The sequence below is a fragment of the Curtobacterium sp. WHRI 8282 genome (genome assembly GCF_040223925.2).
Lineage (GTDB): Bacteria > Actinomycetota > Actinomycetes > Actinomycetales > Microbacteriaceae > Curtobacterium > Curtobacterium flaccumfaciens.
In genome coordinates, this window is sequence record NZ_JBEHCD020000002.1 from 512855 (window position 1) to 569108 (window position 56254).

The following is a 56254-nucleotide window of genomic DNA, read 5'->3' on the forward strand; positions in this document are numbered from 1 at the left end:
GATCGTCGCCGGGATCCGCGGCCGTGACGACGACGTGCTCGGATTGTTCTCGACGATCGCCGCGGTGGCCCTGGTGGTCACCGGGGTCCTGCCCGCCGGCACCCAGGTCTCGCTGATCGGCGGCACCACGTGGCAGGTCGAACGCGCCGCCTCGGGGACCGAACGGGACTTCGCGATGCTGGCGGGCGGTCCCACCCTGGACCTCCGCGGACTCGAGCCGTCGGCCGTCGGGGGCGACGTGAGCCTCTGGCTGGGCGCCGGCGGAGCCGAGGTGCTGCTGCCGACCGACCTGCCGGTGCGGGTCGAGGTGAGCGGTGTCGGCTACGGGATCGACACCGGCGGGGGCGACGACGACGGCACCGGTGGGGTGCTCCGGACCACCACGCTCGAGAACCGTGCGGCACGCACGGCCGACGCGGACGAGACGACGACGGTGCACCTGTGGATCCTCGGCGGTGGCGTCGAGGTGCCGCGGGCGATCACGGTCGGCGAGTGAGGAACGGGACGATGACGACGGACAGCACGACCAACGACAACCCGACGGACGACGGCTCGACGAACGACGAGGCGACTGCACCGGTGGCCTCCCCGGGCGCCCCGGACGGGCCCGCCTACCGGCCCCGACGCGGTGGTGCACGCTTCGGCACGATCCTCTGGGGCGTGCTGCTCCTGGTGTTCGCCGGAGCGATGGCCGTGAGTGCGCTGCCGATGTTCTCAGTGGACACCACGACCCTGCTGTTGGCTGCCTGCATCGCCGCCGGCGTGCTGCTGGTCGTGGCGGGGATCGTGGCGGCCCTGTCCCGCACACGGCGCTAGTCGGACCGCTCCTTGCACCGGGCTGTCCAGGTGTGCACGGGGGTCACCAGGACGGCTTAGCATCATCCACGTGACCGCGACAGACGCCGAGCGGGCCGCCCAGCGCGACGCCACCGAGCAGCCCCTCGACCGCAGCACCCGCCTGCGCCGGTGGATGCTGCACGGGGCCGACCAGGGCGCCTCGCACCAGGGCCCGCACCAGGTCGAGGTCGAGAAGACCCACCCGTGGTGGCGGGTCATGTGCCTGACCGGCGTCGACTACTTCTCCACCCTCGGGTACCAGCCCGCCATCGCCGCGCTCGCCGCGGGGCTGCTGTCGCCGATCGCGACGATCGTCCTCGTGCTCGTCACGCTGTTCGGGGCGCTGCCGGTCTACCGCCGGATCGCCCACGACAGCTTCCGGGGCGCCGGGTCGATCATGATGCTCGAGAAGCTCCTGCCGTGGTGGGCGGGCAAGCTCCTCGTGCTGGTGCTGCTCGGGTTCGCCGTGACGGACTTCATGATCACGATGACCCTGTCGGCGGCCGACGCCACGGCGCACATCGCCGAGAACCCGTACACGCCGCACTGGTTCACCGAGATCCCGGTGCCGCTCACCCTGGCGCTGCTGCTCCTGCTCGGCATCGTGTTCCTGCGCGGGTTCAAGGAGGCCATCGGCATCGCGGTCGGGCTCGTCGCGGTGTTCCTCGCCCTGAACGCCGTCGTCATCATCGTCGCCCTCTGGCACGTGTTCGAGAACCCGATGGTGGCGAGCGACTGGTGGTCCGGGCTGACGGCACAGCACAGCAACCCGCTCGTGATGGTCGGCATCGCCCTGATCGTGTTCCCGAAGCTCGCGCTCGGGCTCTCCGGCTTCGAGACCGGCGTCGCGGTGATGCCGCAGGTCCGCGGTGACGCCAGCGACGACACCAGCGATCGACCCGAGGGCCGGATCCGCGGCACCAAGCGACTGCTGACCGTCGCGGCGCTCATCATGAGCTCGTTCCTCATCACGTCGTCGATCGTGACGACGTTCCTCATCCCGCAGCGCGAGTTCCAGCCGGGCGGCGGTGCGAACGGCCGTGCCCTGGCGTACCTGGCGCACGAGTACATGGGCGGGGTGTTCGGGTCGATCTACGACTTCTCGACCGTCGCCATCCTGTGGTTCGCCGGTGCGAGCGCGATGGCGGGGCTCCTCAACCTGGTGCCGCGGTTCCTGCCCCGCTACGGCATGGCACCGCAGTGGGCGCGTGCGGTGCGTCCCCTCGTGATCATCTTCACGCTCATCGCGTTCGTCATCACGATCATCTTCCAGGCCGACGTCGACGCCCAGGGTGGCGCCTACGCCACCGGCGTGCTGGTGCTCATCACGAGCGCAGCGGTCGCGGTGACGCTGTCCGCGCGCCGCAAGCAGCAGCGCAAGCGCACCATCGCGTTCGGTGTCATCTCGGTCGTGTTCGTCTACACCACGGTCGCCAACGTCATCGAGCGGCCCGACGGCGTGCGGATCGCGGCGATCTTCATCATCGCGATCGTCGTGGTGTCGCTCATCTCGCGCGTGCGGCGTTCGTTCGAGCTCCGGGCGTCGTCCATCGAGCTCGACGCGACCGCCCGGCAGTTCGTCGAGGCCGACGCCGACCAGTTCAGTTCGGTCTGCATCATCGCGAACGAGCCCGGTGCCGGCACGGCCGAGGCGTACCGGGCGAAGGGGCGCGAGGAACGCCGCGACTCCGGCATCCCGGCCCGCGTGCCGACGATGTTCCTCGAGGTCCTGCCGGCCGACTCGTCCGACTTCGAAGAGGACCTGGTGGTCGAAGGCCACGTCATCCACGGGTTCCGCGTGCTCAAGGTCCGCTCCGGCAACGTCCCGAACACCATCGCGTCGACGCTCCTCGCCATCCGCGACCTCGCCGGGGTGGTGCCGAGCATCTACTTCGAGTGGAACGAGGGCAGCCCGATCCGCAACGCCCTGCGCTTCGTGTTCACCGGCGCCGGCGACGTCGCCCCCGTCACGCGCGAGGTCCTGCGCGAAGCGGAACCCGAGGTCAACCGACGGCCCAGCGTCCACGTCTCGTGAGTCACGGACCGGGCGCGGGGCGTGCCTCCAGGCCCATCGGCGGCCTGGCGGCGATCGCGGTCGCCGCGGCGGTCTGGGGCACCACCGGGACCGCGACGCACTTCGCGCCCGGTGTGCCGGCGTTCGTGTTCGGTGCGGTGACCTTCGGGCTCGGCGGCCTCGTGCTCGCCGCGACCGCGGGCCGGGGCACGCTGCGTGCCGTCACGCAGCGCCGGACGCGCGGCTGGGCACTGCTCGGGGCCGCATCGCTCGTGGTCTACGCGGTCGCGTTCTACGCGGCCCTCGCCGACGCCGGGGTCGCGCTCGGCACGACCCTGGCCATCGGGTCGTCGCCCGTCTTCGCCGGCCTGGTCGAGTGGGTCGCCGACCGCAGACGCGTCACCCGCCGGTGGGTCCTCGCCACCCTGGTGAGCGTGGTCGGCATGGTCGTCGTCACCCTCGCGCGCTCCGAGCACGACGGCGGCGGGCGGTCACTCGCGGTCGGAGTCGGCAGCGCCCTGGTCGCCGGTCTGACGTACGCGCTGTACTCGTGGGCGGTGGCGCGGGGGATGCACGCCGCGACGAGCCGGATGCCGATCGCCGTCGTCCGCGCGGAGTCCGACAGCATGCGCGTCGGCGGGGACGTCGGGGTCGCGGCCGCACGGGCCGCCCGCGGGCCGAACGAACGCGGGCTCGTCGGCGCGGTGTTCGGGGTGGCCGCGGTGCCGCTCGTCGTGCTCGCCGTGGTGGCGGGCGGGCCGTTCCTGACCGACGCCGACAACTGGCCGGTGTTCCTGTACCTGGCGCTGGTGCCGACGGTGATCGGACACTCGCTGTACGCGCTCGGGCTCCGGACGGTGACCGCGTCGGTCGCGACGCTGCTGTCCCTGCTCGAGCCCGTCGTGGCCGCGGTGCTGGCGGTGCTCGTGGTGGGGGAGCGCCTGGGGACCGCCGGATGGGCCGGCATCGTGCTGGTGGTGGCCGGGCTGTCCGTGCTGGCGCTGCCCGGGCGGCGGGCCGGCTGAGCGGCGCCGCCCGGCGCCCACGCGTCAGCCGTCCAGGATCTGGTCCCGCACCTTCCGCCGCAGTACCTTGCCGATCATCGAGCGCGGCAGGTCCTCGACCACGACGACCCGGCGCGGCACCTTGTACGCCGCCAGGTGCTCGCGCGACCAGGCCCGGAGCGCGGCCCCGTCGAACGTCGAGGGGTCCTTCGGCACGACCGCGGCGACGACCTGCTCGTTGCCGCCCTGGGTGATGCCGACGACCGCGACCTCCTTGACGCTGGGGTGCTTCAGCAGGGTGTCCTCGACCTCGGACGGCGACACGTTGAAGCCGCCGGTGATGATGAGTTCCTTGAGGCGGTCGACGATCCGGACGTACCCGTCGGCGTCGATGGCCACGATGTCGCCGGTGCGGAACCAGCCGTCGGGCGTGAAGACCTCGTCGGTGGCCTCGGCCTTGCCCCAGTAGCCGCGGAACACCTGCGGGCCACGGACCTGCAGTTCGCCGGGCTCGTCGATGCCGAGCACCTTCGTGTCGTCGTCGGGGTCGACCACGCGCGCCTCGGTGGAGGACAGCGGCAGGCCGATCGATCCGAGTCGACGTTCGGGGGAGACCGGGTTGGCCATCAGGACCGGGGAGCACTCGGACAGGCCGTAGCCCTCGACCAGGTAGCCGTCGGTCCGGGCCTCCCACGGTTCGACGATGTCCTGCGACAGCGGCATGGCACCGGAGATGCCGATCTCGATGCCCTTGAGCGACACCTTCGCCGAGTCGGCCGCGTGCTGCAGCCGGGCGTAGATCGGCGGCACGGCCGGCAGGAACGTCGGCGGGTGGCGCTTGATCGCCGTCAGGACCAGGGCGGGGTCGAACGCGGGGAAGAGCACGAGCCGCGAGGCCATGCTCATCGCGAAGGTCAGGCAGAGCGTCAGGCCGTAGGCGTGGAACATCGGCAGCACCGCGTACACGACGTTGTCGCCGCGGCGGATCTGCGGCACCCACGCCCGGGCCTGTGCGGCGTTCGCCAGCAGGTTCCGGTGGCTCAGCACCGCGCCCTTCGGTGTCCCGGTGGTGCCGGACGTGTACTGGATCAGCGCGACGTCGTCGGTGGCCGGCCGCGGGTGCCGCTTCGACAGCTTGCGGGTGTCGGCGAGGTCGTCCCACTTGACCGTGCCGCGCACCTTCGCGGTCAGCTTCGCGCGGGACTCGCGGGCCTTCGCGACCGGCAGCGCCAGGGCGAGCCGGGTGCTCCGGGGCATGGCCCGGGTGATGTCGACCGACACGATCGCGTCGAGGTGCACGTCGGCCGGGAAGTCCTGCAGCGTCGCGACGGACTTGTCCCACGCGATGGCGACCTCGGCGCCGTGGTCCTCGAACTGGTGGCGGAGTTCCCGCGGCGTGTACAGCGGGTTGTGCTCGACCACGATCGCGCCGAGTCGCAGCACCGCGTAGAACGCGACGATGTGCTGCGGGCAGTTCGGCAGGACGATGGCGACGCGGTCGCCCGCGCCCACGCCCAGCTTCCGCAGGCCGTTCGCCGCGCGGAGGATCTGCTCCTCGAGGTCGGCGTAGCTCGTGGTGCGCTTGAAGAACTCGAGGGCGACCTGCCTGGGGAACTTCCGGGCCGACTGCTCGACCAGGTCGTACAGGGAACCACTCTGTTCCTCGATGTCGTGCGGGACCCCCGGGGCGTACGAGGCAAGCCAGGGACGAGGCGTGTCGATGCTCACCCGACCCAACCTAGTGGGCGACCCCCGTGCACGCTGGGAGGGCCACTTTGCGCGATGGCACCCCCACGCCCAGGTGACGGACGGAACATGACGACATGTCCACTGTCTCCGACGTCTTCCGGTCCCGCCTCAACCAGACGTTCACGGGCGGTTCGACCGGCACGGAAGCCTGGATGGACGACCTGGAACACGGCACCGACGCGGGCTTCTTCGGTCCGGGCTCCGCCACGTGGGCGGTGCACGGCGGGAGCCACGGCATCGTCGCCGGCGTGCGGGCACTGCTCGTCCAGGCGCTGCACCCCGGCGCGCTCGCCGGCGTCGCCGACCACTCCCGGTACCGCGAGGACCCGTTCGGTCGTCTGGCGGGCACCAGCCGGTGGATCGCGACGGTCACGTACGGCGACCGGCAGACCGCCCGCAGCGGCAGCGACTGGGTGCTCCGGCTGCACGAGCGGGTCCGTGGGCAGTACGTCGACGCGCGCGGCACAACCCGTCCCTACGCGGCCAACGACCCGGACCTGGCGCGCTGGGTGCACCTCGCCTTCACCGACGCGTTCCTCCGCGCCGCCCAGCGCTGGGGCGGCCCGATCCCCGGAGGCGCGGACGCCTACGTGCGCGAGTGGGCCGAGGCCGGGCGGCTCATGCGCATCGTCGACCCGCCCGAGTCCGAGGCGGAGCTCCGTGCGCAGATGAACGGGTACCTGGACCGCGGCGAACTCCTGGTCGACTCGCGCACCCGAGACGTCGTCCGGTTCATCAAGGACCCGCCGCTGTCCCGCCTGCTGCGACCCGGCTACCGCGCCGTCTTCCAGGGAGCCGTGTCCACGCTCGACCCGCGGCACCGCTCGCTCCTCGGCCTCCGTGCGCCGATCGTCGGCCCGGTGGAGCTGCCGGTGGTCCGCACCACGAAGCTCGTGCTCGACGGGATCGGTGCGGTGCTCGACGACCAGACCGGTTCCGAACGAGCCGCGCGGCGGCGCATCGCGCGCCTGCAGCGCGCTGACGGCAGCGCGGTCGCCTGACCACGGCCGTCACCGCGACCACCTGACGGACGGGAGGCACGGTGCCAGCTGGCACCGTGCCTCCCGTCCGCTCGTGGGGGCGTCAGAAACCCGACGGCACCCGGGGCGTGTACGCGGACTCGAGTCGCGTGACCTCGTCGTCGGTGAGCGTCAGCGACGCTGCGGCCACCGCGTCGTCGATGTGGTGTTCCTTCGTCGCGCCGACGATGGGCGCGGAGACCGCGGGCTTGCCGGCGACCCAGGCCAGGGCGACCTGTGCCATCGGGACGCCGCGCTCGGTGGCGACGGCCTCGACCGCGTCGACGATCGCGCGGTTGGCGTCCTCGTCCTGCTTGTAGAGGGTCTTGCCGAACTCGTCGGTCTGCGCGCGCGAGCCCGAACCGGAGGCGTCCCAGGGGCGGGTGACGCGGCCGCGGGCCAGGGGGCTCCACGGGATCACGCCGACGCCGGTGTGCTCGCAGAAGGGGAGCATCTCGCGCTCCTCCTCGCGTTCGAGCAGGTTGTACTGGTCCTGCATGCTCACGAACTTCGTCCAGCCGTGGCGCTCGGCGGTGTGCTGCATCTCGGCGAACTGCCACATCCACATGCTGCTCGCGCCGATGTAACGCGCCTTGCCGGCCTTGACGACGTCGTGGAGGGCCTCCATGGTCTCCTCGATCGGCGTCACCGGGTCGAAGCGGTGGATCTGGTAAAGGTCGACGTAGTCCGTGCCGAGCCGGGTCAGGGAGGCGTCGATCTCGTGCATGATCGCCGCGCGGGACAGCCCGGCGCCGTTCCGGCCGGGACGCATCCGGTTGAAGACCTTCGTGAAGACCTGGACGTCCTCGCGCGGAGCCAGCTCGGCCAGGAGCGTGCCGGTGATCTCCTCGCTGCTGCCATCCGAGTAGACGTTCGCGGTGTCGAAGGTCGTGATGCCGGCCTCGAACGCGCGGCGGACGAACGGGCGGGCCTCGTCGATGCCGACGCTCCAGGCGTGCGAGCCCCGGTCCGGGTCGCCGTACGACATCATGCCGAGGACGACGCTGCTGATCTCGAGCCCCGAGTTGCCGAGGCGTTTCGTGTCGGTGGTCATGCCGTCACTCTGGCATCGCGGCCTGTGACGGCGAGCAGGCGGACCTGGAGCGGGGAGTCCTCGGTGACGTCGACCGGGGGTGCGTACAGACCGGTGGCGGCGAGGTCCTCGATCTGCGGCTCGAAGTACTCCCAAACGGCGCGGACGAGCTCGTCGGGCAGGGACTCCTCGGTGCCGGTCGCCCGGGCGAGGTCCCACGTGTGGATCGTGATGTCGCTCGTCTGCTCGGTGAGGTACTGCGCGGCGGGCACGACGTCGGTGCTGAGGTGCACGGGGGTGTCCTGCGGGGCGTTCCGCCAGGCGTCGGTGGCCGAGGTGGCGAACCGGTGCCACTCGGCCACCAGGTCGTCGCCGATCGGCTCGAGGTCGGCCTGGGCCTGGGCGTAGTCGCACTCGGTGAGGAGCTTCGGGATCCAGCGCTGCTCGTCGACGACGTGGGCGACGAGGTCCCGGGTGGTCCACTCCGAGTCGGGGGTGGGGGCGTCCCAGTCGGTGACGGCGGCGACGCGGCGGCCGAACTCGGCTGCCGCGAGGGCCTGCATCGCGATCCAGTCGGTGGCCATGGTGGTGCTCCTGTTCGTCGTGCGGGCGTGTGCGCTTGGTGCAACTCGGGGTCCGGAGTGTGGATTCCCCGCGCTGTTGTCGTACGTGCCAACGTTACGCGGGGGCGGCGCTCGGCCGTCGCTCGTCCGCTCGTCCCCGCTGGTGCCCTTGCTCTGCCTCTGCGTCGCGCTTGGTGCCCCTCCGCGCGCCCCCCTGCGCGCGAGCGCCCCTGTGCGCGAGCGCCCCTGTGCGCGAGCGGGCGAAATGCCGCACTTCGTCCCCGCCGTGTCCCGGGCATTCCGCCCGGTCGGCCGCGCTTCCGATCTCCGCCGGGGTCGCTCGCACCCGGCGCTCGGGTCCTTGCGCGAGCGGGCAAAATGTCAGGCGCGCCACGGGGGCCGGCATGGTGTTTCGCCCGCTCGTGGGCGTGGGCGTGGGCGTGGGCGTGGGCGTGGGCGTGGGCGTTGGCGTGGGCGTGGATGTGGGCGTGATTGCTGGGATCGGCCTCGACTTCGGCCCCGGCATCGGCGAGCGGGTGGAATGCCCGACGAGCCAGGACGAAGCTCCGGGGTATTTCGCCCGCTCGTGGTCGGGGGACCCCGCGCGGGCAACGAAGAACGCCCCGACTCCGTGCGGAGTCGGGGCGTTCTTCTCGGGTTCGGGGAGTGACGCTCGGTGCCCTCAGTCGGGCGTTGCGTCAGAGGCGGCTCAGGCCGCCTGGAGGACGAACTGGACGTCGAGGTTGATCGTGACGTCGTTGCCCAGGGTGAAGCCGCCGGCCTCGAGCGCCGCGTTCCAGTTCACACCGAACTCGGTGCGGTCGATCTTCGTGGTCGCCTCGGCGCCGAACTTGACCTGGCCGTAGCCGTCCGTGGTGAAGCCGCCGAGCTCGGCCTTCAGGACGACCGGCTTGGTGACGCCGCGCAGGGTCAGGTCACCCGCGATGTGCAGGTCGTCGCCCTTCGCCTCGATGCTCGTGGAACGGAAGGTCAGCTGCGGGTGCTCTTCGGTGAGGAAGAAGTCGCTCGTCTTGAGGTGCTGGTCGCGCTGCTCCTGGCCGGTGTTGATCGACGCGACGTCGATGTTGGCCTCGACGGTCGACTCGAGCGGGTTCTCGGCGGTGACGACGGTGGCGTCGAACGTCTCGAACTTGCCCTTGACCTTGCTGATGGCGAGGTGGCGGACCGAGAAGGTGACCTCGGAGTGGGTGGGGTCGATCTTCCAGGTGCCGGTCTTGTAGCCGGGAATGGTGTCAGCGGTGAGCGTCATGGTGGTCCTTCTTCCGAACGAGAGTCTGCGGTGCGACGCGTTCCATGCGCCTGCATCGAGTTGATACTACGACAGTGTGCACCGTTTTGGTTGAAGCGTCAACCATTGTTCACCCAAGTGTCGCAAACCGCGTGTCGTGAGCTCCTCTGGCACCGACCTCGAGCAGCCGCCTGACGCGGTGCACGAAACGCTCGACCCCGTGACCGAGGTCGTCTGCTGTTGCTCTGACGAGCCACCAGTCGACGTCCTTCAGATGCTCGCCGCGCGTGAGGTCCTTTCGGAAGCTGGCTGGATCGGTGCGGTGCAGATCGCTCTCGTACTCGATCGCGACCCTGGCATCGGGGTAGGCGAGGTCCACACATGCGATCCACTGCCCGTCGACGACGACATCGAGGTTGAGCGCCGGTTCCGGGAGTCCGCGGCGGATGAGTGCCAGCCGTGTCCGGGTCTCTCCGGGGGACCGAGATCCCCTCCGGATCTCATCGAGCGCGAGGCGGAGCTTCACGATCCCGCGGATGCCACGTCGTCGTCGGACGGCTTGCGCGAGTTCATCGAGCGTCGTCCAGCCGAGCCACCCCACGAGTGCATCGCCCGCGACGATGAGTTCGTCGAGCGTCAGCATCGAGCCCAGCGCGACGAACGTGTCGGCCGGAGTGGTCAGTGGCACTCCTCGTGCGATCGTCGCGCGGACTGATCCGTACCGAGCCCGGTGGCCGACCGTGCCGCGAACCCGGAGCGCTTGATCGGTCCCGATCGTCGTGACGTGCAACCGCTGGTCGCGTTCGAGACGTCTGGGCAGCGGGACGCCGATGATCGCTGCGGCGGTGACGTGGCTGAACACCTGATCGGGGCGGAGCCGAGGAGCGAGCGCTCTCGCACGTTCATCCACGGACACCGGTGGGAACGCTGATCGGATGCCGTGGAACGGTCGGATGAGATCGCGAGCGTCGAGTCGGCCACGCGAAACGCCTCGGTGCAGCGCATCGCGTACTCGGAACGAAGCGTCGCGGAGTGCCATCGGGAGTCGCCGTCTTGCGGTCATCTCCACAGCGTGACGGCGAGCCGGTCTTGCGGACGTGAGTCGGGCCTCCTTTGTGGACGGCTGGCCCGCTATCACCGCTGTGAAGGGATGGTTGCTTCCGCCAGCGGGCGAAACACCGTGCCGGCTGCCTGGCTGCACGGCGGTGTTTCGCCCGTTCGCGCGGCCCGCTCACCGACAGCTCTGGACCCGCTGTTCCGGACCCGCTGCACGGAAGCCGATGCCGGGGTCGCCCGAGGCGAGCAGGCGAGCGGGCGACATGTCCGGGTGTGCCGTCGGCGGCACTCTGGCATTTCGCCCGCTCGCGCGCCCAGCCCCGCGCCCCCGCCCACCGCGGCCCCGACAGGCACTCGCGGGACCCCTCACGTGCGCGCTCACTCCAGTAGCGTCGGGACCATGGAATTCAGGTACCTGGGCAACTCCGGACTCAAGATCTCCGAGATCACCTACGGCAACTGGCTGACGCACGGCTCGCAGGTCGAGAACGACGTCGCCACCCAGTGCGTGCGGGCAGCGCTCGACGCCGGCATCACCACGTTCGACACCGCGGACACGTACGCCAACACCGCCGCCGAGACCGTCCTCGGCGAGGCGCTCAAGGGCGAGCGGCGCCAGTCCCTCGAGGTCTTCACGAAGGTCTACTGGCCGACCGGCCCGAAGGGGCACAACGACGTCGGCCTCAGCCGCAAGCACATCATGGAGTCGATCAACGGCTCGCTCGAGCGACTGCAGACCGACTACGTCGACCTCTACCAGGCACACCGCTACGACTACGAGACCCCCCTCGAAGAGACGATGCAGGCCTTCGCCGACGTCGTCCGCCAGGGCAAGGCGCTCTACATCGGCGTCAGCGAGTGGTCCGCCGAGCAGATCCGCGCCGGTGCCGCACTCGCCAACGAGCTCGGCTTCCAGCTCATCTCGAACCAGCCGCAGTACTCGATGCTGTGGCGCGTCATCGAGGGCGAGGTCGTCCCCGCTTCGAAGCAGCTCGGCCTGTCGCAGATCGTCTGGTCACCCATCGCGCAGGGCGTCCTGACCGGCAAGTACAAGCCGGGTCAGCCCCTGCCCGAGGGCTCGCGAGCCACGGACGAGAAGGGCGGCGCGGACATGATCAAGCGGTTCATGCGCGACGAGGTCCTCGAAGCCGTGCAGCGCCTGCAGCCCGTCGCCGACCAGGCCGGCCTCACGCTGGCGCAGCTCGCGATCGCGTGGACCCTGCAGAACGAGAACGTCGCGAGCGCCATCGTCGGCGCCTCGCGTCCGCAGCAGGTCACCGACAACGTCAAGGCCGCCGGCGTCAAGCTCGACGCGGACGCCCTCGCGGCGATCGACGAGGCACTCGGCGACATCCCGGAACGGGACGCGTCCAAGAACGTGTCCCCGTCGTCGCGCCCCGCGTAGACGCAACCGACCGACGGACGGGAGGCCCGGTGCCAGCTGGCACCGGGCCTCCCGTCCGTCGTCCCCGCGCCCCTGACCACCGCAGCTGACGGATCGTCAAGATGAACGGCATGTGTCGCGCATCTGGCAGACGCCTGGCAAGTCGCGTACCCCGCCCAAACCACCCGTCCGCGTCCCCCGAATCGGGGGCATGACCCGAACTCATACCCCCGTTCTGGTGTCACCCGACACCGGTGCGGTGCGGACCGTGCGCCCTGGCACGGTCCCGCGTCTGCTCGCCACCGCGAGGCAACTCGCGTCGTTCGGCACCATCGGTGCCGTCTGCTTCGTCATCGACCTGGGCGTCTACAACCTGCTCCGCGCCACCGTCATGTCGGACGGTCCCATCGCCGCGAAGATCGTGTCGGCCATCGTGGCGACCTCGATCGCGTGGATCGGCAACCGCTTCATCACCTTCCGCGCCCAGCGCCAGATCGGCCGCCGCGAGACCGTCCGCGAGGGGTTGCTCTTCGCTGCCACGAACCTCGTCGGCCTCGGCATCGCCGCTGCCTGCCTGTTCGTCTCGCACTACGTCCTCGGCTTCACGTCCACCCTCGCCGACAACGTCGCCGGCAACGGCGTCGGCCTCGTCCTCGGCACCGCGTTCCGGTTCGCCGCGTACAAGGCCCTCGTCTTCCGGTCCACCGACACACGTCCGAAGGGGTTCCCCGAATGACCATCTCAGCCGTGTTGCTGACGGCCGCAGGGCCGCTGCTCCAGCCCGACAACGACACCGGGACGACGGGGGACGTCCCGAACCGAGGAACCACGGACGTGCCGACGGGAGGCTCGGGGCAGCTCCCACAGGCCGCCTGGTCGCTGGGCGAGTGGCTCGGCTACTCGACCCTCATCGCCCTCTCCGTGCTGCTCACGATCATCGCGTTGACCACCCTCTGGTGGATGCTGCACGCCTGGCGCTCCCGGGACGCGCTGAAGTCCACCAGCTTCAGCCAGACCCCGCGTCCGGCGACGCACCGGTTCACGCTCCTGGTGCCCGGTCGGCACGAGCAGGACGTGATGGGGCAGACGCTCGACATGCTCGCGACCCAGGACCACCCCGACTTCGAGATCATCGCGATCGTCGGGGAGGACGACCCGGAGACCGACGCCGTCGTGCGTGCTGCGGCGGCTCGGCACCCCTCCCTGATCAAGGTCGTGGTGGACGACACCCTGCCGAAGAACAAGCCGAAGGCGATGAACCTGGCGCTCCAGCACGCGACGGGTGACATCGTCGGGGTGTTCGACGCCGAGGACGAGGTCTACCCGCGGCTGCTCTCCCTCGTCGACTCGCGGTTCCAGGAGACCGACGCCGACGTGGTGCAGGGCGGCGTCCAGCTGATGAACTTCACGTCGAGCTGGTGGTCGCTCCGGAACGTCCTGGAGTACTACTTCTGGTTCCGCTCGCGCCTGCACTTCCACGCCGGGTCCAAGTTCATCCCCCTCGGGGGCAACACCGTCTTCGTGACCCGCTCCCGCCTGGAGTGGTCGAACGGCTGGGATGCACACTGCCTCGCCGAGGACTGCGAACTCGGCGTGCGGCTCTCCGCCGACGGCGCGAAGGTCGTCGTCGCCTACAGCCCCGAGGCCGTCACCCGCGAGGAGACCCCGCCGACCTTCGCCTCGCTGCTCAAACAGCGCACGCGGTGGAACCAGGGCTTCCTGCAGGTGCTGGGCAAGGGGGAGTGGAAGAAGCTGCCGTCCTTCCGGCAGCGGTTCTTCGCCCGCTACATGCTCACGATGCCGTTCATCCAGGCGGCCACCGGGCTGCTCATCCCGCTGAGCGTCCTGATGATCCTGTTCGTCAAGGTGCCGACGGCGATCGCCCTCGTGTCGTTCGTGCCGGTGGCGCCGACGCTCATGCTGCTCGCCGTCGAGATCGTCGGGCTGAACGAGTTCGGTCGTCTGTACGGCGAGAAGGTCCGGTTCCGCGACTACGTGCGGCTCGTGCTCGGCCTGGTGCCGTACCAGGTGTTCCTCGCCGCCGCGGCGGTCCGGGCAGTCGTCCGGCACGCCAAGGGCCAGAACGGGTGGGAGAAGACCGAGCACACCGGCCAGCACCGCACCGGACAGGTGGTCGGCTTCGCCTCGGACCTGGACGGATCGGGCGCAGCGTCGTCCGCGGGCGCAGCGTCGTCCGATCGTGCGTTCGCCGGCACCACCACGGGAGGCACCCGATGACCGCCAGCATCACCGACACCACGGGCATCCCGATCCGTGGTGGCACCACCGCGCACCGGGCCGGCGTCGGGACGTGGTTCCGCCGGCACGCGGCCAGCCTGACGTGGTTGCTGCCCGTCGTCGCGGTGACCGTGCTCGTCCAGGCCTGGAACATGTCGGGCACACCGCAGCGCATCGATGACGAGGGGACCTACACCGCACAGGCGTGGGCGATCACAAACCTCGGCGAGCTCACCCACTACACGTACTGGTACGACCACCCGCCGCTCGGATGGATCCAGATCGCCGGGTACACCGGGTTGACCGGGGCGTTCGCGCGGTACCCCTTCGCGGTGGAGGCCGGGCGCGAGGCCATGGTGTTCTTCTCCGCCGTCTCGAGCATCCTGCTGTTCGTCCTGGCCCGACGTCTCGGTGCCGGACGGATCACGGCGGCCGCGGCCGGACTCGTCTTCGCGCTGTCACCGCTCGCGCTGCAGTACCACCGCACCGTGTACATCGACAACGTCGCGACGCCCTGGCTGCTCGCCGCGTTCGTCCTCGTGCTGAGCCGTCGCCAGCAGCTCGCCGGGTTCGCCGGTGCCGCTGCCTGCCTCGGCATCGCCGTGCTGTCCAAGGAGACCTACCTGCTCGCACTGCCGTTCCTGATCTGGATGGCCGTGCGTCGCGCCGACAAGAGCACCCGCCGGTACACGCTCAGCGTCGCCGGGGCCGTGCTCGTGCTGATCGGCGGCGGGTACCTGCTGCTCGCCGCGGTGAAGGGCGAACTCGTGCCGGGCAACGGGCGAGTCAGCCTGTGGGAGGGCGTCACCTACCAGCTCGGGTCGCGGACCGCTTCCGGATCCGTGTTCGACGGGGGCAGCCTGGCGAACGAGGCGGCCGCGCAGTGGTGGGCACTCGACCCGGTGTTCATCGTGCTCGGCTCGGTCGCGGCCGTCGTCGGGCTGTTCCTGCGACGGGTCCGACCGATCGCCGCGATGCTCGTGTTCCTGCTCGCGGTGATGTTCCGGCCGAACGGGTACCTGCCGGTGCCCTACGTCATCATGCTCATCCCGTTCGCAGCGCTCCTCGTCGCGTACACCGTCGAGCGTGCCGTCCTGACGATCGCCGGTCGGGTCCACACCCGGGGCCGGTTCGGCCCGAGGGCACGGCGCGGCCTCGGCATCACCTGGGCCGTCGTCGCGGCTGCGGCCCTCGTCGTCGCGGTGCCGCTGTGGGGGACACAGCTGCGGGGCTTCCTGCTGGGCAATCTCGACCTGCCCATGCAGCAGGCCGAGCAGTGGGTGGGCGACAACGTGCCGAAGTCCTCGCGTCTGCTGGTCGACGACGCCATGTGGGTCGACCTCGTGGACGACGGCTTCGCCCGGAACAACGTCGTCTGGTACTACAAGCTCGACACCGACGGAGCAGTGGAACGGCAGTCCCCGAACGGCTGGAAGGACTCGGACTACGTCATCACGACGGACTCCATGCGCACCGGCGGCAACTCGTCCACCGACGTGCGGCAGGCGATCGAGAACTCCACGGCCGTCGCGACCTTCGGCACCGGTGACCAGCAGGTCGAGGTCCGCCGGATCCATGCCGAGGGAGCCAGCGCCGCCGAGACGGCGATCACCCGGGCCACCGACGTCCGGAAGACCCTGGGAACCGAGCTCGCGTCGAACCCGGCCCTGCGTGCGGACGACGGCACGAAGTCGCAGTTCCGTGCCGGACAGGTCGACTCGCGGGCCATGATCGCGCTCGGACAGGTGCTCGCCGACCAGGACGTGCGGGTCGACCGGTTCACCCCGCGCACCGGGGAGACCGGCCAGCCGTTCCGCACCGTCGTCCTGCACACGAGCGACGACGCGTCGGCAGCACGGGTCGCTCGGACCTTCGACGCCATGTCCCAGGCGTTCCGGCCGGACTCGGTCGAGCGTGAGGGAGCACGGCTCACGGTGACGTACACCCCGGCCGACCCGACGACGACCGCGACGAGCGCCTCGTGACCCCCGATCGCTCGGCCGCGCCGGGGCTGGAGCTGGTGCTGCTGCTGTTGCTGGGCGAGCGGGCGAAATGCCCGGAGGGCTCCGGCACGCACCCCGGCATTCCGCCCGCTCGCCGGATCGGCCGCGGAACCGCTCCCCGCGAACACGTCGGGGCGGAACGCCCGCTGGACGAGCGGGCGAAATGCCCGGGGGACTCCGGCGCACACCCTGGCATTCCGCCCGCTCGCGCGGCGGCCCGGATGACAACCCCACGAACCACACCTCGACACGACGACCGCACGCCCACCGCACCTCGACCCGAAGGAGCACCATCATGACCGCACACATCACGAACCGCCGCCGCACCGTCGTCATCGGAGCGCTCGCCGCCACACTCGTCGCCGCGACCGTCGGGCTCGCCGCCCCCCAGACCGCTTCCGCCGCGACCACCGACCAGGGCTGGCTCCGCGTCGGACACCTGTCGCCGGACACGAAGGGCGTCGACGTCGAACTGTCCAGCCTCGCCGGGGGGAAGACCGTCTTCGAACTCGACGACGTCACCTACGGCCAGGTCAGCCCGTACGAGAAGCTGCCGGTCGGCACCTACGTCCTGTCGATGCGCGCCGCCGACGCGCCGGGTTCCACCCCGGTCATCTCCACCGACGTCACCGTGCAGAAGGGCGACGCCAGCACCGTCGTCGCCTACGGCAAGAACGACGGGCTGAAGACGACCGCGTTCACCGACGACCTGCAGCAGCCCGGCGACGGCAAGGCGAAGCTCCGGCTCGTGCAGGCCGCCACCACCGCGAAGCGCGTCGACGTGCAGACCTCCGACGGCACCCCGATCGCCGAGGACGCCACCTTCGGCACCGCCACCAAGTACGCGACGGTCGACGCCGGCAAGTGGTCGCTCGACGTCTCCGGCAGCGGCCAGCGGGGCACCGCGAAGGTCGACCTCGCCGGTAACACCGTCTCGACCCTGTTCGTCCTCGACGACAGCAAGGGCAACCTGACGGTCGTGCCCGTGACGGACGCCGCCGCGACCGCCGCCACCCCGTCCGGCGGGGTGCAGACCGGCGGTGGCGGCACAGCCGCTGACCGTCCGGTGACCGAGGCGGTCCACGCGGCCGTCGCGATGCTCCGCTCGCTGTTCCGCTGACGCCCCGGACTGGAGGCGCGGATCACGTGCGCTGCACGGCCCACGTGATCCGCGCCTCCTCTTCGACCCCCCACCATCCCCGGAGAGGCAGGCCAGCATGACCCGCAGGACCTGGATACCGGTCGCCGCCGCGGCGGCCGTCATCGTCGCCATCGTGGTCGCGATCGTCGCGGTCCGCCCCTGGTCGTCGAGCACCACGACCGCCGCTCGCGGCACGGCGACCCCGACCTCGACCACCGCGCCCGACGCGGCGCGCTCGCCGCAGCAGCTGCGGTCGGCGTTCCTGGACCGCTACGTCGAGGACGGTCGCGTCGTCCGCACCGACCAGGGTGGTGACACCGTCAGCGAGGGGCAGGCGTACGGCTTGCTCATCGCCTACGCGAACGACGACCGTGCGCGCTTCGACGCGATCTGGGAGTGGACGAAGGACCACCTGCTCACCGACGACGACCTGCTGGCGTGGCGGTGGACGTCCGACGAGGGCGTCGCCGACGAGCAGTCCGCGAGCGACGCCGACCTCGACGCCGCTCGGGCCCTCGTGCTCGCGGGGAAGGCCTGGGACGACGACCGGTACACCGCCGCGGGGAAGCGCATCGCGGCGGCGATCCTCGAGCACGAGACGGCCCGGACGGACCTCGGCACGATCCTGCTGCCCGGACCGTGGGCGGATCAGGAGCCCTACCGGTACAACGCCTCGTACGCCTCGCCCGTGGCCTTCTCGGTGCTGGCGGACGCCACCGGGGACGACCGCTGGAACGCGCTGAACCGGGGTTCGCGCGCCGTGACGGCCGCCGTGCTAGACGCCTCCGATCTGCCCAGCGACTGGTCCCAGGTCCACGCCGACGGATCGGTGGACCCGATGCCGCCCGTCGGTGGGGACGGGCGCGTGCTCTACGGGTACGACGCGATGCGGACGCCGCTCCGGTACGCCGAGGCGTGTTCGGCGCCCGACCGGGAGCTCGCGGCGGCCCTCGCGCCCACGCTCGGACGGACGACGCGGCTCGCCTCGCAGCTCGACCTCGGTGGCACCCCGGTGACGCAGGACACGAACGCGCTGGCCTACACCGCGCGGGCCGCTGCCGAGCAGGCCGCGGGTTCCTCCCGTGCGGCTGCCGACGACCTCGAGCGGGCCGCCCGGACGGCGGCGACCACACCGACCTACTACGGAGACGCCTGGCTGGCCATCGGTTCGACGATGCTGACCTCCGACGTGCTCGGGGGCTGTGCCAGCGACGTCGGAGCCGGCTCGTGAGCGGCCGTCGGAGCGCCGGGCGCGTCTCGGCCGTCCGGCGCCGAGGCGTGGTCATCGGTGCCGTGGTCGCCGCCGTCGTGGTGGTCGGGGGCGTGGCCGGGGTGGCGGTCGCGTCGACGGTGGGCGGCGGCGCGGGGGAGCGTGTCGCGTCGTCGGCGTCAGCGTCCCCGTCGCAGTCGTCTTCTTCGTCCTCGGGTTCCGGCACCGACGGGTTCCAGGATCCGGCCGCACCCGAGGCCCGATCGACGGCCACCCCGGTCAGCGTGTCGATCCCGGCCATCGGCGTGCGGTCCTCGCTCGAGGACCTGCACCGCGGCGCTGCCGGAGAACTCGACCCGCCCGTCGACTGGGACAGCGCGGGCTGGTTCAGCGACGGGATCGTCCCCGGCGAGGTCGGCCCCGCCGTCATCGCCGGTCACGTCGACAGCCCCACGAGCGCCGCGGTGTTCTTCCGGCTCGACGAACTGGTCGCCGGCGACGAGGTCCACGTCCGGATGTCCGACGGCAGCACCCGCACCTTCACCGTGGACCGTTCCGAACGCGCCGCCAAGTCGGCGTTCCCGACGAGCGACGTCTACGGCCCCACCCCTACTCCGCAACTCCGACTCATCACCTGCGACGGCACGTTCGACACCGCCACCGGGCACTACACGGACAATCTGATCGTGTTCGCAGACCTCTCGTCGGATTGACCCACCAAGCCAGCGATACATTCGACTGCGAGCACGAGGAGCACCATGAGCGAGACCCTGGTCATCATCCCGACCTACGACGAAGCCGAGAACGTCCGGCCGATCGTCGAGCGCACGTTGGCCGCCACCGACGACTCCGTGCACGTGCTCGTCGTCGACGACAACTCACCCGACGGCACCGGCGACATCGCGGACGCCATCGCCCGCGAGACCGATCGGGTGCACGTCATGCACCGCACCGTCAAGGACGGCCTGGGCGGCGCGTACCTGTCGGGCTTCGCGTGGGGCCTGGAACACGGCTACGCCAAGCTCGTCGAGATGGACGCCGACGGCTCCCACCACCCCGAGTACCTGCCGTGGATGCTCGAGCTCGCGGACTCGAACGACCTGGTGCTCGGCTCCCGGTGGATCAAGGGCGGCAAGGTCGAGAACTGGCCCTGGTACCGCCTCCTGCTCTCGCGCGGTGGCAACCTGTACACGCGTCTCGCCCTGGGCATCGCGGTGCGCGACGCCACCGGCGGGTTCCGGGTCTTCACGTCGCGGGCGTTCGAGCGGATCGACCTCGCCGGTGTGGCGTCGAAGGGGTACTGCTTCCAAGTGGACCTGTGCTGGCGTGCACTCGAGGCGGGTCTGCGGGTCGTGGAGACGCCGATCACCTTCACCGAGCGGGAGTTCGGCGTCTCGAAGATGAGCGGCAACATCGTGCGCGAGAGCCTGGCGCTCGTGACGAAGTGGGGCATCGACCGCCGGATCCGCGAGACCCGGTCCCTGCTCAAGGACCACCGCAAGCTGCCCTCGGTGCGGAAGAACGCGCACGCGGTCTCCGACCACGCCGGCTGAGTCCGGGGACACACGAACGCACGAACGGCGACGGACCCGGTGGGTTCGTGGCCGTTCGTGCGTGCGGAGTTCGTGCGTGCGGAGCTGCGGCTCGCGGTTGGCTCGCGCAGCACGCGGTCGGCTAGCGCAGCACGACCACGCCGCGGCCGCGGAACCGGACGACGCCGGCATCCACCTCGGTCGCGCCGAAGCCGTAGAGCTCCTCGCCCACGGCGTCGGGCACCGGGACCTCGGCTGCGTCGTCGGCGAAGTTCACCACGACGTGCACCGGAGCCACATCGGGGCCGAGCAGCCCGCGGGTGAGCACCAGCCAACGCCGGTCCTCGCTGAAGCGGACGGCGTTCGCCTCGTAGCGGTGGTCGACGAACGCCTGGTCGGTGCGCCGCAGGGCGATGAGCACCCGGTAGGCACGCAGGATCGCCGCACCGCGCTCCGAGCTGACGTCGGCCCAGTCGAGCTTGGAGTTGGTGAACGTCGTCGGGTCCTGCGGGTCCGGCACCGCTGACTCGTCCCACCCGTGCTCGGCGAATTCGGCGATGCGCCCTTCGGCGGTGGCCTTGCCGAGCTCGGGCTCCGGGTGCGAGGTGAAGAACTGCCACGGTGTCGACGCCGCGAACTCCTCGCCCATGAACAGCATCGGCGTGAACGGCCCGAGCAGCGTCAGGGCCGCGGCGATCACGAGCCCCTCGTCGTCGAGCGTCGCGGCGAGCCGGTCGCCGGCGGCGCGGTTGCCGATCTGGTCGTGGTTCTGGTTCGCGACGACCAGGGCCGTCGCGGGGGAGGTCCCGCGGTCGATCGGCCGGCCGTGCCGCTTGCCGCGGAACGACGACCAGGTGCCGTCGTGGAAGAAACCGTCCTCGAGCACCTTCGCCAGCGCCGACAGCGGAGCGAAGTCGGCGTAGTAGCCGTTCGTCTCGCCGGTGAGCGCCACGTGCACGGCGTGGTGGAAGTCGTCCGACCACTGCCCGGCGAGGCCGTACCCGGCGGCCTCGCGCGGCCGGAACATCACCGGGTCGTTGAGGTCGGACTCCGCGATGAGCGACAGCGGACGCCCGATGAAGGACGAGTAGGCATCGGTCTCGTCGGCCATCGAGGCCAGCACGTGCGGGCGCGTGGTGTCGCGGATCGCGTGCACGGCGTCGAGCCGGAGCCCGTCGACGTGGTGGTCGCGGAACCACATGCGCACGTTGTCGAGCACGTACCGGCGGACCTCGGGGTGCTCGACGTTCACCGAGTCACCCCAGGTGTTGCCGAGCCCGGCCAGCAGGTACGGGCCGTACAGCGGCAGGTAGTTGCCGCTCGGACCGAGGTGGTTGTAGACGACGTCCTGGATGACCCCGAGCCCCAGCGCGTGCGCCGTGTCGACGAACCGGTCGTAGGCGTCCGGGCCGCCGTACGGGGCGTGCACGGAGAACCAGCCGACCCCGTCGTAGCCCCAGTTCCACTCGCCGTTGACGGCGTTGACGGGGAGCAGCTCGACGAACTCGACCCCGAGCTCGACCAGGTGGTCCAGCTTCTGGGCGGCGGCGTCGAGCGTGCCCTCGGGCGTGTAGGTGCCGACGTGCATCTCGTAGATCACGGCGCCGCGGGCCGGGCGTCCGGTCCACGACTCGTCGGTCCACGCGAACCGTGCGGGGTCGACGACCTCGGACGGGCCGTGCACGCCCTCGGGCTGGTAGCGGCTGCGCGGGTCCGGTCGGACCGCGTCGTCGTCGCCGATGCGGAACCCGTACCGTGCGCCGACGACCGGCATCACGGCGTCGGTGGACCACCAGTCGTCGTCGCCCTTGGTGAGCGGGTACTCGACGTCGTCGACGACGAGCCGGACCAGGTCCGGCTCGGGCGCCCAGACGGCGTAACGGTCAGGTGCGGTCATGCGTGACCCTCCAGGATGTCGATCTCGGCCTGCGCGTCGGTCTCGGTGGCGTCCGGCGTGCGGTCGGCGGCGGGCCGGGAGGCACCGCTCGTGTCGGACACGGCGGTCACCGCGTCGGCGTGGCCGGCTGCACCGACCGCGTCGGCGGGCACGAGCAGCGCGACCGGGTAGGTGGTGAGCAGGTCGGCCAGCGCGATCCCGCGGTCGGCGGGGACGCGTCGGCCGGTGAGCAGGTCGATGCGCTCGACGGGGACAGCGTGCACAAGCGTGTCGCCCCAACCGCCGACCCGGTCGAGGCCGATCGGCAGACGCGTCGCGATCGTCACGGCACCGCCGCGGTCGAACGCGATGACGTGGTCGGCCGCGCTGCCGGTGGCCTCGAGCTCCAGGTACCGGGTGAACAGCTCCGGGCGGTCCCGACGGATGCGCAGTGCGCGGGTCGTGACCAGGAGCTTCGCGGCACCGTCGATGCCGATGGCCGGCAGGTCCTCGGGGCCGTCGTCGTCCGGGCCGTCGAGCTCGGCGAGCACGTGACGCCGCTCGGCGTAGTCGACCGGACGACGGTTGTCGGGGTCGACGAGCGAGCGGTCCCAGAACTCGGTGCCCTGGTAGACGTCGGGAACACCCGGGGCGGTGAGCTGCACGAGCTTCTGGGCGAGGCCGTTCGACCACCCGGCGGCGTCGATCTGCTCGTCGAGGGCGTCGAGCACGGCGACCACGTCCGGGTCGTCGAACGCGGCGTCGACGATCGCGTGCATCTGCTGCTCGAACGCCTCGTCGGGCTCGGTCCAGGTGGTGCTGTCGCCGGCTTCGCGGGAGGCCTTCTCGGCGTACGCGTGCAGACGCTCACGGCTGGCGGGCCGGGCGCCGACGATCGCCTGCCAGAGCAGGTCGGCGAACACGCGGTCCTGCAACGGCACGAGCGACTGCAGACGCTCGAGCGTGGCGGCCCACTCGTCGCCGAGCTCGGCCAGCACGGCGATGCGGGCGCGGGTGTCCTCGCTGCGCTTCGTGTCGTGCGTGGTGAGCGTCGTCATGGTGTGCGGCCAGCTGCCGAGCCGTTCGCGCTGGGCCTGGTGGAAGTCCGCGACCGAGACCGCGAAGACGCTCGGGTCGCCGCCGACCTCGCTCAGGGACGACAGGCGCGAGGTGCGGTAGAACGCCGTGTCCTCGACACCCTTCGCCATCACCATGCCGCTGGTCTGCTGCAGTCGGACCGCCGCGGCGTCCGTCGGGTCGACGAGTGCCGGTGCGATCCGGTCGATGACGTCGTCGAGGTCCGGGCGGGCCTCGGCGGCGCGCTCGAGCGCGGTGATGAGGTGGTGGGCGCCCTCGGGCAGATACGTGCGATACACGTCGAACGAGGCCACGATCTCGGCGACCGCGTCGACGATCCGCTCGTGCGTGATCGTCTCCGTCACGGCGCTCGGTGCGAGCAGGCGTGCGAGCCGCTCGACCTCGCTGCCGAGGATGCCGTCCGCGATGCCCCGTCGGGTGTCGTGCGTGAGCTGCTGCCAGTCGGTCGGTTCGGCGCCCGACGCCGCGGTCAGCGCCTGCTCGCCCGCGGGGTCGACGAACACGCGGTCGAGCACTCCGAGGGCGTCGTACCCGGTGGTGCCGTCGACCGGCCACGAACTCGGCAGCTGCTCGCCCGGCTCGAGGATCTTCTCGACGAGTGTGTAGGCCCCTCCGGTCAGCTCCGCCAGGTCCTGCAGGTAGCCCGCCGGGTCGTACAGCCCGTCCGGGTGGTCGATGCGCAGGCCGTCCACGAGTCCGTCGCGGAACCAGCCGCCGATGACCCCGTGCGAGGCCGCGAAGACCTCGGGCTCCTCGACGCGGATCGCCGCGAGGGTGTTCACCGCGAAGAACCGGCGGTAGTTCAGGTCGTGGTCGGCGCGCTTCCAGTGCACGAACGCGTAGTGCTGGCGGTCGTGCACGGTCTCGACGGTGTCGCCGTCGTGCACCGTTCCGGGGGCGGTCGGGTACGCGGTCTCGCCGACGCGGAGCACCGGACGCTCGGCGTCGGACGTGTCGAGCGTGACGGCGTCGAGCAGCCGGTCGTCGAGCACAGGGACGCGGAGCTTGCCGTCGCCGGCTTCCCAATCCACGTCGAAGGCCCAGGCCACGGGGGAGCCCTGCCCGAGTTCGAGCAGGGACCACCACCACGGGTTCGACTCGGGGGTCGCGACGCCGACGTGGTTCGGCACCACGTCGACGATGACCCCGAGGCCGACGGCGTGCGCGGCCTCGGCCAACGCCCGCATCGCCTGGTCGCCACCACGGTCGGTGTCGACCCGCGTGTGGTCGACCACGTCGTAGCCGTGGTTCGACCCGGACTCGGCCTGCAGCACCGGCGACAGGTACAGCCAGTCGGCGCCGAGGTCGTGCACGTAGTCGACCAGGTCGCGTGCGGCATCGAGGTCGAAGTCGGCCGAGACCTGCAGCCGGTAGGTCGACGCGGGGACGCGGTTCGCGGCGCCGGGCGTTCCGGCGGTCATCGGGCGGTTCCGCTCGGTGCGGTGGAACCGGCCGGGTTCACCGGTGTGACGGCGTCCTGCGGGGCGTCCGGTGCGGGGGCGCCGTCCTGCTCGGCGTCGACCGGGGTGCTGGTGACCTCGTGGTCGGGCTCGGCACGCAGCACGATCATCGACCGGGCGGGGACGTCGAGCGGGGTACCCGCGTCGAGCACCTCGTCGCGGGCGCCGGGGTCGGCGGTGTCGATCCGGACGGTCCAGCCGGGGGAGTACTCCTCGGGTGGGAGCGTGAAGGTCACGACGTCGTCGTGGGCGTTGAAGTACGTGATGAAGCCGACGTCGGTGACGCGCTCACCACGGGCGTCGCGTCCGCGGATGCCCTCGCCGTTCAGGTACATGCCGACGCTCTTGCCGAAGCCGGAGTCCCAGTCCTCGGGGTCCATCGCGTCGCCCGAGGGGGTCAGCCACACCACGTCGGGCAGCGGCTCGCCCTCGCCACGTCGGACCGGACGACCGTTGAAGTACCGGGTCCGGCGGAACGTGGGGTGGTCGTGCCGCAGTTTCACCACGTCGGCGGTGAACTGGATGAGGTCCTCGTCCGCGCTGTCCCAGTCGATCCAGCTGAGCTCGGAGTCCTGCGCGTAGACGTTGTTGTTGCCGGACTGCGACCGGCCGAGCTCGTCGCCGTGCGCGATCATCGGCACACCCTGGCTCAGGAGCAGGGTCGCCAGGAAGTTCCGGCGACGCTGCAGCCGCAGGGCGTTCACGGCCTCGTCGTCGGTCGGGCCCTCGGCTCCGGAGTTCCACGACCGGTTGTGGCTCTCGCCGTCGTTGTTGTCCTCGCCGTTGGCTTCGTTGTGCTTCTCGTTGTAGGCCACCAGGTCGTACAGCGTGAAGCCGTCGTGCGCGGTGATGAAGTTGATGCTCGCCTTGGGCGTGCGGCCGTCGTGCTCGTACAGGTCGGCCGAGCCGGAGATCCGCGAGGCGAACTCACCGAGCGTCGACGACTCACCGCGCCAGAAGTCACGGACGGTGTCGCGGTACTTGCCGTTCCACTCGGACCACTGGGGCGGGAAGTTGCCGACCTGGTAGCCACCGGGGCCGACGTCCCACGGCTCGGCGATGAGCTTGACCTGCGACACGATCGGGTCCTGCTGCACCAGTTCGAAGAAGGCCGACAGCCGGTCGACCTCGTAGAACTCGCGGGCCAGCGCCGAGGCGAGGTCGAAGCGGAACCCGTCGACGTGCATCTCGGTCACCCAGTAGCGGAGCGAGTCGAGGATGAGCTGCAGCGAGTGCGGGTGCCCGACGTTGAGCGAGTTCCCCGTGCCCGTGTAGTCCATGTAGAACTTCTTGTCGTCGTCGACCAGGCGGTAGTAGGCCGCGTTGTCGATGCCGCGGAACGACAGCGTCGGGCCGAGGTGGTTGCCCTCGGCGGTGTGGTTGTAGACGACGTCGAGGACGACCTCGATGCCGGCGCGGTGCAGCTCGCGCACCATCGTCTTGAACTCCTGGACCTGCTGGCCCTGGTCGCCCGACGACGAGTACGCCGAGTGCGGCGCGAAGAAGCCGATGGTGTTGTAGCCCCAGTAGTTCGACAGCCCCTTGTCCTGCAGGGTCGAGTCGTTCACGAACTGGTGCACCGGCATGAGCTCGAGCGTGGTGATGCCGAGGCGCTGCAGGTGCTCGATGACCGCCGGGTGGGCGACGCCGGCGTAGGTGCCGCGCTGCTCTTCCGGCACGTCCGGGTGGGTCTCGGTGAGCCCCTTGACGTGTGCTTCGTAGATGACGGTCTCGCCGTACGGCGTGCGCGGCGGACGGTCCCCCTGCCAGTCGAAGAAGGGGTTGATCACGACGCCCTTCATCATGTGCGACGCGGAGTCCTCGTCGTTGGTCGAGTCCGGGTCGCCGAACGTGTACGAGAAGAGCGACTGGTCCCAGTCGATCTCGCCGCTGGTCGCCTTGGCGTACGGGTCGAGCAGGAGCTTCGACGGGTTGCAGCGCGCGCCGGAGTCCGGGTCGTACGGGCCGTGCACGCGGAAGCCGTACTGCTGACCGGGGCCGATGTTGGGGAGGTACGCGTGCCAGACGTAGGCGTCCACCTCGAGCAGGCGGACGCATTCTTCGTTGCCGTCGGAATCGAACAGACAGAGTTCGACGCGCTCGGCGACCTCGGAGAACAGCGCGAAGTTCGTGCCGCTCCCGTCGTAGGTCGCCCCGAGCGGGTACGGGTTTCCGGGCCAGGTGTGCAAACGGTCCTCCAGGTGTGGGTGCGGCCAACATATCGGCGGCGCTCGTCCGCGTCCGCAGACAAGCCCCAGCTGTGGATGCCCACTGCGCCCCGCGGCCTGTGGAGGAACGGACGAGTAGCGTCGCGCGCATGGCCAACATCGTCTCGAAGATCGCAGACCAGGTCCGCCCGCTCGGGGTCTCCACGAACTACGGAGAACCCGTCGAGGTCGGCGACCAGACCCTCATCCCCGTGTCCGTCAGCTGGTTCGGCTTCGGAGGCGGCGGGGACGACGAGAACGGTGGCGGCGGTGGCGGCGGCCTGTCGGCCCCCGTCGGTGCCTACGTCCGCCGCCCGGGCAAGGACCTCGTGTTCGAGCCGAACCCGATCTCGCTGATCGTCGTCAGCATCCCCTTCGTGTGGGTGGCCGGGCGTGTCCTCCGCAAGCTGGTGCGCGCGCTCAAGAAGTGACCACCTGACGCACGGGAGGCCCGTGGCGACGCCGCCACGGGCCTCCCGTTGCGTCACGCGGTCGCGACCGCGTCTAGACTGCTGGCACACACACGGGAGTCCGGGACCGCCGGGCTGAGAGGGAGCGATCGGCGCTCCGACCGTCGAACCTGATCCGGATCATGCCGGCGCAGGGAGGAGTCAGCAGCATGCCTTCAGGCACGTCCACAACCGTCACCACCGCTCCGCGGCGATCGCTGCGTTGGCGGGTCGTCGACATCGTCGTCGCGAGTGTCCTCGCGGTGGCCCTCGGAGTCGTCTTCCGGCTCTGGGAGTTCGGCTACGAGCCCATCAGCGCCGTCATGGACCTCGTGCTCCCCGGCACGAAGGCCCTGTTCGGCGGGGTCTGGCTGCTCGCCGGTCCGATCGTCGCGATCGTCGTCCGCAAGCCCGGCGCCGCGCTCTACGGCGAGATGGTCGCCGCTTCGGTGGAGGCGTTGTTCGGCACCCAGTGGGGATGGCTCACGCTTGAGGCCGGCCTCGTCCAAGGTCTCGGCGCCGAGATCGTCCTCGCGCTGTTCCTGTACCGCGTCTACCGCCTGCCGGTCGTCGTGCTCGCCGGTGCCGCGGCCGGACTCGCGCTCGGCATCAACGACACCGTCCTCTGGTACCCGGGGCTCGACGTCGCCTTCAAGGTCGTCTACGTGATCTGTGCGGTCATCTCCGGTGCCGTGATCGCGGGGGCGGGCTCGTGGCTGATCGTCCGGGCGCTCGCCCGCACCGGGGTGCTTTCGTCCTTCGCGGCCGGCCGTGAGCACAGCCGCCGCGAGCCCCGCGCCCTGGTGTGACCGTGCGCGCTCCGTCGGCGACGTCCCCTTCCACCGGCGGCGACGCCGGCGAAGGTGCCGGCGTCCGCGGGGCGCGGATCGTGTTCCGTGGCTGGGGCTGGCGGTACCCGGAGCGAGACGCCTGGGCCGTCCGTGACGTCCACCTGACCGTCGAGCCGGGGGAGCGGGTCGCCGTCGTCGGGCCGTCCGGTGCCGGCAAGTCGACGCTCCTGCGAGCGGTCGCTGGCGTGCTGCCCGACGAGCCCGACGCCACCGACGACACCGCTGCTTCGGTGCAGGGGACACTCCTGGTCGACGAGGCCGACCCCCGCGCGGTCCGCGGGCGTGTCGGTCTCGTCATGCAGGACCCCGAGGCACACACCGTGATGTCCCGCGTCGGCGACGACGTGGCCTTCGGCTGCGAGAACGCCGGCGTCCCCCGCGACGAGACCTGGGACCGGGTGCGGACGGCGCTCGACGTCGTCGGCCTCGACCTGCCGCTCGACCGTTCCACCGCGCAGCTGTCCGGTGGGCAGCGGCAGCGGTTGGCGCTCGCGGGCGTGCTCGCGATGCGGCCGGGTGCGCTCGTGCTCGACGAACCCTGCGCGAACCTCGACCCGGACGGCGTGGCGCAGGTGCACGACGCCGTCCGGGCACTGCTCGACGAGACCGGAGCGACGCTGCTCGTGGTGGAGCACCGGATCGGCACCTGGCTGGACCTGGTCGATCGGCTCGTGCTGCTCGAACCAGGCGGCGGCGTGGTCGCGGACGGCCCGCCGGCCCGGGTGCTGGCGGACCACGGCGAGGCGCTCACGGCGGCCGGGGTCTGGGTGCCCGGTGCCGAGCCGGCGCGTGGTTCGGCTCGGCGGCTGCGGCGTGCGCTCGGACGAGCGGGCGAAATGCCCGGAGCGTCCAGCGGGGCGACCGCGGCATTCCGCCCGCTCGGCGAGGGAGAGCGCGGCGAGGAGGCGCTCGACGAGGGAGCGCGTGAGATGACGTCGCTCGGACGAGCGGGCGAAATGCCCGGAGCGTCCAGCGGGGCGACCGCGGCATTCCGCCCGCTCGGCGAGGGGGAGCGCGGCGAGGCGGAGGCGGCGGTGCTGCTCGAAGCCCGGGGGCTCGGTACGGCCCGGGGGAAGCAGTCGGTCGGGAACGGCATCGACCTCGGGCTCCGGGCAGGGCAGGTCCTCGCGGTCACCGGCCCGAACGGCGTCGGCAAGTCGACGCTCGGGCTGACCCTCGCGGGCCTGCTGGCACCGGCCGCCGGCGAGCTCAGCGCCACCGACACCCTCGCCGACGGTCTCGGCGCAGCGCCGCACACCTGGACGAGCCGCCAACTCGCCGCACGGATCGGCACGGTGTTCCAGGACCCCGAGCACCAGTTCGTCGCCCGCTCCGTCCGCGAGGAGATCGAGGCCGGCCCTCGAGCACTCGATGCGCCTGACGCCGCCGAACGAGCCACAGCGCTGCTCGACGAGTTCGGGCTGGCACACCTGGCCGACGCCAACCCATTCACCCTGTCCGGGGGCGAACAACGACGACTCGCGATCGCCTCGGTCATCGCCGCCCGGCCACCGGTCGTCGTGCTCGACGAACCGACCTCCGGGCAGGACCGAGCCACGTGGCAGGCCGTCGTCGGGCGGCTCGGGGCCCTGGCTGACGCCGGCTCCGCGGTGGTGGCGGTCACCCACGACCGCGATCTCGTCCGGGCACTCGACGCCGACGAGGTCGTGCTCGGGCCGGACGGCGCCCGGACCGTCGGGCGCGACCGGGGGCCGTCGGTCGCGACCGCCCCGGAGACGGGACCGACAGCCGGACGCCGCCCCGGGCCTCCAGACCGGACCGACACGGACGACCGGACGGACGCGGCGCTTGGGGCGGACGTGGCGGACGGAACCGACCGAACGGACCCGGCGCGACCACCGCTGCCGGCCCGCGCGACCGGCATCCCCGGCGTCCAGCCGGTCGCGTCACTGATCGGTGTGCTCGCCCTCGGCGTCTGCCTGGTGCTCAGCCTCGACGTCGTCTCCGCCGCCGTCGCCCTGGCGTTCGAACTCGCTCTGCTGCCGCTCCTGCGCCTGCCGGTCCGGACCCTGCTGCTCCGACTCGCACCGGTGCTCGTCGCGGTGCCGCTGACGGCGGTGAGCATCGCGCTGTACGGCAGGCCCTCGGGTCGGGAGTGGTTCGACCTCGGGTTCGCGCACGTCACCGACGGGTCGCTCACGCTCGCGCTGGCGACGGCACTCCGGGTCCTCGCGGTGGGCGTGCCGGCCATCGCGCTCTTCGTACGGGTCGACCCGACCGACCTGGCCGACGGGCTCGCGCAGGTGCTCCGGCTGCCCGCGCGGTTCGTGCTCGGAGCGCTCGCCGCCGTCCGGATGATGACCTTGCTCGTCGACGACTGGCGACAGCTCGCGATGGCCCGGCGCGCCCGAGGACTCGCCGACTCCGGACGGCTCCGCCGCGGAGCGACCATGGCGTTCGCGCTGCTCGTGCTCGCGCTGCGCCGGGCGACGACGTTGGCGGTGGCGATGGAGTCACGGGGGTTCGGTGCTCCCGGACGGCGGACCTGGGCGCGGGTCGCACGGTTCGCCGGGCCGGAGTGGGCGATGGTGGCGGTGCTGGTCGGCATCGGCGCGGTGTCGATCGCCGTCGCGGTGAGCGTGGGGACGTGGCGTGCCTGACGCGACGCCTGCAGCCGGCACGACGGACGGCGAGCGCGCGACGGGTACGACCGCCGGTGACCTCGCCCCCGGCCTGGCCGCTGCTGCTGCCGGTGTCGCCGCTGCCACGGGCCGGCGCGCCGTCGTGCTCATCGACGGCCGGTCCGGCACGGGCAAGACCACCCTCGGAGCACAGGTCGCGGAGCAGCTCGGTGCGCAGCTCGTGCACCTGGACGACCTGTACCCGGGGTGGGACGGCCTGCGTGCGGCTGCCGATGCCGTGGTGACGGACGTCCTCGGAGCGCCGAGCGGGTACCGACGCTGGGACTGGGTGGCCGACGCGCCCGCGGACTGGGCGTCGGTGGACCCCGACCTGCCGATCGTGGTCGAGGGCTGCGGGGCGTTGTCCCGGGCGTCGGCGCCGCTGGCGTCGCTCGGGGTGTGGCTCGAGGCCGACGACGCCGTGCGGTGGGACCGGGCGATCGGACGCGACGGCGAGGTCTTCGCACGCGAGTGGGACCGCTGGGCCGCGCAGGAACAGGCCTTCATCGCCGCCGAGGACCCGGCCGCCCTGGCCGACGTGGTCCTGCGGACGTAGGGCGCGGGCCCGCGCTGCCCTGCGGCGAGCACCGAGGTTTCGCGCTCAGCGACACCTCACGGCTTCCGGAAGGCGAGAACTGTCGCCCAGCGCGAAACGTCAGCCCGCCGCGCCCGCCGCGCCCGCGCCCGCGCCCGCGCCGCCGCCCGCGCCCGCGCCCGCTCGCGCCTCCCGCCGCGCCACCGCCCGCGGGTCCACCGCGAACACCGCCGCCACGATCGTCAGCACCGCGTACACCCCGAGGTACCCGCACAGGATCCACGGCGACCCGCCCCCGAGCTGTACGAACACCGCGGCCAGCAGCGGCGTCAGCCCCACCGAGAAGATCGACCCGATCTGGTACCCGAGCGACATCCCCGAGTACCGCCGCCCGGTCGGGAACTGCTCCGCGAACCACGCCGCCTGCGGCCCGTAGATGCTGTCGTGGAACACGCACATCCCGATGAGCGCCACGAGCGGCAGCAGCACGAGCGGCCCGGCGTCGAGGAACGCGAAGAACGGCCAGATGAGCACCGCGATGCCCACCGCCGACCAGATCGTCAGCACCCGCCGCCCGACCCGGTCCGACAGCCACCCCCAGAACGGCGTCGACACGAGCGACACCGCCGAGATCACGAGCACGGCCTGCAACCCCGCGTCCGAGCCCGATGGCCCTCGCACGTTGCCGAGGTAGGTCAGCGAGTACGTCGTCAGGATCGAGTACAGCGCCGGCTGCACGAGGCGCAGGCCCGCCGTCACCAGGATCGACCGCGGGTGCTGCCGGATCGCCTGCCACACCGGGAACCGTTCGACCCCGCCCGAGGCGCGCAGCTCCTGGAACACCGGGGCGTCCTGCACGCCGAGCCGGATGACGAGCCCGACCGCCACGATCACCGCCGAGAACAGGAACGGCAGCCGCCAGCCCCAGGCCAGGAACGCCTCGGTGCCGAGCAGCGACCGCACGAGCGTGAAGACCCCGGTCGCCAGGAGCATCCCACCGGCCGACCCCATCTGCGTGAACGCCCCGAACAGCCCCCGGTGCCGCTCCGGCGCGTGCTCGACGGACAGCAGCGCCGAGCCGCCCCACTCCGCACCGGCCGCGACGCCCTGCAGCAGCCGCAGGAACACGAGCGCCACGACGGCACCGACCCCGATGGTCGCGGCGGAGGGGATGACCCCGATCAACGTGGACGCGATGCCCATCAGCACCAGCGACGCGACGAGCAGCTTCTTCCGCCCGATCCGGTCACCCAGGTGGCCGGCGATCACACCGCCGAGCGGCCGCGCCACGAACCCGACGCCGTAGGTCGCGAACGACGCGATGACCCCGACGGCCGGCGTCACGGACGGGAAGAACGTCGGTGCGAACACCAGCGCCGAGGCCGTCGCGTAGAGGTAGAAGTCGTAGTACTCGACGGTCGTCCCGACGAACGACGCGAGGGCGACCCGACGACGGGTCGCGGTGGTCGACGGTGCGGCGGGACGGTCTGGAGGCGCGGTGACGGTGGTCTGGCTCGGCATGCCTCAGGAGCATGGTCGCGTCCAGGGCCGCGGGGAACACCGCGCGTAACGGGAGGTCACGTCGCTGTCGTCGGGCGGTGCCCGCCGACCACGATGGGACGCATGAGCGATGCACCGAACCGCCCGCTGCGCTTCGCGGCCTTCGTCATGAACACGACCTCGCACATCCAGCACGGCCTGTGGCGGCACCCCGCCGCCCGGCAGGCGGACTTCGACGACGTGACGCTGTGGACCGACCTGGCGAGGACCCTCGAGCGCGGCAGGTTCGACGCGATGTTCTTCGCCGACGTCGTCGGGACCTACGGCCCCGGTCGCGGCGACTACTCGACCAACCTGCGCGAGGGGCTGCAGATCCCCTCGAACGACCCCTCCGTGCTGCTCTCCGCGCTCGCAGTGTCGACCGAGCACCTCGGGCTCGCGTTCACCTCGAGCGTCATCCAGGCGCACCCGTTCGACTTCGCCCGCAAGGTCTCCACGCTCGACCACATCACCCGGGGCCGCATCGGCTGGAACGTCGTCACGAGCGCCCTCGACAGCGCCGCCCGGAACTTCGGGGCCGACCGGCTCGAGGAGCACGACGAGCGCTACGTCTGGGCCGAGGAGTACCTCGAGGTCTGCGCGAAGCTCTGGGAGGGATCGTGGGAGGACGGCGCCGTGCTGAAGGACCCCGTCCGCGGCTACGCCGACCCCGACAGGGTGCACCGCATCGACCACCACGGCAAGCGCTACGACGTGCAGGGGCCGCACCTGTCGGCGCCGTCACCACAGCGGACCCCGGTGCTGTTCCAGGCCGGGTCGTCGCCGGCCGGCCGTGCCTTCGCCGCACGGAACGCCGAGGCGCAGTTCATCCTGACCTCGAACCGGGACGCCACCGAACAGCTCATCCGCGAGACCCGCGACCTGGCCGAGGCCGCCGGCCGGCAGCGGGACGACATCGCGTTCTTCCTCGGCCTGACCTTCGTCACCGGCTCCACCGAGGCCGAGGCGAAGGCCAAGGAAGCGGAGATCGACGAGTACCTGGCCGCCGACGGGTTCCTGGTGCACTCGAACCTCGGCTTCGACCCGGACACCGGCGAGCCCCTCGACCCGGACACCCCGCTGTCCGAGGTCCGCACCCACGCCGGGCAGTCGCACCTGCAGTGGCTCCGCGAGGCCGCCGGGGACCGCGAACCGACCATCGCCGACCTCGCCCGGCTGTCCGCCAAGCTCCGCGCCCGGGTCGTCGGGACGCCGGAGCAGATCGCCGACGAGCTCGCCGACTGGCAGCGCGTGGGCGTCGACGGCGTCAACGTCATCAACTGGACGCTGCCCGGCTCGTACGAGGAGTTCGTCGACCACATCGCGCCGACCCTGCAGGAGCGCGGGCTGATGCAGTCCGAGTACCGCGAGGGGACCCTGCGCGAGAAGCTCTTCGGCCACGCACAGCTGCCGGACTCGCACCCCGCCAGGCGGTGGCGCGGAGCGTTCACGGGCGGTGCCGGCGCGACCGCGACCCACCCCGACGACGCGACCCACCCGGCCGACGCGACCCGTGCGGTGGAGGTGCCCGCATGACGGCCGCGACGACGACCGACGGAGCCGTGACGGGCCTCCCGGCCGACCGTCTGGCGACCCTGCGCGAACGCTTCGCGCCCGTGTTCGTGACCATCCGCGACGGCGCGGTCGAGCGTGAGCTCGCGTCCGGCACTCCCGGCGACCGGCCGCTGCCGCACGCCGAGGTCCGGGCGCTCGCCGACGCGGGGTTCGGGCGGCTCCGCGTGCCGGAGGACCGCGGCGGCTTCGGCGTGACGCTGGTCGAACTCGCGCACCTGGTGGCGGACCTGGCGGCGGCGGACTCGAACGTCGCGCACCTGTGGCGGGGACACTTCGGGTACACCGAACTGGTGCTGCTGCGGCCGCACTCGGCGTCGCGGGACCAGTGGCTCGACCGGATCGTCGGCGGCGCGATCGTCGGGAACGCGACCTCGGAGCGGACCGGGACGACCCTGGCCGACATCTCGACGACGGTGACGCCGTCTGGTGGTTCCCTCCGCCTCGACGGGCGGAAGTTCTACTCGACCGGCACGCTCTACGCGGACTGGATCTACCTGGCGGCGGACCGTGACGGGGAGCGCGTGACGTTCGCCGTCGACGCCTCCGCGCCGGGCGTCAGGAGCATCGACGACTGGGACGGGTTCGGGCAGCGGTTGACGGCGTCCGGCACCACCGTGTTCGACGGGGTGTCGGTCGACCCCTCGGTGGTGTCGGCGTACCGGGACGCCCCGCTGTCGCACATCCAGGCCTTCTACCAGCTGTACCTGCTGGCGGTCCTCGCCGGGATCGGGCAGGCCGTGTCCGACGACGCCGTGGCCTTCGTGCGACCACGGACCCGCACGTACATCCACGCCAACGCGGCCGTGCCGGGGGAGGACCCGCAGGTGCTCGCGGTGCTCGGGCGGCTGTCGGCCGGGGCGTTCACCGCCCGGTCACTCGTCGTCGCCGCTGCGGGGCTGCTCGACGGGGTCGTCGCGACGAACGAGCCCGGGGTCGGCGTCGACCGCGTGGTGCTCGACGCGGCCGAGAACGCCGTGTACCAGGCGCAGGTCGAGATCGGGCCGCGGGTGCTGCGGTCGGCGTCCGAGCTCTTCGAGGTCGGCGGGGCGTCCGCTGCCGACCGGACGCGTGCGCTGGACCGGCACTGGCGGAACGCCCGGGTGGTGGCGTCGCACAACCCGGCGGTCTACAAGGGGCGGATGGTGGGGGAGTACGCGCTGCACGGGCGGGGGCCGGTGGGGGCGTGGGAGAAGTACCACGAGGTGGGGTCGACGCGGTTCTGAGGGGCGCGGGCTGCCGCGGGGCGGGGCGGGGGCGGGGCGGGGTGGGGCGGGGGTGGCGTGAGTTTTCGCGGTGAGCGACAGTTCTCGCGCCCGTGGGCCCGAGGAGTGTCGCTGAGCCCGAAACCCGGGCACCGGGCGCCGCGGCGCTCCGGCTCACCGCTACGCCCAGCCGAGCTCGTGCAGCCGCTCGTCGTCGATCCCGTAGAAGTGGCCGATCTCGTGCACGAGGGTGGTGTGCACCTCGTCCTTGAGCTCCTCGACGGTGTCGCACTCGGCCAGGTGCTGCTTCCGGAACACGACGATGCGGTCGGGGAGTTCGCCGAAGCCGTACTGCCCGCGCTCGGTGGCCGCGATGCCGTCGTACACGCCGAACAGCTCTTCGCCGTTCTCCGGCTCGTCCTCGACGACGAACACCACGTTGTCGAGCCCGTCGACCATCTCGTCGGGCAGCAGGTCGAGTTCGTCGGTCACGAGTTGCTCGAACGCTTCGGCGGACATCTCCATCACGCAGGGATCGTCCCACACCGCGCTGACCACTCGCGGCTGAGCACCTGCGGCTGACCACCTGCGGTTGAACCCTCGCGGCTAACCACCTGCGGTTGAACCCTCGCGGCGAAGCCGCACGGCGCCGGAGGTGCCCAGACAAACACTGAGGGAGAGCCCCGGTTGCGTCACACGCAACAGGACTCTCCCTCGACTGGGGTGAATAACGGGTCTCGAACCCGCGACCTCCTAGACCACAACCAGGCGCTCTACCAACTGAGCTATATCCACCATGTTCGAACCGGCGGACCGGCGCGACCACTCAATAGTAGTACATGCGGGACGGGGTGCGGACCACCCGTGTCGCTACTCGGCTGCGGGCTGCGCCAGCCGTGACTCCCACTTCGCCACGACGTCGGCCTGCACGGCGCGCACGTCGTCGGTGCTCGGGCCGGGCTCGGCGACGAAGCCGGCGCGGCGGTAGTACTCGAGCTCGCGGATCGACTCGAGGATGTCCGCGAGGGCCCGGTGACCACCGTGCTTCTCCGGTGCGTTGAAGTACACGCGGGGGAACCAGCGACGGCAGAGTTCCTTGATGCTCGACACGTCGACGCTGCGGTAGTGCAGGTGCCCGTCGACCCGCGGCATGTACTTCGACAGGAACGCGCGGTCGGTGCCGATCGTGTTGCCGGCCAGGGGTGCGGAGCCCTCGGCGGGGACGTGCTGGAGGATGTACTCGAGCACCTGGTACTCGGCGTCCGCCAGGCTCACGCCGTTCGGGATCTCCTCGAGGAGCCCCGAGGTGACGTGCATGTTCGTCACGAACTCGTTCATGTTGTCGAGCGCGGACTGGTCCGGCTTGATGACGATGTCGAAGCCGGGGTGCACGGGCTCGAGGTCGAAGTCGGTGATGACCACGGCCACCTCGACGAGTTCGTCGACCTCGAGGTCGAGGCCGGTCATCTCGCAGTCGATCCAGACGAGGCGGTCATTCGCGGTTGCCATGTCCTCGATCCTATTCCCGCCCCGCGTGCCTCCCGTACGTGCCGCTGTGCCCGGCCGCGCCCGTGCCTGCCTGTGCCTGCGCGTGCTCGGGCTCGGTGCTCGGGCTCGGTGCTCGGTGCTCGGTGCTCGGTGGCCGGTGCTCGGTCACCCGTCCCGCGCGTCCGATCCGCGAGCGGGCGAAATGCCGCGGTCGTCTTGCGGACGCACCCGGATGTTCCGCCCGCTCGTCGATCACGTGAGCCGCATGCGGTGCAGGCGACCGCCTGGAGGCCCACCCCGACCCCGGTGGGGCACCCCGCGCCTCCAGACGGTCGCTTCCACCCCGCCTGCCGCCACCGATCCCGCCGGCCCCCGCGTCGTGACCGCGAGCGGGCGAAATGCCGCGGCCGCCCCGCGGACGGACCGCGGTATTCCGCCCGCTCGCCCACGGCGGCCGCGCGCCGGTCGCGCCTTGGCACGCCCGCGCCCAGCCGAGCGGGCGAAATGCCGCGGTCGCCTTCGGGACGCCCCCGGATGTTTCGCCCGCTCGTCCGCGGGGTGAGCCGCGGGTACTGCAGGCGACCGCCTGGAGGCCCGTGGCTGCCCCGTCAGGCCGCTCAGCGCCTCCAGGCAGTCACGTCCGCCCCCCTGCCGCACTGCTCCTGCCGACCGTGAGCCGACCGCGCGAGCGGGCGAAATGCCCGGCTTCGTCCGCAGGGCGACTCGGGCATTTCGCCCGCTCGCGCGGGTGAGGGGGAGCGGTGAAAGGGAGAGAGGCCGCGCGAGCGCGCGGACGCACGAACGGGCGAAATGCCGGCGTGCCCAAGGGGGACACTCCGGCATTTCGCCCGTTCGTGGGGAAGTGGGGCGCGGATGCGAGTCGCGGGCGCCCGGCGGCTAGGCCATGTCGCCGGCGGTGATGGCCTCGGCCTCGACACGCTCCGGCTCGGCACCGTCGTCGACGCGACGCAGGATCCTCGTGGTGCAGAGGATCACGACGAAGGCAACCGCGACGGACGCACCCGCGAAGACGTACGCCGCCGAGGGCGAGTACGCGTCGGCGAGCAGGGTCGCGACGGGCGGGGCGATGGCGCCGCCGATGAAGCGGACGGCGGAGTAGGCGCTCGAGGCGACCGAGCGGGGGAGGTCGGTGGCCTCCATGACGCATTCGGTGAGCACGGTGTTCAGGACGCCGAGCACGAGGCCACCGATGACGACGCAGATGATCAGGCCGACCTGGGAGCGCACGACGAGGGCCGCGGCGAACAGGTCGAGCGCGAGCAGGGGCAGCGCGATCTTCAACACCGTCGTCCTCCGGAGACGAGCGGTGAGCATCGGGGCGACCCACACCGACGTGATCGCGAGACCGACACCCCAGCCGAAGAACGTGAACCCGATGCCGAGCGCGCCGAAGCCGAGCGGGAACGGGGTGTACGCCAGCAGGACGAAGAAGCCGATGTTGTAGAACAGCGCGGTCGCGGCGAGAGCTGCGAGCGCCGGACGGGTCAGGGCGCGGAAGGGTGCGGAGAGCTTCGTCGGTGTGGGCTTCTCGAGGCTGCCGGTCTTCAGCAGGGCGACGATGGCGATGAACGCGACGGCCATCAGGGTCGTGACGCCGAAGAACGGGCCGCGCCAGCTCACCGAGCCGAGCAGACCTCCGACGAGGGGGCCGACGGCGATGCCGAGGCCGAGCGCTGCCTCGTACAGGATGATCGCCGAGGCGGTGCCGCCCGACGCTGCCCCGACGATGGTCGCGAGCGCGGTGGAGATGAAGAGCGCGTTGCCGAGGCCCCAGCCAGCGCGGAAGTCGATGATGCTCCACACGCTGTTCGACGTCGCCGCCAGGACCGAGAACACCACGATCAGGGCGAGTCCGATGAGCAGGGTGCGCTTCGCGCCGATGCGGCTGGAGACCCAGCTGGTGAAGAACATCGCGACACCGGTGACGGCGAGGTAGCTCGTGAAGAGCAGTTCGGTCTGCGCGGGGGTCGCCTTGAGGGACGCCGCGATCGCCGGGAGGATCGGGTCGACGAGGCCGATGCCCATGAACGCGACGACGCAGGCGAAGGCGATCGCCCAGACCGCGGACGACTGCTTGAGGATGGAGCCGGACTGGCCGGCGGGTGCGTGGGCGTTCACGCGGGGATCTCCGTTCCGTTGGGGGTTGTCCGCGTCCGCTGGGCGATCAGGTTCGCCGCGTGGTGCAGGACGTCCCAGTCGTCGTCGGTCAGGTCGGCGAACAACGGACCGACCGTGCTGGTGAGGGTGGAGCGCCAGGAAGCGAGTCGTTCGCGTCCGGCCTCGGTGAGTTCGATGAGCTGCCCGCGGGAGTCGTCCGGGTCGACGCTTCGGCTGACCAGGCCGTCGGCGAGCATGCCGGCGACGAGTCGGGTCATCGTGGGCTGCGCCACACGGGAGGCGGTGGCCAGTTCACCGAGTCGCAGGGGCTCGTCGGTCTCGAGGATGCCGAGCGTGCGCCAGACCGCGGCGGACGTGGTGTTGCCCGTCGACTGGACGGCGCTGCGGATCAGGCGGTTGACGGAGACGAGGAGGGTCTCGATCGTCTGCTCACGCGGTGTTTCCATAGCTGAACTATATAGCTGTGCTATGCAAAGCGCAACGGGAGCGCGACGGCGGTGCAGCCGAGCAACGACGGGCCCGAACAGACTGCACCAGCCGCCGCCTGGTAGAAGGGAGGCATGAGCGACATCACCATCCACGAAGGCGACGAGTACACCGCGATCTTCCACGGCGGCCCCTTCGACGGCACGACCGACACCCGCACCGCCACGAGCGACGCGCTGGACGACGAGGTCACGGTGTTCGCCGACGTCGAGGGCCTGCAGACGGCCTTCACCTACCGCGCCACCAAGTCCCGTCAGGTCCTCGACCAGATCTCGGTCGAGTTCACCTACGAGCCGGAGGAGTCGGACCCGGTGGACGACCTGCAGGACCGCGGCGACCGCAGCGGCGAGTTCGACCGGGAGTAGAACCCCCACCCGCCGCGTTGCAGGACCACATGCAGCTCGACCTCTGGACGTCCGCCTTCTGTGCGCCGTGCGCCGCCGCCCGCCGGGTGTCGGCCGAGGCCTCGGCGCTCGTCCCCGGGCTCACCGTGACCGAACGCGACGTGGCGGCGCACCCCGACGACGCGGAAGACCTCGGTATCCGGTCCACGCCCACGATCATCGTGCGGCAGGACGACGGCACCGAGGTCTTCCGTTCACCCGGCGTCCCGACCCGTGACCAGCTCCTGCTCGCGGTGGCCAAGGCGCTCTGAGCGAGCGGCCGCCGCCGCCGCAGGCGTCGCCGCCGCAGGCGCCGCAGCCGCGGTCGCGGTCGCGGCGGCCCCCGGCGCAGGCACAGCGGCGCGGGCCCCCGCGCGCTGCGACGTCGGCGCCGCCACCACCACGGGTGCCGGCGGATCGACCATCGCCCGCACACGTCGCACCAGACGCTTCGCGCCCCGGATCGGGGCTCCGATGCCCAGCGCCACCAGCCCGAGCGGGCTACGATCTGCCCCACCGAGGGCGTTCTTCCGCTCCCACGCGCGGCGCAGCACCCCACCGCGACTCCGCCGGGCCGGCGCCCGGTCCTCCAGGGCCCCGGCGTCCCGTCGGGCCATGAGCTCCACGAGCCGGTGCTGCCAGTCGTCCTCAGAAGCCGGGTGGAAGTAGTTGTCCCGCATCCACTCCGGCCGGACGACCCCGAACCGTCCATCGACCAGGTCGACGGCGTCACCCTCGAGGCCGCTCCCCACGAACACCTCGTTGATCAGATGCCGCCCGATGCCGAAGTCGGTCAGCGTGAGCGCGGCGACACCCCGTGCCGCCGCCTCGAGCACCGCGGTCGAGCTGATGGTCACGAGTGCCACCGCCCGGTCGAGGTGTTCGGCCATCGGCCCGCTCTCCACCACGAGGTTGGTCGGCGCGTCCGCGGGCACCAGGTCCGGGTAGGGGTGCTCCTCGCGGTGCGTCTGGTGCTCGCCGGCAGCAGCGCGCGTCTTGATGACGACGCGCCACTCCGGGTGCGCCCGCGCCGTCTCGACCAGCCACCGCACGACGAGCGCCCGGTCGGCCCGCTCGGACGGCACACTCGGCTGCGCCGCGAAGACGACGGAGTCGCGAACCGTCCCACCGACACCGCCGACAGGATCGGTCGCGCCGGCACTGCCGGCACTGCCGGTCACCCCGGCACCCCGCGCGAACGGCAGCGTGGCGAGCGCGAAGTGCGGCTCGACGCCGCCCTCGCGTGCCATCTCCTCGTACGCGCGGACCTCACGGTGGCTGTGCAGCACGAACAGGTCGGCTCGGGCGCGGAAGAAGATGCCCTTCCACTTCGACGGGAACGAGATCCCCGGCAGGCCCGACACCAGCACCGGCCGGTGCGGGATCCGCCGGTGCACCTCGTCGATCACGAGTTCGGCCACCGGTCCGATCAACGACACCAGGACGGCGTCCGGTGGGTCCTGTCGGAGCTCCTCGACGACGGCGTCGACGTCCTTGGGCGCGGGTGGTTCGCGGTGCAGGTGGGCGAGTCGCCGGTCGAGCCCGCGGAACGCTGACCGCAGCTGCTTCGGACTCGCCGACCGCGGGGTCGCCACGGTGCGCAGCTCCAGGTCCCAGTCCGCCGGGGCGCTCGCCAGCAGGTGCGCGCCCCACTTCGCGAACGAGTCGGTGTCGACCAGGCCGACCACGCGTCGGACGCGTGGCGACGCGTCGGACGGGAGGCGCGCCTCCAGTCCGTCTGCCAGCGCACCACCGTCACCCGGCCCGTCCAGGGCACGGGTCCCGTCGACCGGGCCGGTCACGCGCCGACGCGACGCAGCTTCGCGAGCGGTGCCTGCTCGCCGGGGAAGATCCTCTTCACGCCGTCGCCGAGAGCGGTCTCGATGATGCGGATGTCGCGGGCGAGCGTCTTCAGGCCGTGCGGCTCGAGCGACGCGGCGTGGTCGGAGCCCCACATCGTGCGGTCGAGCGTGATGTGGCGCTCGACAGCCGTGGCGCCGAGGGCGACCGCGGCGATGGAGATCTGCAGGCCGGGCTCGTGGCCGGAGTACCCGACGGGGACGCCCGCGTACCGGTGGGCGAGGGTGTCGATCATGCGGAGGTTCGCCTCCTCGGCCGGCAGCGGGTAGGTCGACGTCGCGTGCATGAGGACGAGACGGTCGGTGCCGAGGGTCTCGACGGCGGCGTCGATCTGCTCGAGCGTGGACATGCCGGTCGACAGGATGACGGGCTTGCCGGTCGCGGCGACGGCGGCGAGCATGCCGAGGTCGGTGACGGACGCCGAGGCGATCTTGTAGGCGACGACGTTGAGGTCCTCGAGGAAGTCGACCGACGGCTCGTCCCACGGCGACGCGAACCAGTCGAGGCCCCGGAGGGTCGCGTGGTCGCCGATCTCGATGTACTGGTCGCGGTCGAACTCGACGCGGTAGCGGTACTCCAGGTAGGTCATGTCGCCCCACGGGGTGCTGCGCGGGGTGTTCTTCATGTGCTCCGGCGTGGAGATCGCGGGGGTGCGCTTCTGGAACTTCACGGCCTGCAGGCCCGCGTCGGCAGCGACGTCGATGAGCTGCTTCGCGATGTCGACGTCGCCGTTGTGGTTGAGGCCGATCTCGCCGATGAGGTACGCGGGGTGGCCCGCGCCGATCGTGGACGTACCGATGGTGACGGTCATGGTGCTCCGTTCGGTGCGGGGGTGGCCCGCGTCGGGGATGGGTCTCGGGTCGTGGTGGCTGTCGGGGTCGGGGTCGGGGCCGGGGCCGGGGCTTCGGCGAGGGCTTCGGCGAGGGCCAGGTCGGCCTCGTCGTCGATGTCGATCGCGCCGGCACCGTCGACGACGGCCAGCTCGACGCGGCCGTGGAACCGGTGCCGGTTCTCGAGGAACCCCGCCGTCCGCATCACGTAGAAGGCGCCGGTCTCGCGGTACTCGGGCTCGCGGTCCTGCCGACGGGGCCTGGTCGCAGCGTCGTGGTTCACCGCGACCGCCGTGCCGTCCGGGGCGGTCCGCCACAGGAACGCGTGTGACGGAGCGGCGGCGAACACCGCGTCGGCGTGCCCGTCGACCACGCGCGCGACGGCGGCGTCGAGGTCGGCCGGGTCGATGAACGGCGAGGTCGCCTGCAGGAAGACGAGGACCTCGGGCAGCGGCGTGCTGATCGCGTCGAGGACGTGCAGCAGCGCGGACTCCGAGGACGCCTCGTCGCCGGCGAGCTCGGGCGGACGGCGGACCACGGCGGCACCGGCGGCGACGGCCTCGGCAGCGATGGCGTCGCCGTCGGTCGTGACGACCACCTCGTCGATGCGCGCGGAACGTCGTGCCGATTCGACCGCTCGACGGACCAGCGAACGCCCCGCGACCGTACGGAGGTTCTTGCCGGGGATCCCCTTCGACCCAGCACGGGCGGGCACGACGGCGAGGACGGAACCGGTGGTGCGCATGCTCCGGACGCTACGAAGCGCGGGTGTCGTGGAGGGGAACGGGGAGCAGACGGTGGCCGACCGTTGGGCGACCGCCGAGCCCTGTCGCGGCGACGCGGCGGGGCGTGCATCGAGCGTCTGAGGGGCGCTCGCCGCTACAATCGACGCTGCTCGCCTCCGTAGCTCAGTGGATAGAGCAGGTGGTTTCTACCCACCGTGCCGCGGGTTCGATTCCTGCCGGGGGCGCCGAAGACGAACAGGGCCGCCATCCTCTCCGGATGGCGGCCCTGTTCTCGTCGTGCTGGCTACTACTCGTCGTGCTGGCTGCTGCTCGTTGTGGTGGCTGTTACTCGTCGTCGTCCGCGGCGCGGCGTCGGAGCTCGGCGGCGCTGATCGGCTGCGTGTACGGCGCCTCGGACGTCTCGTTCGCGTCGGCCGGCTCTGCGGGGGCCTGGTTCAGCCGCGTCGGGACGGACGTGGTGTTCGTCGCGCCGGGGGTGTCGACCCGGGGTGCCGAGGCGGGCGGGACGTCGTTCGCGGGTGCCCGGTTGACGTGTGCGTCGGCTGCGGTGGGCGTCGCGACGGGGCGGTCGGACGAGGACGGGCGGTCGTTCCGCGGTGCGCGGTCGGTGTCGCCGAAGGCGCGGGTGGCGCTGGCGTCGTCCACGACCTCGGTGTCGTCCGTGCCGCGTCCCTGGGGGGAGCGGGAGGGCGAGGTCGGGGTACCCAGCGTCGGACGGACCGGGGGTGCAGCCTCGTCGTCGCCGTACACGCGGGTGGTGTTGTCACCGAAGGAACGCGTGGCGTTCGGGTCGGTGGTGCCGCGGTTCGGGTTCGTGCCCGCACCGCGGTTCACCGAGAACGACGGGGTCGTCCCGCCGGCAGCACCTGGTGCAGCAGCACCTGGTGCAGCAGCACCGGGGGCGGCAGCGGCCGGTGCCGGAGGAGTCGAGGGTGCGGACGCGGGGCGCTGCGCCGGACGCAGCGAGGTCGTCGTCGGGGTGGGACGCTCGGCGGGAGCGGCCGGGGCCGTTGCCTGCGCCTGCGCCTGCGCCTGCGTGCGCGGGGGTTCGGCCTGGTCGGCGTTCCAGTCCTGCTGTCGCTTGATGAGGTCGGCGTCGGGGTCCGGGGACTCGAACTTCCAGCGCTCGAGGTCTGCCTTGAAGAGCTTGCGCGCACGGCTCGGTCGCGCCTGCCAGTCGAGCAGGCGGTCTCGGAACTCGGCGAGGGACTGGTCGGCCTGGAAGCTGAACGTCGACGAGTTCTTCTTGATGTCGGCGATCTCGTGCTGTGCCCAGTTGGCGGCCAGGGGCGCACCCTGCACGGGGAGCAGGCGCAGCCGGATGTCGGCGTCCTCGGCGAGGTGGTCGGCGTAGGCCCGCTCGTCGTGTCCGAGCGATCCCCACGCAGCTGCCTTGCGCGCAGCCGTCAGGATCGCGGCCACGGCCGCGTTCTTCGATTCCCGCTCCTGCAGCGCCACGACCCGCTTCGTCGCGCTGCGCCCGATGAGCGCCGCGATGACGCCCGCCACGACGATGGCGACGAAGGGGATCACAGCGCCCGAGAGCACCCGCCAACCCGTGTCGGACGAAGTCCAGTCGGTCAGGTCGTTCCACCAGTCCATGCGCGCACCATACCCACGGAACGTTCAGGCGTCGGGGAGGCCGGACGGCGTTCCGCGCATCCCACCGCAGATGATTCCAATCTGGAACATCATGACCAGCGCAGGGTGTCCACGGCGTCGTCGGCGGACCACACGCTCGGCAGCTCGACGAACCGGCGCTCGGTCGCGACGTACCGGCGGGCACGGTACGCGGTGTCGCCGGCGACGTCGATGCGGTCGACGTACCCGACGATCTCGCCGTTGGCCCGGGTGACCCGGCTCAGGTCGTCGCGGACGTCGAGGATCCGGTAGTCGCCCCGGGCGCGGGCCAGCGGGACGGTGCGGATCCGCAGTGCGGGTTCGGTGATGGTCTGCATCGCTGGCCTCCTGGTCGGTGTGGTGCCGACGCTACGGCGGACCACCGACACGCCGAGGGGTGCCATCAGATCTGGGGAACAGGGTCTCCGCGCGCACTGTTGTGGAGGAACGAGGCGGCTGCATCGGCGGCCCGGAGAGAGGGAGTGGCCATGACCACGTTCGTGCTCGCAGGTGGATGTTTCTGGTGTCTCGACGCCGTGTACCGCACGCTCCAGGGTGTGCAGGACGTGGTGTCCGGCTACGTCGGCGGACACGTCGAGGAGCCCTCCTACGAACTGGTGTGCACCGGCACGACGGGGCACGCCGAGGCGGTCGCCGTGACGTTCGACGAGTCGGTGATCCCCGCCGACGTGATCCTCGACGTCTTCTTCACGCTGCACGACCCCCGTCAGCTGAACCGTCAGGGCGCCGACGTCGGCACGCAGTACCGCTCGGCGATGTTCCCGGCCGACGACGCGCAGCGCGAGCTGTTCGAGCGCGCGATCGAGCGGGCTTCCGACATCTGGGACGGCGGCATCGTCACCACCATCGAGCCGCTCTCGACGTTCCACCGCGCCGAGGAGTACCACCAGGACTTCTTCGCGAAGAACCCGGGCCAGGGTTACTGCCTCGCAGTGGCGCTGCCCAAGGTGAACAAGGTCCGGAAGGCCTACAGTCAGTACATCCTGGCGTCCTGACCCCGGGACGGCAGGGCCACAAGGAGGTGGTTCGAACATGACGGACAACACGGGAACCTGGGTCGCCATCGGTCCGGCCGGCGCGGTGGGCAGCATCCACCGGGCGGCGGACGGCTTCCAGGTCGAGCTCTACGGACGCCGACGGGCGGGCGGGCCCTACCCGTCCCTCGACTCCGCGAAGGGTGCGGTCCACGCCGCGCTCGGACCGTTGGCCGCCCGGCCCGAGTTCCGAGCTCACTGAGCGGGTCCGGACAGGAGGCCCGGGGGACTCGTCCTCCACAGGTCGCCTGATCGGGTCCACACGCCACAGATCGAGCCCGGGGCCGCTGATGCAGCCCCGGGCTCCGTGACGATCGACCCATGAACGACATCATCACCGTCTGCGGAATCGTCGCCACCGAGCCCCGGCACCTCGTCACCGAGACCGGCATCGCCATCACGAGTCTCCGACTCGCGTCGCCCTCACGCCGTTGGGACCGGGCAACCGCCGCCTGGGTCAACGGCGCGACCAACTGGTACACCGTCACCGCGTTCCGGTCGCTCGCATCGAACGTGTTCAAGTCCCTGAAGAAGGGCGACCGGATCGTCGTCGCCGGCCGGGTCCGCATCCGCACGTGGGAACGCGACGGTCGCGGTGGGACCTCGGTCGAGATCGACGCCGACGGCATCGGGCACGACCTGGCGTGGGGCATCAGCAACTGGGTCAAGGTGCCTCGACACACCTCGGACTCGGCGGTGACGCCGGGTGTCACCCCGGACGTCGACCCCCGGACCGGCGAGGTGCGCGGCCCGACCCCGGACGAGCCCGGGTCGGCTCCTGGGCAGGACCAGGCCCGGGCGGACGGCGAGGAGTCGGTCGATCACGTCGAGCCCGACCACGTCGATCGGGACGACGAACACGACCACGATCTCGACGACGCCGGTCAGGTCGACGGCCTGCGCGCCCTGGACGCACCCGAGGAGCACGAACGCACGGCCGCGTGATGCCCGTCGCGCGGATCAGTGTCCGACGATCACCAGCGCTGGGTGATCATGCCGATGCCCGCCACTTCGGTCGTGTCCCAGTTGCCGCCCTTCGGCAGGCCGCTCACACGGCCGTCCACCCAGAACGTCGCTCCCTGGACCGCCGGCGAGTTGACCTGGCGTGCCTTCAGGCCGTGGAACGAGAAGTTCGTGTTCCACGTGCCCTGCAGACCGCTCACGCCGGGCTTGTTGCGCACCGTGATCTTCACGTTGCGCATCGACGAGTGGACGACGTCGCCGTTCAGGCGGCCGTTCCCCTCGACGTTGAAGAACAGGCGCCCCTTCAGGTTCAGGCCGACCGCCGCGATCGTGTGGCCGTTCGCGAAGAAGGTCCCGACGTTGTTCGGGTAGAAGCGGAGTCCGACCGGGGTCACGTTGTGGGTCGCCGGGCCGAGGTAGCCGTACGTGAACTTGCCGTTCTGCACGCGCTCCCAGATGAACCGCGGCGCACCCTTGCTCACGGTGGACCCCTTGTCGGACTGGATCCCCACGGAGAACGCGTTGTTGTAGGCGTCGTGCACGTTGATGTACGAGGAGTACCCGGTGCCGGCCCCGCCCTCGGTGATGTTGGCGGTGTACTCGACCAGCGGAGTGCCGTGCGGGGCGACGGTGGCTGCCGATGCCGTCGCGCCGGTGGGTGCGACGAGACCGACCGCGAGTGCGACCGCTCCGACGAGGGGGAGTGCGAGCCGGCGGATTCGTGTTGTGGGCATGTCCCTGATCCTGATCTCCGTGTGGACGACGAGGCCTCTGGTGGAAGGCGAGGCAACCGTACGTCGAAGTGTGCCGATGCAACACCCCTTGTGCGCGTTCCGGCAGCGGGCCGGGTTCAGTAGACTCATCGAGATATGGCTGAGTACATCTACCAGATGGTCCGCGCCCGCAAGGCGGTCGGCGACAAGCTGATCCTCGACGACGTCACGATGTCGTTCCTCCCCGGCGCCAAGATCGGCGTCGTCGGACCGAACGGTGCTGGCAAGTCGACGATCCTGAAGATCATGGCGGGTCTCGACCAGCCGTCCAACGGCGAGGCGAAGCTCACGCCGGGCTTCAGCGTCGGCATCCTCATGCAGGAGCCGGAGCTCGACGAGAGCAAGACCGTGCTCGAGAACGTGCAGGAAGGCGTGGGCGAGATCCACGGCAAGCTCGCGCGCTTCAACGAGATCTCGGCGCTCATGGCCGAGCCGGACGCCGACTTCGACGCGCTCCTGGCCGAGATGGGCACGCTGCAGGAAGACATCGACGCCGCTGACGCGTGGGACCTCGACTCCCAGCTCGAGCAGGCCATGGCCGCGCTGCAGTGCCCCCCGGGGGACGAACTCGTCACGCACCTGTCCGGTGGTGAGAAGCGCCGCGTCGCGCTCTGCAAGCTGCTGCTCCAGAAGCCCGACCTGCTCCTCCTCGACGAGCCCACCAACCACCTCGACGCCGAGAGCGTGCTCTGGCTCGAGCAGCACCTGCAGCAGTACCACGGTGCCGTCCTCGCCGTGACCCACGACCGGTACTTCCTCGACCACGTCGCCGAGTGGATCGCCGAGGTCGACCGCGGCCGCCTGTACCCGTACGAGGGCAACTACTCGACCTACCTCGAGAAGAAGCGCGCTCGCCTCGAGGTCCAGGGCAAGAAGGACGCCAAGCTCGCGAAGCGCCTGTCCTCGGAGCTCGACTGGGTCCGGAGCAACACCAAGGGCCGTCAGGCGAAGTCGAAGGCCCGTCTCGCCCGCTACGAGGAGATGGTCACCGAGGCCGAGCGCACCCGCAAGCTCGACTTCGAGGAGATCGTGATCCCGGTCGGCCCGCGTCTGGGTTCGCAGGTCATCGACGCCGAGCACCTGCGCAAGCAGTTCGGTGAGCGCGTCATCATCGGCGACCTGTCGTTCACGCTGCCCCGCAACGGCATCGTCGGCGTCATCGGCCCGAACGGCGTCGGCAAGACCACGCTCTTCAAGACGATCGTCGGGCTCGAGCCCCTCGACGGCGGCACGCTGAAGATCGGTGACACCGTCCAGATCTCCTACGTCGACCAGACCCGCGGCGGCATCGACCCGAACAAGAACCTGTGGGAGGTCGTGTCCGACGGACTCGACTACATCCAGGTCGGCAAGACCGAGATCCCGTCCCGCGCCTACGTGTCGCAGTTCGGGTTCAAGGGCCCGGACCAGCAGAAGCGCGCCGGCATCCTGTCCGGTGGTGAGCGCAACCGTCTGAACCTGGCGCTGACGCTCAAGCAGGGCGGCAACCTGCTGCTCCTCGACGAGCCGACCAACGACCTGGACGTCGAGACGCTCGGCAGCCTCGAGAACGCCCTGCTCGAGTACCCCGGTTGCGCCGTGGTCATCACCCACGACCGGTGGTTCCTCGACCGCATCGCCACGCACATCCTGGCGTGGGAGGGCCTCAACGAGGACGGCACGCCGAACTGGTACTGGTTCGAGGGCAACTTCGAGGCCTACGAGGAGAACAAGATCGAGCGCCTCGGCGCCGATGCCGCGAAGCCCGGGCGCGCGACCTACCGCAAGCTCACCCGCGACTGACCCTCGTGGCGAGACTGCACGCTCCCATCCGCATGCGGTGGAGCGACATCGACGCCTACGGCCACGTCAACAACTCCGCGATGCTGCGCCTGCTCGAAGAAGCGCGCATCGTGGGGTTCTGGGGTGCAGACCCGGGTGAGGACCCGGACGGCGACCTGCCCGAGCCGATCATCGACGGTCGGCCCGGTTCGGGCACCATGACGGTGATCGCCGGTCAGCGCCTCGAGTACCTGGAGTCCATCCCGTACCTCCGTCAGCCGCTCGACATCCAGATGTGGATCGGGCGGCTCGGGGGTGCGAGCATCGACGTCTCGTACGAGGTCTGGTCGCCGGCGGGGCAGCACCCCGCCGTCCTGTACACCCGGGCGACGACGGCGCTCGTGATGGTCGACGCGGCGACGAACCGTCCGCGTCGGCTGACCGACACCGAGCGGGCCGCGTGCGAGCGCTACCTCGAGGAACCGGTGCAGTTCAGCCGGCCGTAGGCACCCGCATCATGCCCTCCTGGGCGACGGTGGCCAGCAGCTTGCCGTCACGGGAGAACATCCGGCCGAACGCGAGTCCCCGTCCGCCCTGCGCGCTCGGGGACTCCTGCGTGTACAGGATCCACTCGTCGGCGCGACCGTCGCGGTGCCACCACATGGCGTGGTCGAGGCTCGCGCTCTTGACCCCCGGGGTGCCCCAGGCGACGCCGTGCCGCCGCATGATCGGCTCGAGGATCGACAGGTCGCTCGCGTACCCGAGCACCGCACGGTGGAGCGCCGGGTCATCCGGCAGGTCGCCCTGCACCCGGAACCAGACCGCCTGGTGCGGCACGTGCTCGCCCTGCACGTCGACGAACACCGGGCCCTCGACGTGTCGCAGGTCGATGGACCGCGCGGCCCAGGCACGTGCGACCGGGTGGTCGATCGCGGACAGGATCGACGCGGCCGACGGTAGCGACTCCGGGTCCGGGGTGTCCACCGGGTACGGGTCCTGGTGCTCGATGCCGGTGTCCGGCACCTGGAACGACGCGATCATCGAGAAGATCGGGACACCCCGCTGGTAGGCCTGCACGCGACGGGCCGCGAACGACCGGCCGTCGTGGATGCGCTCGACGCCGAAGGTGATCGGCACGTCGATGTCGCCGGGCCGCAGGAAGTAGCCGTGCATCGAGTGGACGTCGCGTCCCTCGATCGTCCGCTGCGCGGCGACGATGCACTGCGCCAGGACCTGGCCGCCGAACACCCGTCCGCCCGGGGACCAGTGGCTGGCACCGGTCAGGATCGTCTCGCCCGTGCTCGCACCGGTGTCCTCGAGTCGCAGGGTCCGCAGGAAGTCGGGTTCGCCGTTCACGCTGTGCAGTCTACGAACGGCTGCCCGCCGCCGTCGCAGGTCGTCGCGCCCAGGCTGCGCGGCGCCGATGGCCGGTAGGATCGAGGACGACATGGGCAACTCGTTCACGCTTCCCGACGCCGCCTCACTCGGTGACCTCCGCACGTACCTCGGACGTGCCGCTCGGATCGAGGACGGCTCGGTCCGGCTCATCGCCGACTCCGGCGTCCTGGCCGTCTACACGGCGATCCTCTACCCGCTCGGGCTGCTCGACGAACTGCCGACGGTGCTCGGGCTCCGCACGTTCTCGCTCACCGAGCCCGCGTCGATCGACACCGTGGTCCCGCTGCAGTCGCTCCTCGAACGCCTCCGCCTGCTGGCCGAGGCGCAGGACGCCGAACACGCCGAGGGTGCCGACCCGACGCGGGCCACCCCGATCGAGGTCGAGCTGCCGCACGAGGTGCACACCGTGACGTGGGCGGCCATCTCCCCGCCCCGCGGTGGCTGGGTGCCGCTGCCGGACGTCTCCCCGGAACTCCTCCGCCGGGCCACCCGCGACGGCATCGCCGAGGTCGCCGATGCGGTGCCGTCCAACTCGGGCGAGGCCATCGTCCGGCGGATCCGTGCCGAGGTCTGGGGCCGACCGGTCCCGGGCGTCGAACACCTGCCCGCCGGTGCGGGCTTCGCGGGCGAGAGCCTCGGGTTCCTCGGGCACGACCCGGTCCGCCTGTTCGAGACGGGTCCGTGGAGCCGACTCACGACCTCGCGCGGCCACGTGCTCGTGAAACGCCGCGCCTGGACCCTGACCTCCTAGCGACGACGACGACGCCGACGCCGCCGACGGCTACGGCGACGCCGCCCGGCCGCCGTGGTTGGCTGGCCGCATGCACGTCTTCCTCACCGGCGCGTCCGGCTACATCGGCTCCTCCGTCCTCCGCTCCCTCGTGGCCCACGGCGACGAGGTGACCGCGTTCGTCCGGTCCGACGAGAAGGCCCAGCGCGTCCGTGACGCCGGTGGTCGGGCACTGGTCGGCGACGTCACCGACACCGACGTCGTCGAACGGCTGCTGCACGAGAACGACGGTGTGGTCCACACGGCATCGGCGCCCGGCGTCGACCCGGACTTCATCGGCACCGCGATCGGTGCCCTGGCCGGCACCCCGAAGCCGTTCGTGCACACCGGTGGGATCTTCACCTTCGGCGACTCGACGGACATCTCCGAGCAGTCGCCGCTCGACCCGCCGGCGTTGACCGCCTGGCGCGGACCGAACGAGGCCCTGCTGCGGGCGAGCGACGTGCGGAGCACCATCGTCGCCCCCGGCATCGTGTACGGGCGCGGCGCCGGCATCCCGGCGATGTTCGTCAGCGACGGCGAGCAGCCGGTGCGGCTGGTGGGCGACGGCTCCCAGCGGTGGACGACGGTGCACGTCGACGACCTCGGCGAGCTCTACGTCCTCGCGCTGCACCGCGGCGAGCCCGACGGGTACATCGTCGCCGCGACCGGGGACAACCCGACCGTCCGTCAGGTCGCCGAGGCCGGGGCCCACGGCGCACCGGTCGTCGCCGAGAGCGTCGACGCGAGCCGGGATCGGCTCGGGCGGGACTACGCCGACGCCCTGCTGCTGCACCAGGAGGCGTCCGGCGCGCACGCCCGGTCGACCTTCGGCTGGCGTCCGTCGCGGCCGTCCCTGGTCGAGGACCTCACCTCCGGCTCGTACGTGCGCTGAGACGCGCTGTCCGAAGACGACGGCGTCCCGCGGGCACGAGAACGCGGGGAGCGGCGGACGGGAGGCCCGTGGCGGCGCCGCCACGGGCCTCCAGTCCGGCGGTGGTCGCCACCAAAGCGCCCAGCGCGACGGGCGCGGCGAGCCCGGTCAGACCGGCCGGACCTGACAGACCGGCTACAGCCAGCTGGGGACCCAGTAGTGCGACCGGACGAAGTCCCACGGCACCTGCATCGCCGTCCACATCGGGTACCAGTAGACCGAGGCCAGCACGACGACGCCCAGGTACACGCCGACCCACAGGATCGCCCGTGACCGGCGTGACCGTTCGTCACTCCGCCTGCCGAGCACCAACCCGATCGCGGCGGCCAGTGCCATCACCATGTAGGGCTCGAACGCGATCGTGTAGAACTGGAACACCGTCCGGTCGACGTACATCAGCCAGGGCAGGTACCCCGCCGCGACGCCGAGCAGGACGAAGCCGTACTCCCACTTCCGGCGCAGGATCCAGAGCACGAGCAGCGCCACCGTGGCGATGACCGAGGCGTACCAGATGAACGGGTTCGCGATGCCGGTGATCGCCTCGCCGCAGCGGGTCGCCCAGCAGCCGTCCTGTCCGGCGTCCGTGCCGACGTAGAACATCGACGTGGGGCGCTGCATCACGAGCCAGAGCAGCGGGTTCGCCTGGTACGAGTGCGGGGTGTGCAGCCCGATGTTGAAGGCGTAGATCTCCGACTGGTAGTGCCACCAGTTCTGCAGGCTGTCCGGCACCCAGGCGAGCAGCCCGGTCCAGCGTTCGCCGCCCGAGGACAGCCAGTTGCGGTCCCATCCGTCCTTCGACACGAACCAGCCGGTCCACGACGCCACGTAGGTCACTGCGGCGATCGGCACGGTCAGCAGGAACGACACCGGTGCCTGCTGCAGCAGCGCGCTCGACGACCAGAACTCGACGCCGGCGCGGCGGCGCATCATCATGTCGCTGAGCACGGAGTACACGGCGAAGAACGCCAGGAAGTACACGCCCGACCACTTCGTCGCCGCTGCCAGCCCCAGGGCCAGGCCCATCGCGAACAACCACGGCCGCCACCAGAACACCGGCCCCCACAGGGTGGTCCGCCCGGCGGCGGCGCGGGCGGCGACCCACTCGTCGAGCCGCCGTTGACCCTGCCGTCGGTCGAGCAGCAGCGCCCCGAACCCGAGGATGACGAAGAAGGTCAGGATGCCGTCGAGGAGCGTCACCCGCGACATCACGATCGCCTGCCCGTCGATCGCGAGCAGGAAGCCGGCGAGCGTGCCGATCATCGTCGAACGGAACAGCGACCGGGCGATCACCGCGGTCAGGAACACCGTCGCGATGCCGAGCACGGCGACCGTGAAGCGCCAGCCGAACGAGTTGTCCGCCCCGAACAGCAGCATCCCGAGGCCGATGAGGTACTTGCCGAGCGGCGGGTGCGCGATGAACTCCGCGGCGCTCGTGAAGATGTCCGTCTCACCGCGCACGAACCGGTCGTCGGTCGTCGGGGCGGTGTCACCGCTCGGGTTCGCGGGCCAGGTGCCCTCGTACCCGAGGTGCACGATCGACCAGCCGTCCTTGACGTAGTACGTCTCGTCGAACACGAGCGAGTGGGGGGTGCCGAGGTTCACCAGCCGCAGCACGGCGGCGAGGAGCGTCACCGCGAGCGGACCCGTCCACCGCCACACGGCGACCCGCTGCGACGTGGAGAGCACCCGCGCCCACCAGTCGTCCAGGCGCGAGCCGACCGGCCCGTCGGGCACGGCCGTGCGGTCGTCGGTCAGCTCGCTGGTCATCGCTGAGCATCCTACGGATCGACCGTATGTCCGCGCTGCGACTGGGGTGCGGGGACAATGGGTGCGTGATCGTCCTCGCAGCAACGCCCATCGGCAACCTCGGGGACGCCTCGCGCCGTCTCGTCGAGACCCTCTCCAACGCCACGGTCGTCGCGGCGGAGGACACCAGGACCGCCATCCACCTGATGCGCGCCCTGGGCATCGAGAACCGTCCGCGGCTCATCGCCCTGCACGAGCACAACGAACGGGCGAAGGCGTCCGAGGTCGTCGAGCTCGCCCGCGACGAGGACGTCGTCGTCCTCACCGACGCCGGCATGCCCGCGATCAGCGACCCGGGCTTCCCGCTCGTCGAGGCCGCCGCGGCCGCCGGCGTCACCGTCACCGCCCTGCCCGGGCCGTCGGCCGTGCTCATGGCGCTCGCCGTGTCCGGGCTGCCCACCGACCGCTTCACGTTCGAGGGGTTCCCGACCCGCAAGGCCGGGGAGCGCCGCCGGGCGTTCCAGGCGCTGGCGGGGGAGCAGCGGACGATGGTGTTCTTCGAGTCGCCGCACCGGCTGGCCGAGACCCTGGCCGACATGGCCGTCGGGTTCGGGGGCGACCGCCGCGCCGCGGTCTGCCGCGAGCTCACGAAGCTGTACGAAGAGGTCCGTCGCGGGCCGCTGGACGAACTCGTCACGTGGGCGTCCGAGGGTGTGCGGGGCGAGATCTGCATCGTCGTCGCCGGCGCGGCAGAGGCCACCGAAGAAGCCACGATCGACGACGGCGTGCGGCTGGTGCTCGAGCGGGTGGCCGCCGGCATGCGCATGAAGGAGGCCGCCGCGGCGGTCGCGGACGCGACCGGGCTGTCGAAGCGCGACCTGTACGAAGGGGCGCTCGCGGCGCGCTGAGCGGGGCTCGTCACGTTCGCGTCCGCCGGTCTGGAGGCGCGGGGCGGGCCCGTCACGGGCCTCCCGGACCCGGTTCTCCACAGTCCACCGCCGCACGCGTCATCGGGGTTCCGTGCGCCCGTAGGATGGTCCGCATGTCCGCCGGGTCCTCGTTCAGCATCACCACGCCGATCTTCTACGTGAACGACGTGCCCCACATCGGGCACGCCTACACCGAGGTCGCCGCGGACTTCCTCGCGCGCTGGCACCGGCAGCGCGGTGATGACACCTGGCTGCTCACCGGCACCGACGAGCACGGGCAGAAGATCCTGCGCACCGCCTCGGCGAACGACGTCTCGCCCAAGGAATGGGCCGACCGGCTGGTCAACGACGCCTGGAAGCCACTGCTCGACACGGTCGACGTCGCGAACGACGACTTCATCCGCACCACCGACGAACGCCACGAGCGCGGCGTGACGGCGTTCCTGCAGAAGCTCTACGACGACGGCTTCATCTACGCCGGCGAGTTCGAGGGCTTCTACTGCGTGGGCTGCGAGGAGTACAAGCAGCCGAGCGACCTGGTCGCCGGCACCGGTGGGTACGAGGGCCAGCAGGTCTGCGCGATCCACTCGATCCCGGTCGAGGTGCTGGCCGAGCGCAACTACTTCTTCCGGATGTCCGACTTCGAGCAGCGCCTGCTCGACCTGTACGAGTCGAACCCGCTGTTCATCCAGCCCGAGAGCGTCCGCAACGAGATCATCTCGTTCGTGAAGCAGGGACTCCGCGACCTGTCGATCTCGCGTTCCAGCTTCGACTGGGGCATCAAGATCCCGTGGGACAGCGACCACGTGCTGTACGTGTGGTTCGACGCCCTGCTCAACTACGTCACGGCGCTCGGCTACGGCACCGACGACGACGAGGCGTTCCGGCGCCTCTGGCCGAGCGTGCAC

The 56254-nt window shown here is 71.3% G+C and carries 51 protein-coding genes, 2 tRNA genes and 1 riboswitch (2 of these 54 cut by a window edge); of the genes, 31 read left to right on the forward strand and 22 right to left on the reverse strand.

What is annotated here, in order from left to right; translation table 11 throughout:
* From ABRP24_RS08715 to ABRP24_RS08730, 4 genes are all read left to right on the forward strand, one after another.
* Nucleotides 1–496, forward strand: partial view of a PspC domain-containing protein gene (locus ABRP24_RS08715; protein ID WP_349847976.1) — the 3' portion only. Its footprint begins 917 nt before the window's first position; only the last 496 of its 1413 coding nucleotides appear in the window; its start codon lies off the left edge, out of view; it ends in the stop codon at nt 494–496.
* Nucleotides 497–507: 11 nt separating this feature from the next.
* On the forward strand, nt 508–816 hold the full coding sequence (locus ABRP24_RS08720) for a hypothetical protein (protein ID WP_138802778.1): 309 nt from the start codon (nt 508–510) through the stop codon (nt 814–816).
* Between the two features lie 154 nt (nt 817–970).
* The gene (locus ABRP24_RS08725) at nt 971–2872 is read left to right on the forward strand and encodes an amino acid transporter (protein WP_231495623.1); all 1902 of its coding nucleotides are present in this window, start codon (nt 971–973) and stop codon (nt 2870–2872) included.
* Complete coding sequence (locus ABRP24_RS08730; RefSeq protein ID WP_301629684.1) at nt 2869–3876, forward strand: DMT family transporter; 1008 nt, start codon at nt 2869–2871, stop codon at nt 3874–3876. Before ABRP24_RS08725 ends, ABRP24_RS08730 begins: the two co-directional genes overlap by 4 nt.
* Nucleotides 3877–3900: 24 nt before the next feature.
* On the opposite strand, the gene ABRP24_RS08735 is transcribed toward ABRP24_RS08730, so the two are convergent.
* Nucleotides 3901–5583, reverse strand: a complete 1683-nt coding sequence (locus tag ABRP24_RS08735; protein ID WP_349847973.1) for a long-chain-fatty-acid--CoA ligase — start codon at nt 5581–5583, stop codon at nt 3901–3903.
* A 95-nt stretch (nt 5584–5678) separates the two neighbouring features.
* On the opposite strand from ABRP24_RS08735, the gene ABRP24_RS08740 reads away from it, so the two are divergent.
* Entirely contained in the window at nt 5679–6605 is a 927-nt protein-coding gene (locus ABRP24_RS08740; RefSeq protein ID WP_349847971.1) for an oxygenase MpaB family protein, read from the forward strand.
* A gap of 82 nt (nt 6606–6687) precedes the next feature.
* On the opposite strand, the gene ABRP24_RS08745 is transcribed toward ABRP24_RS08740, so the two are convergent.
* The 4 genes from ABRP24_RS08745 to ABRP24_RS08760 all read right to left on the reverse strand — a co-directional run bounded on the left by ABRP24_RS08745 (nt 6688) and on the right by ABRP24_RS08760 (nt 10507).
* Nucleotides 6688–7677 (reverse strand): aldo/keto reductase, encoded by a 990-nt coding sequence (locus tag ABRP24_RS08745; RefSeq protein ID WP_349847969.1) that lies wholly within the window; start codon nt 7675–7677, stop codon nt 6688–6690.
* Entirely contained in the window at nt 7674–8240 is a 567-nt protein-coding gene (locus ABRP24_RS08750; RefSeq protein ID WP_349847966.1) for a TIGR03086 family metal-binding protein, read from the reverse strand. Before ABRP24_RS08750 ends, ABRP24_RS08745 begins: the two co-directional genes overlap by 4 nt.
* A 688-nt stretch (nt 8241–8928) precedes the next feature.
* Nucleotides 8929–9489, reverse strand: coding sequence for a YceI family protein (locus ABRP24_RS08755; RefSeq protein ID WP_349847964.1), 561 nt, complete (start codon nt 9487–9489; stop codon nt 8929–8931).
* 109 nt (nt 9490–9598) lie between these two features.
* Complete coding sequence (locus tag ABRP24_RS08760; RefSeq protein ID WP_349847962.1) at nt 9599–10507, reverse strand: hypothetical protein; 909 nt, start codon at nt 10505–10507, stop codon at nt 9599–9601.
* 417 nt (nt 10508–10924) lie between these two features.
* Here ABRP24_RS08760 and ABRP24_RS08765 point away from each other — a divergent pair, with 417 nt between their 5' ends.
* The 8 genes from ABRP24_RS08765 to ABRP24_RS08800 all read left to right on the forward strand — a co-directional run bounded on the left by ABRP24_RS08765 (nt 10925) and on the right by ABRP24_RS08800 (nt 20053).
* A complete protein-coding gene (locus ABRP24_RS08765) occupies nt 10925–11929 on the forward strand; it encodes an aldo/keto reductase family protein (protein ID WP_349847959.1) in 1005 nt (334 codons plus the stop codon).
* A 217-nt stretch (nt 11930–12146) separates the two neighbouring features.
* Nucleotides 12147–12644 (forward strand): GtrA family protein, encoded by a 498-nt coding sequence (locus ABRP24_RS08770; RefSeq protein ID WP_349847957.1) that lies wholly within the window; start codon nt 12147–12149, stop codon nt 12642–12644.
* Nucleotides 12641–14146: a glycosyltransferase gene (locus ABRP24_RS08775; protein ID WP_214522729.1), complete on the forward strand. Its 1506-nt coding sequence runs from the start codon at nt 12641–12643 to the stop codon at nt 14144–14146. The genes ABRP24_RS08770 and ABRP24_RS08775 overlap by 4 nt, the downstream gene beginning before the upstream one ends.
* Nucleotides 14143–16131, forward strand: a complete 1989-nt coding sequence (locus ABRP24_RS08780) for a glycosyltransferase family 39 protein (protein ID WP_349847955.1) — start codon at nt 14143–14145, stop codon at nt 16129–16131. The genes ABRP24_RS08775 and ABRP24_RS08780 overlap by 4 nt, the downstream gene beginning before the upstream one ends.
* Nucleotides 16132–16444: 313 nt before the next feature.
* Nucleotides 16445–17269 carry a DUF4397 domain-containing protein gene (locus ABRP24_RS08785; RefSeq protein ID WP_349847954.1) on the forward strand — a complete coding sequence of 275 codons (825 nt, stop codon included), beginning with the start codon at nt 16445–16447 and terminating at the stop codon, nt 17267–17269.
* Between the two features lie 97 nt (nt 17270–17366).
* Nucleotides 17367–18521 (forward strand): glycosyl hydrolase family 8, encoded by a 1155-nt coding sequence (locus ABRP24_RS08790; RefSeq protein WP_081827180.1) that lies wholly within the window; start codon nt 17367–17369, stop codon nt 18519–18521.
* A complete protein-coding gene (locus tag ABRP24_RS08795; protein WP_349847951.1) occupies nt 18518–19213 on the forward strand; it encodes a class F sortase in 696 nt (231 codons plus the stop codon). The genes ABRP24_RS08790 and ABRP24_RS08795 overlap by 4 nt, the downstream gene beginning before the upstream one ends.
* 45 nt (nt 19214–19258) lie before the next feature.
* Nucleotides 19259–20053 carry a polyprenol monophosphomannose synthase gene (locus tag ABRP24_RS08800; protein ID WP_035807608.1) on the forward strand — a complete coding sequence of 265 codons (795 nt, stop codon included), beginning with the start codon at nt 19259–19261 and terminating at the stop codon, nt 20051–20053.
* Between the two features lie 121 nt (nt 20054–20174).
* On the opposite strand, the gene treZ is transcribed toward ABRP24_RS08800, so the two are convergent.
* Genes treZ through glgX form a run of 3 tightly spaced genes read right to left on the reverse strand, consistent with a single transcriptional unit; the run spans nt 20175 to nt 26655 of the window.
* Nucleotides 20175–21929 (reverse strand): malto-oligosyltrehalose trehalohydrolase, encoded by a 1755-nt coding sequence (treZ, locus tag ABRP24_RS08805; protein WP_027464633.1) that lies wholly within the window; start codon nt 21927–21929, stop codon nt 20175–20177.
* On the reverse strand, nt 21926–24427 hold the full coding sequence (gene treY, locus ABRP24_RS08810) for a malto-oligosyltrehalose synthase (RefSeq protein ID WP_349847947.1): 2502 nt from the start codon (nt 24425–24427) through the stop codon (nt 21926–21928). The genes treZ and treY overlap by 4 nt, the downstream gene beginning before the upstream one ends.
* Nucleotides 24424–26655: a glycogen debranching protein GlgX gene (gene glgX / locus ABRP24_RS08815; RefSeq protein ID WP_071246620.1), complete on the reverse strand. Its 2232-nt coding sequence runs from the start codon at nt 26653–26655 to the stop codon at nt 24424–24426. Before glgX ends, treY begins: the two co-directional genes overlap by 4 nt.
* 128 nt (nt 26656–26783) lie before the next feature.
* Between glgX and ABRP24_RS08820 the strand changes: the two genes are divergently transcribed.
* The 4 genes from ABRP24_RS08820 (at nt 26784) to ABRP24_RS08835 (ending at nt 31171) form a co-directional block, all read left to right on the forward strand.
* On the forward strand, nt 26784–27104 hold the full coding sequence (locus ABRP24_RS08820) for a hypothetical protein (protein ID WP_214522737.1): 321 nt from the start codon (nt 26784–26786) through the stop codon (nt 27102–27104).
* Nucleotides 27105–27186: 82 nt separating this feature from the next.
* Nucleotides 27187–27298, forward strand: a riboswitch (TPP riboswitch).
* The gene (locus ABRP24_RS08825; RefSeq protein WP_027464637.1) at nt 27293–27931 is read left to right on the forward strand and encodes an ECF transporter S component; all 639 of its coding nucleotides are present in this window, start codon (nt 27293–27295) and stop codon (nt 27929–27931) included. It overlaps the preceding riboswitch by 6 nt.
* A gap of 2 nt (nt 27932–27933) precedes the next feature.
* Nucleotides 27934–30594 carry an ATP-binding cassette domain-containing protein gene (locus ABRP24_RS08830; RefSeq protein ID WP_349847943.1) on the forward strand — a complete coding sequence of 887 codons (2661 nt, stop codon included), beginning with the start codon at nt 27934–27936 and terminating at the stop codon, nt 30592–30594.
* The gene (locus ABRP24_RS08835) at nt 30587–31171 is read left to right on the forward strand and encodes an ATP-binding protein (protein ID WP_349847940.1); all 585 of its coding nucleotides are present in this window, start codon (nt 30587–30589) and stop codon (nt 31169–31171) included. The genes ABRP24_RS08830 and ABRP24_RS08835 overlap by 8 nt, the downstream gene beginning before the upstream one ends.
* A gap of 99 nt (nt 31172–31270) precedes the next feature.
* On the opposite strand, the gene ABRP24_RS08840 is transcribed toward ABRP24_RS08835, so the two are convergent.
* Nucleotides 31271–32671 (reverse strand): MFS transporter, encoded by a 1401-nt coding sequence (locus ABRP24_RS08840; protein ID WP_349847939.1) that lies wholly within the window; start codon nt 32669–32671, stop codon nt 31271–31273.
* A 102-nt stretch (nt 32672–32773) separates the two neighbouring features.
* Between ABRP24_RS08840 and ABRP24_RS08845 the strand changes: the two genes are divergently transcribed.
* Entirely contained in the window at nt 32774–34225 is a 1452-nt protein-coding gene (locus ABRP24_RS08845; RefSeq protein ID WP_349847937.1) for an LLM class flavin-dependent oxidoreductase, read from the forward strand.
* Entirely contained in the window at nt 34222–35487 is a 1266-nt protein-coding gene (locus ABRP24_RS08850; protein WP_349847935.1) for an acyl-CoA dehydrogenase family protein, read from the forward strand. The genes ABRP24_RS08845 and ABRP24_RS08850 overlap by 4 nt, the downstream gene beginning before the upstream one ends.
* A 159-nt stretch (nt 35488–35646) precedes the next feature.
* Here ABRP24_RS08850 and ABRP24_RS08855 read toward each other — a convergent pair whose 3' ends face one another.
* The 5 genes from ABRP24_RS08855 to ABRP24_RS08875 form a co-directional block, all read right to left on the reverse strand.
* Nucleotides 35647–35991, reverse strand: a complete 345-nt coding sequence (locus ABRP24_RS08855; protein ID WP_017886056.1) for a metallopeptidase family protein — start codon at nt 35989–35991, stop codon at nt 35647–35649.
* A 194-nt stretch (nt 35992–36185) separates the two neighbouring features.
* Nucleotides 36186–36261: transfer RNA gene (locus ABRP24_RS08860), tRNA-His, on the reverse strand.
* Nucleotides 36262–36336: 75 nt separating this feature from the next.
* Nucleotides 36337–36975 carry an oligoribonuclease gene (gene orn / locus ABRP24_RS08865; RefSeq protein WP_027464644.1) on the reverse strand — a complete coding sequence of 213 codons (639 nt, stop codon included), beginning with the start codon at nt 36973–36975 and terminating at the stop codon, nt 36337–36339.
* A gap of 876 nt (nt 36976–37851) precedes the next feature.
* On the reverse strand, nt 37852–39093 hold the full coding sequence (locus ABRP24_RS08870; RefSeq protein WP_349847931.1) for an MFS transporter: 1242 nt from the start codon (nt 39091–39093) through the stop codon (nt 37852–37854).
* Nucleotides 39090–39539, reverse strand: coding sequence for a MarR family winged helix-turn-helix transcriptional regulator (locus ABRP24_RS08875; protein ID WP_027464646.1), 450 nt, complete (start codon nt 39537–39539; stop codon nt 39090–39092). Before ABRP24_RS08875 ends, ABRP24_RS08870 begins: the two co-directional genes overlap by 4 nt.
* Nucleotides 39540–39653: 114 nt before the next feature.
* On the opposite strand from ABRP24_RS08875, the gene ABRP24_RS08880 reads away from it, so the two are divergent.
* Nucleotides 39654–39944 carry a hypothetical protein gene (locus ABRP24_RS08880; protein WP_027464647.1) on the forward strand — a complete coding sequence of 97 codons (291 nt, stop codon included), beginning with the start codon at nt 39654–39656 and terminating at the stop codon, nt 39942–39944.
* Nucleotides 39945–39973: 29 nt separating this feature from the next.
* Nucleotides 39974–40234, forward strand: coding sequence for a thioredoxin family protein (locus ABRP24_RS08885; RefSeq protein WP_027464648.1), 261 nt, complete (start codon nt 39974–39976; stop codon nt 40232–40234).
* Here ABRP24_RS08885 and ABRP24_RS08890 read toward each other — a convergent pair.
* The 3 genes from ABRP24_RS08890 to ABRP24_RS08900 are packed head-to-tail and all read right to left on the reverse strand — an operon-like array spanning nt 40178 to nt 43397.
* Complete coding sequence (locus ABRP24_RS08890; protein ID WP_349847927.1) at nt 40178–41764, reverse strand: DUF6716 putative glycosyltransferase; 1587 nt, start codon at nt 41762–41764, stop codon at nt 40178–40180. The genes ABRP24_RS08885 and ABRP24_RS08890 overlap by 57 nt on opposite strands.
* Entirely contained in the window at nt 41761–42633 is an 873-nt protein-coding gene (locus ABRP24_RS08895; protein ID WP_017886049.1) for an N-acetylneuraminate synthase family protein, read from the reverse strand. Before ABRP24_RS08895 ends, ABRP24_RS08890 begins: the two co-directional genes overlap by 4 nt.
* Entirely contained in the window at nt 42630–43397 is a 768-nt protein-coding gene (locus ABRP24_RS08900; RefSeq protein WP_301598163.1) for a cytidylyltransferase domain-containing protein, read from the reverse strand. The genes ABRP24_RS08895 and ABRP24_RS08900 overlap by 4 nt, the downstream gene beginning before the upstream one ends.
* A gap of 152 nt (nt 43398–43549) precedes the next feature.
* Here ABRP24_RS08900 and ABRP24_RS08905 point away from each other — a divergent pair.
* Nucleotides 43550–43622, forward strand: a tRNA-Arg gene (locus ABRP24_RS08905).
* 100 nt (nt 43623–43722) lie between these two features.
* Here the strand turns inward: ABRP24_RS08905 and ABRP24_RS08910 are convergent.
* The gene (locus ABRP24_RS08910) at nt 43723–45000 is read right to left on the reverse strand and encodes a hypothetical protein (RefSeq protein WP_349847924.1); all 1278 of its coding nucleotides are present in this window, start codon (nt 44998–45000) and stop codon (nt 43723–43725) included.
* Nucleotides 45001–45089: 89 nt separating this feature from the next.
* Nucleotides 45090–45356 (reverse strand): hypothetical protein, encoded by a 267-nt coding sequence (locus ABRP24_RS08915; RefSeq protein ID WP_017886047.1) that lies wholly within the window; start codon nt 45354–45356, stop codon nt 45090–45092.
* A gap of 150 nt (nt 45357–45506) precedes the next feature.
* Between ABRP24_RS08915 and msrA the strand changes: the two genes are divergently transcribed.
* The 3 genes from msrA to ABRP24_RS08930 all read left to right on the forward strand — a co-directional run bounded on the left by msrA (nt 45507) and on the right by ABRP24_RS08930 (nt 47018).
* Complete coding sequence (gene msrA / locus ABRP24_RS08920; protein ID WP_071246723.1) at nt 45507–46034, forward strand: peptide-methionine (S)-S-oxide reductase MsrA; 528 nt, start codon at nt 45507–45509, stop codon at nt 46032–46034.
* 37 nt (nt 46035–46071) lie between these two features.
* Entirely contained in the window at nt 46072–46275 is a 204-nt protein-coding gene (locus tag ABRP24_RS08925) for a hypothetical protein (RefSeq protein WP_071246637.1), read from the forward strand.
* Nucleotides 46276–46394: 119 nt separating this feature from the next.
* Entirely contained in the window at nt 46395–47018 is a 624-nt protein-coding gene (locus ABRP24_RS08930; protein ID WP_349847921.1) for a single-stranded DNA-binding protein, read from the forward strand.
* Nucleotides 47019–47047: 29 nt separating this feature from the next.
* Here the strand turns inward: ABRP24_RS08930 and ABRP24_RS08935 are convergent, their stop codons facing one another.
* Nucleotides 47048–47770 carry a hypothetical protein gene (locus tag ABRP24_RS08935; protein ID WP_111057861.1) on the reverse strand — a complete coding sequence of 241 codons (723 nt, stop codon included), beginning with the start codon at nt 47768–47770 and terminating at the stop codon, nt 47048–47050.
* Nucleotides 47771–47905: 135 nt separating this feature from the next.
* Here ABRP24_RS08935 and ettA point away from each other — a divergent pair, with 135 nt between their 5' ends.
* Both ettA and ABRP24_RS08945 read left to right on the forward strand, forming a co-directional pair.
* A complete protein-coding gene (ettA, locus tag ABRP24_RS08940) occupies nt 47906–49591 on the forward strand; it encodes an energy-dependent translational throttle protein EttA (RefSeq protein WP_027464653.1) in 1686 nt (561 codons plus the stop codon).
* A gap of 32 nt (nt 49592–49623) precedes the next feature.
* On the forward strand, nt 49624–50076 hold the full coding sequence (locus ABRP24_RS08945) for a thioesterase family protein (RefSeq protein WP_035807619.1): 453 nt from the start codon (nt 49624–49626) through the stop codon (nt 50074–50076).
* Here the strand turns inward: ABRP24_RS08945 and ABRP24_RS08950 are convergent.
* Nucleotides 50063–50926 (reverse strand): acyl-CoA thioesterase II, encoded by an 864-nt coding sequence (locus ABRP24_RS08950; RefSeq protein ID WP_027464655.1) that lies wholly within the window; start codon nt 50924–50926, stop codon nt 50063–50065. The genes ABRP24_RS08945 and ABRP24_RS08950 overlap by 14 nt on opposite strands.
* A gap of 67 nt (nt 50927–50993) precedes the next feature.
* On the opposite strand from ABRP24_RS08950, the gene ABRP24_RS08955 reads away from it, so the two are divergent.
* Entirely contained in the window at nt 50994–51719 is a 726-nt protein-coding gene (locus ABRP24_RS08955; protein WP_331279956.1) for a hypothetical protein, read from the forward strand.
* 70 nt (nt 51720–51789) lie between these two features.
* Complete coding sequence (locus tag ABRP24_RS08960; protein WP_349847915.1) at nt 51790–52632, forward strand: NAD(P)H-binding protein; 843 nt, start codon at nt 51790–51792, stop codon at nt 52630–52632.
* 174 nt (nt 52633–52806) lie between these two features.
* On the opposite strand, the gene ABRP24_RS08965 is transcribed toward ABRP24_RS08960, so the two are convergent.
* Nucleotides 52807–54438, reverse strand: a complete 1632-nt coding sequence (locus tag ABRP24_RS08965) for a phospholipid carrier-dependent glycosyltransferase (protein ID WP_349849901.1) — start codon at nt 54436–54438, stop codon at nt 52807–52809.
* Between the two features lie 65 nt (nt 54439–54503).
* Between ABRP24_RS08965 and rsmI the strand changes: the two genes are divergently transcribed.
* On the forward strand, nt 54504–55325 hold the full coding sequence (gene rsmI / locus ABRP24_RS08970) for a 16S rRNA (cytidine(1402)-2'-O)-methyltransferase (RefSeq protein ID WP_111058285.1): 822 nt from the start codon (nt 54504–54506) through the stop codon (nt 55323–55325).
* A 134-nt stretch (nt 55326–55459) separates the two neighbouring features.
* Nucleotides 55460–56254 carry the 5' portion of a methionine--tRNA ligase gene (gene metG / locus ABRP24_RS08975; protein ID WP_349849897.1) on the forward strand. 774 nt of this gene lie beyond the right edge of the window, so only the first 795 of its 1569 coding nucleotides appear in the window; the start codon lies at nt 55460–55462; its stop codon lies off the right edge, out of view.

What these genes read in the sequence shown, in the direction of transcription:
- ABRP24_RS08960 (WP_349847915.1), top strand. Translation starts at nt 51,790, where the DNA reads ATGCACGTCTTCCTCACCGGCGCGTCCGGCTACATCGGCTCCTCCGTC.
- ABRP24_RS08895 (WP_017886049.1), bottom strand. Translation starts at nt 42,633, where the DNA reads ATGACCGTCACCATCGGTACGTCCACGATCGGCGCGGGCCACCCCGCG.
- ABRP24_RS08930 (WP_349847921.1), top strand. Translation starts at nt 46,395, where the DNA reads ATGAACGACATCATCACCGTCTGCGGAATCGTCGCCACCGAGCCCCGG.
- ABRP24_RS08925 (WP_071246637.1), top strand. Translation starts at nt 46,072, where the DNA reads ATGACGGACAACACGGGAACCTGGGTCGCCATCGGTCCGGCCGGCGCG.
- ABRP24_RS08760 (WP_349847962.1), bottom strand. Translation starts at nt 10,507, where the DNA reads ATGGCACTCCGCGACGCTTCGTTCCGAGTACGCGATGCGCTGCACCGA.
- ABRP24_RS08790 (WP_081827180.1), top strand. Translation starts at nt 17,367, where the DNA reads ATGACCCGCAGGACCTGGATACCGGTCGCCGCCGCGGCGGCCGTCATC.
- ABRP24_RS08965 (WP_349849901.1), bottom strand. Translation starts at nt 54,438, where the DNA reads ATGACCAGCGAGCTGACCGACGACCGCACGGCCGTGCCCGACGGGCCG.
- ABRP24_RS08955 (WP_331279956.1), top strand. Translation starts at nt 50,994, where the DNA reads ATGGCCGGTAGGATCGAGGACGACATGGGCAACTCGTTCACGCTTCCC.
- ABRP24_RS08740 (WP_349847971.1), top strand. Translation starts at nt 5,679, where the DNA reads ATGTCCACTGTCTCCGACGTCTTCCGGTCCCGCCTCAACCAGACGTTC.
- ABRP24_RS08765 (WP_349847959.1), top strand. Translation starts at nt 10,925, where the DNA reads ATGGAATTCAGGTACCTGGGCAACTCCGGACTCAAGATCTCCGAGATC.
- ABRP24_RS08780 (WP_349847955.1), top strand. Translation starts at nt 14,143, where the DNA reads ATGACCGCCAGCATCACCGACACCACGGGCATCCCGATCCGTGGTGGC.
- ABRP24_RS08720 (WP_138802778.1), top strand. Translation starts at nt 508, where the DNA reads ATGACGACGGACAGCACGACCAACGACAACCCGACGGACGACGGCTCG.
- ABRP24_RS08750 (WP_349847966.1), bottom strand. Translation starts at nt 8,240, where the DNA reads ATGGCCACCGACTGGATCGCGATGCAGGCCCTCGCGGCAGCCGAGTTC.
- ABRP24_RS08935 (WP_111057861.1), bottom strand. Translation starts at nt 47,770, where the DNA reads ATGCCCACAACACGAATCCGCCGGCTCGCACTCCCCCTCGTCGGAGCG.
- ABRP24_RS08755 (WP_349847964.1), bottom strand. Translation starts at nt 9,489, where the DNA reads ATGACGCTCACCGCTGACACCATTCCCGGCTACAAGACCGGCACCTGG.
- ABRP24_RS08900 (WP_301598163.1), bottom strand. Translation starts at nt 43,397, where the DNA reads ATGCGCACCACCGGTTCCGTCCTCGCCGTCGTGCCCGCCCGTGCTGGG.
- ABRP24_RS08875 (WP_027464646.1), bottom strand. Translation starts at nt 39,539, where the DNA reads ATGGAAACACCGCGTGAGCAGACGATCGAGACCCTCCTCGTCTCCGTC.
- ABRP24_RS08880 (WP_027464647.1), top strand. Translation starts at nt 39,654, where the DNA reads ATGAGCGACATCACCATCCACGAAGGCGACGAGTACACCGCGATCTTC.
- ABRP24_RS08785 (WP_349847954.1), top strand. Translation starts at nt 16,445, where the DNA reads ATGACCGCACACATCACGAACCGCCGCCGCACCGTCGTCATCGGAGCG.
- ABRP24_RS08850 (WP_349847935.1), top strand. Translation starts at nt 34,222, where the DNA reads ATGACGGCCGCGACGACGACCGACGGAGCCGTGACGGGCCTCCCGGCC.
- treY (WP_349847947.1), bottom strand. Translation starts at nt 24,427, where the DNA reads ATGACCGCCGGAACGCCCGGCGCCGCGAACCGCGTCCCCGCGTCGACC.
- ABRP24_RS08910 (WP_349847924.1), bottom strand. Translation starts at nt 45,000, where the DNA reads ATGGACTGGTGGAACGACCTGACCGACTGGACTTCGTCCGACACGGGT.
- ABRP24_RS08915 (WP_017886047.1), bottom strand. Translation starts at nt 45,356, where the DNA reads ATGCAGACCATCACCGAACCCGCACTGCGGATCCGCACCGTCCCGCTG.
- ABRP24_RS08725 (WP_231495623.1), top strand. Translation starts at nt 971, where the DNA reads ATGCTGCACGGGGCCGACCAGGGCGCCTCGCACCAGGGCCCGCACCAG.
- ABRP24_RS08825 (WP_027464637.1), top strand. Translation starts at nt 27,293, where the DNA reads ATGCCTTCAGGCACGTCCACAACCGTCACCACCGCTCCGCGGCGATCG.
- ABRP24_RS08820 (WP_214522737.1), top strand. Translation starts at nt 26,784, where the DNA reads ATGGCCAACATCGTCTCGAAGATCGCAGACCAGGTCCGCCCGCTCGGG.
- ABRP24_RS08840 (WP_349847939.1), bottom strand. Translation starts at nt 32,671, where the DNA reads ATGCCGAGCCAGACCACCGTCACCGCGCCTCCAGACCGTCCCGCCGCA.
- ABRP24_RS08775 (WP_214522729.1), top strand. Translation starts at nt 12,641, where the DNA reads ATGACCATCTCAGCCGTGTTGCTGACGGCCGCAGGGCCGCTGCTCCAG.
- ABRP24_RS08885 (WP_027464648.1), top strand. Translation starts at nt 39,974, where the DNA reads ATGCAGCTCGACCTCTGGACGTCCGCCTTCTGTGCGCCGTGCGCCGCC.
- ABRP24_RS08745 (WP_349847969.1), bottom strand. Translation starts at nt 7,677, where the DNA reads ATGACCACCGACACGAAACGCCTCGGCAACTCGGGGCTCGAGATCAGC.
- ABRP24_RS08845 (WP_349847937.1), top strand. Translation starts at nt 32,774, where the DNA reads ATGAGCGATGCACCGAACCGCCCGCTGCGCTTCGCGGCCTTCGTCATG.
- ettA (WP_027464653.1), top strand. Translation starts at nt 47,906, where the DNA reads ATGGCTGAGTACATCTACCAGATGGTCCGCGCCCGCAAGGCGGTCGGC.
- ABRP24_RS08800 (WP_035807608.1), top strand. Translation starts at nt 19,259, where the DNA reads ATGAGCGAGACCCTGGTCATCATCCCGACCTACGACGAAGCCGAGAAC.
- ABRP24_RS08945 (WP_035807619.1), top strand. Translation starts at nt 49,624, where the DNA reads ATGCGGTGGAGCGACATCGACGCCTACGGCCACGTCAACAACTCCGCG.
- orn (WP_027464644.1), bottom strand. Translation starts at nt 36,975, where the DNA reads ATGGCAACCGCGAATGACCGCCTCGTCTGGATCGACTGCGAGATGACC.
- treZ (WP_027464633.1), bottom strand. Translation starts at nt 21,929, where the DNA reads ATGACCGCACCTGACCGTTACGCCGTCTGGGCGCCCGAGCCGGACCTG.
- msrA (WP_071246723.1), top strand. Translation starts at nt 45,507, where the DNA reads ATGACCACGTTCGTGCTCGCAGGTGGATGTTTCTGGTGTCTCGACGCC.
- ABRP24_RS08855 (WP_017886056.1), bottom strand. Translation starts at nt 35,991, where the DNA reads ATGGAGATGTCCGCCGAAGCGTTCGAGCAACTCGTGACCGACGAACTC.